This is a genomic window from Comamonas sp. SCN 65-56, from assembly GCF_001724135.1.
GTDB lineage: Bacteria > Pseudomonadota > Gammaproteobacteria > Burkholderiales > Burkholderiaceae_C > Comamonas_C.
The window spans coordinates 56188-113858 of sequence record NZ_MEDS01000001.1; the positions used below are offsets into that span (position 1 = coordinate 56188).

The following is a 57671-nucleotide window of genomic DNA, read 5'->3' on the forward strand; positions in this document are numbered from 1 at the left end:
GCCGGCGTGTGGACGGCGGCGCAGCGCCGCGCGCTCGGTCTGCCCACGCGCGAGGCGCTGCAGCAGGCGCAGGCCGCAGCCTGGGCGCTGGCCATCGCGGTGCCCGAGGTGGACGTGCTCTGGCGCCAGGCCGACGACAGCGGCGAGCCGGTGCTCGCCTCACCCCTGGTGGGGGCGCTGCGTTTGGCCGTACCCGCGGCGCTGCACGCGGGGCAGGATGCGCGCGTACCGCAGACCGTCGCCGCCGCGCCCACGCCGCGCCCGCTGCCGGTGGGTGCGCAACTGCCCGCGCAGCCGCTCTCGGCCAGCAGCTACGCGCAGTTGCGCGATTGCCCCTATCGTTTTTACGCGCTGCGCCAGCTCGGGCTGCAAGACGAGGGCGAGCTGGACGTCGATCTGGACAAGAGCGATTGGGGCACCTGGCTGCACGCCACGCTGCGCGCCTTTCATGAGGCGCTGCAGCAGCGCCCCGACGCCGACCGCCATGCACTGATCGAGCAAGCCGCAACAGAGGTCACGCAATCGCTGGGCCTGGTGCAAGACGACGGCGAGTTTTTGCCCTTCGAAGCCGCGTGGCCCGAGCTTCGCGATCGTTATCTGCGCTGGCTCGAAGGACACGAGCAGCAGGGCTACACCTTCGATCGCGGCGAAGTGGATTTCAACGAACAGCGCGGCCCGGTGCGGCTGCGCGGGCGCATCGACCGCATCGACCATGCGGGTGCAGGCACCACGCTGCTCATCGACTACAAGACCGAATCACAAGACAAGACCAAGGCGCGCACCAAGCCCGGCAGCGAAGACGTGCAACTGCCGTTCTACGCTCTGCTCTCGGGCGATGAAGCGCCACGCGCCGCCTACCTCAACCTGACCGAGCGCGAGCAGCCCACGCTGTTCGAGCTGGCCGACATCGAGCAACGCGCCGCCGATCTGCATGCCGGCATGGCCAAGGACCTGCGCCGCATCGCCGAGGGCGCGCCGCTGCCCGCACTGGGCGAGGGCAGCGTCTGCGACTGGTGCGAGGTGCGCGGCCTGTGTCGCAAGGATTCCTGGAGCGCATGACCATGGCCGCCGCCTATCAGCACAACGGCGCGCCCTGCACGCGCGAACACTTTTACGCTGTCGCTTGCGATCCGGCGCGCAGCATCGTGGTCGAGGCCTGCGCCGGCGCGGGCAAGACCTGGATGCTGGTCTCGCGCATCCTGCGCGCGCTGCTGGGTGGTAGTGCACCGCACGAGATCCTGGCCATTACCTTCACCAAAAAAGCCGCGGGCGAGATGCGCGCGCGGCTGCTGCAATGGCTCACGGACTTCGCCCACGCCCATGCTGAGGAAACACCCGAAGCCTGGGCCTTGCGCCTGCAAAAGGAACTAATTTCAAGAGGAATCGACCCTCAGGCCGCGCTGGACAATCGTGAGCAGCTACGGAATTTGCATGCTAGCCTGCTTGGCCATGGCCGCCTGGTACAGATCCGCACCTTCCATGGCTGGTTCGCCGCGCTCTTGAAGGCCGCGCCGATCTCGGTGTTGCAAGACCTGGGCCTGCCCACCAGCTACGAGCTGCTGGAGAGCGACGAAGATGCGGTGGCCGAGGTCTGGCGCCCCTTCCTGCGCGCCGTGGCGGCAGACGAAGCGCTGGCGCTGGACTATCGCGCGCTGGTCGCCCAGCTTGGCCGCCACAACGCGCGCAAGGCGCTGGAATCGGCGCTGGCGCGGCGCACCGAATTTGCGTTGGCTGACGAAGCCGGCTGCGTCGAAGGCGCGGTAGCGGCATTCGACGTGCTCTATCCGCGCCTGGCGGGCGTGGAGGAGCCCAGCGATTGGCTGCTGGCGCGCGCGCCGGGCCGCGCCCTGCTGCTGGAAGCCGCCGAGGCACTTGCGCCCTTGGCCAAGACCTACGCGGAAAAAGGCGTGGAGCTCAAAAGCGCGCTGCAGGCCGGGGATTGGGATGCGGTGGTCGCCGCGCTGTTCACGCTCAAGGGCGAGCCGCGCGCGTTCGCCAAGGACAAGACGCCGCCCATCGTGCGCAGCGCGCAGGACGAAGTCGCGCTCGTGCGCGCCGCGTGCGAGCAGCAGCAGGCGCACCAGCACCAGCAGCGCATGGCCCGCCTCACGCGGGTGCTGCTCGCGTGCTTTGCGCAGCTCAAGCGCGAGCGCGGCTGGGTGGACATGAACGACCTGGAGCGCGCCGCCTTTACGCTGCTCGATCGCCACGAACTCTCCGCTTGGGTGCAGGAGCGGCTGGACGCGCGCATCCGCCACCTGCTGGTCGACGAGTTCCAGGACACCAACCCGCTGCAGTGGCAGGCGCTCAAGGCCTGGCTGGCGGGCTACGCGGGTGCGGGCGGCGGGCAGGGCGCGCCCGGTGTGTTCATCGTCGGCGATCCCAAGCAAAGCATCTACCGCTTTCGCCGTGCCGACCCGCGCGTGTTCGCCGCCGCGCGCGACTTCGTCGTGCAGGCGCTGGGCGGCGAACGCCTTGCCACCGACCACACGCGGCGCAACGCCCCCGGCGTGCTCGCAGCCGTCAACACCGTGATGGGCGCGGCGCAGGACGCGGGCGAATTCAGCGACTACCGCGCGCACACCACCGAAAGCGCCGAGCCCGGCCGGGTGCTGGCGCTGCCCCTGATCGCCCGCCCCCCCAAGGCGGGTGCTGGCGACGCCGCCGAGCCCGGCACCTGGCGCGACAGCCTCACCACCCAGCGCACCGAGCTGGAAGACACCCTGCGCACGCTCGAATGCCGCCAGGCCGCGCGATGGATTGCCGGGCGCATCGCGGCGGGCGTGCCATCGAAAGAAATCATGGTGCTGGCGCGCAAGCGCGAGCCGCTCACGGTGCTGCAAACCGAGCTGCGCCTGCTCGGCATCGCCTGCGAGCAGCCCGACAAGAGCTGGCTCGCGGACCAGCCCGCGGTGCTGGACGTGCTTGCGCTGGTCGATGCGCTGCTTTCGCCGGGGCACGATTTGATGCTGGCGCGCGCGCTCAAGTCGCCGCTGTTTGGCCTGCAGGACGAAGACCTCAAGCGCATCGCCCTTGCGGTGCGCGCGGCGGGCGAGCCGCGCCCGGCGTGGCTGGATGTGCTCTCGAATGTAGAGCTGCAAACGCTGAATGGAAAAGCGCTGCATGCCGATTTGATGCGATACTGCCAGTGGCTCTTCACGCTGCCGCCGCACGACGCGCTGCAAGCCATCTTTGCCGAGCGAGACGCCCCCGCGCGCTTTGCCGCTGCCGCCCCGCCGCCCGAACGCGCGCGCACCGTGGCGCATCTGCGCGCGCTGCTCTCGGCTGCGCTCAGCGTGCAGGGCGGTCGCTTTCTCACCGCCTACCAGTGGCTGCACGCCATGCGCCGCGAGCGCCTGCCCGTGCCGCGCCACGCCGCGCCCGAGGCGGTGCGCCTGCTCACCGTGCACGGCGCCAAGGGGCTGGAGGCCGACGAGGTTCTGCTGCTCGACAGTGCCTCGGGTCTTTCCACGCGCGGCGAGCCCGAGGTGCTGCTCGCCTGGCCGGGCGACGCGCCCGCACCCGAACAGTTTGTCTTCCTCGCCAAAAGCTCGGCCCCACCGGCCAGCGCGCAGGATGTGCACGCCGCCGAAGCCACCGCCCAGGCGCGCGAGGAACTCAACGCCCTCTACGTCGCCATGACCCGCGCGCGCTCGGCGCTGGTGCTCTCGGGTGTGGAGCCGCACACCCGCCCCAGCGGTACCTGGTGGCAACGCCTGCAACCGCTGGCTCAGGCCTTGCCCGCACAGCCAGAGGTGGGGCCCGCATCATCGTCGGCCCCGACCCTCACGCTTCTGGTCTTGCCCCCTCTCCCCTTGGGAGAGGGCAGGGGTGAGGGCTTTTTTCATGAGCAAAACCGACCAGTAGCGCCCGCCACACAAGCGCTACCAGCTATCCAATCAGAAGCATCGCCAGACAGCGACACTTCGCGCATCGGCCAGGCCATGCACTGGCTGCTGGAGCATGCGGGCGAGATCGCGAGCGGCTGGCTGCCAGAACGCCTGGCGCACGCGCGCAAACGCTTCGCCCTCGACGCCGCGCAGACCGCGCAGGCCGAGGCGCTGGCGCGGCGCATCTTCACCGGCGAAGCCGCATGGGCGTGGTCGGCGGATGAAGTGCTTCAGGCTTTCAACGAGGTGGAAGTGGTGCACGAGGGTGAGCGCCTGCGCATCGATCGGCTGGTGCGCCGGCGCGCCGGCGCGCATGGTCCAGAGGCGTGGTGGGTGCTGGATTACAAGAGCGCTGCGCACCCGGAGCGCGATGAGAGCTTGCAAGCGCAGTTGGCGCGCTATCGTGTCGCCGTGGAAAGTCGGCATCCGGGAGAGGTGGTGCACATGGCGTTCGTCAGCGGGAACGGGGCGGTGCTTGTAGCGAGCGGTGACCGGTTGATTTCCGACGATGGACACGAGCCTCAGCAATGAAAATCCAAGCGGGCGGCAAGGGGCTGTTCGTCGATGCCATTGATACGCAGGCGTTTGGGCTGAGCGGTACCTTGCTTGCCGACGTCCTGCCTATTGCGGCTGCGCTGTCACGCGTAGTGTCAGCCCGGCATGGCGCTGCAGGTGGCTGATGACGCTGAACAGATTGCGCGCCTGAGGGTTGCCGGTCGGGCCGAACATGCGGATCAGGCTCTTGGGCGATGAGCCGGTCTCGGCGCCGAGTTGCTCAAAGCCGACCGTTGCCTTGATGTAGTCGCGCAGGATCGTCTTGCCGCTGTCCACGTCACCGGCCAGCAGGGTTTCGATGCCTTCCTTGAGCAGGGCATCGCGAAATTGCGGATCAGCCTGAACGCGCGCCAGCACCGTTTCCTTGAAGTTTCGTGTCAGAGCCATGGTTCGTTCACCTCGTCAATCGTTTGCGCCGCTTGTACGCTGCCCAACGCGCCTGCGCTGCCTCAATGTCGCGCTGCTGGCGCTTCTTCGTTCCACCGGCCAGCAGGATGATGAGCACATCACCATCGCGGCCGAAATACACGCGCAAGCCCGGCCCGAAATCGAGCCGGTACTCCAGAACGCTCTCGCCGACACCTTTGACGTTGGACAGGTTGCCTTGCTCGATGCGCGCCAGCGCAACCGTGATCCTGGCTGCCGCCGTCGCGTCCAGGGTGGCAAACCAATCCGCGAAGGGACTGGTGCCGTCTTCTTCCAGATACTCGCGCAGGTCCAGCATGGCAATAAGTATCGTATATGTTACCTTTTGGCGTGCATTGGCTCAACGGTCAGAACCCTTTGAGCATGAATATTTCCACCACAATCAAGCGTTTCGCTCATTGGTCGCCGCCTGATGTTTCCATCCACTCCTGACCCCATCGCCGTCATCGGCGCCGGCCCCGCCGGCCTGATGGCCGCGCAGGCGGCGGCGCAGGCGGGTGTTCCGGTGCGCGTGTTCGACGCAATGCCCTCCGCCGGGCGCAAATTTCTGCTCGCCGGGCGCGGCGGGCTCAATCTCACGCATTCCGAGTCCGAGCCGCGTTTCCTGGCGCGCTTCGGCGGGCGCGAGGCGGTGCTGACGCCGCTGCTCAAGGACTTTGGCGCGGGCGAGGTGCGCGCCTGGGCCGATGGCCTGGGGGCGCAGACCTTTGTCGGCAGCTCGGGCCGGGTGTTTCCCAAGAGCATGAAGGCCGCCCCGCTGTTGCGCGCCTGGCTGCGCCAGTTGCATGGCCTGGGCGTGCAGTGGCGGATGCGCTGGCGCTGGCTGGGGTGGGATGAGGGCGGCGCGCTGCGCTTTGCCACGCCCGAGGGCGAACAGCAGGTAGCGGCGCGCGCGGTGGTGCTGGCGCTGGGCGGGGCAAGCTGGCCGCGCCTGGGTTCGGACGGGGGCTGGGCGTCGCTGCTGGCGGGGCAGGGCGTGGAAGTGGCGCCGCTCAAGAGCGCGAACTGCGGCTTTGACGTGCGCCGCCCGGATGGCGCGATCGGGTGGTCGCCATACTTCATCGAGCACTTTGCCGGGCAGCCGTTCAAGACGGTGGCGCTGCGCTTTGCCGATTTTGAGCGGCGCGGCGAGTTCGTCGTGACCGAGACGGGCATCGAGGGCAGCCTGATTTACGCCGCCTCGGCGCCGCTGCGCGATGCGATTTCGGCGCAGGGCAGCGCGGCCATGCATGTTGATCTGTTGCCGGACCACACGAGCGAGCAGGTGCGCGCCGCCGTGCTGCGCCCGCGCGGCGCGCGCAGCCTGGCGAGCCACCTCAAGGGGCAGCTGGGGCTGCACGGCATCAAGATGGCGCTGTTGCACGAATGTCTGGGCCGCGATGGCGTGCACGACGTGGAGCTGCTGGCGCGCACCATCAAGGCGGTACCCATCGTGCTCGCGGCACCGCGCCCGGTGGAGGAGGCAATCAGCACGGCGGGCGGCGTGGCGTTCGAGGCACTGGATGAACACCTGATGCTGCGCGCGCTGCCGGGGGTGTTTTGCGCCGGCGAGATGCTCGATTGGGAAGCGCCCACCGGCGGCTATCTGCTGACGGCCAGCTTGGCGACCGGGCTGGCCGCGGGGCGCGGCGCGGGGCGCTGGTTGCGCTCGGCTGCGGGTTGATCGCGCGGGCGTTGTGTGGCTGAAACACGTTCCAACCAGGCCGCGCCAGCTTATAGAATGACCGAATACCGCGCTGCACCCGGCGCCGGAGGACCTTCACCATGGCGAAACCACAATCCGAAGTCGATGAACGCACCAACCTCGTCGGCTCGAACAAGTTCGAGATGCTCATGTTTCGCCTAGGCAAGGACAACGCCCTGGGTCAGTCCGAGCTGTTCGGCATCAACGTGTTCAAGATCCGCGAGATCATGGCCATGCCGCAAATCACGCCGGTGGTGGGGGCGGACAAGCTTTCGCTGGGTGTGGTGAACCTGCGCGGGCAGGTGATTCCGGTGTTTGACTTGCCCACCATCGTCGGCTGCAAGCCCGAGACCGGGCTCAACATCCTGCTGGTGACGGAGTACGCGCGCTCGGTGCAGGCCTTTGCTGTGGAGTCCGTCGAAGACATTGCGCGCCTGAACTGGAGCCAGGTGATTCCGGCCGAGGCCAGCGGCAACGCCAAGTCGATGGTGACGAGTTTTGCGCGGCTTGATCCGGATGCCAATGGCAAGCAGCAGCTGGCGCAGGTGCTGGATGTGGAGGCGATTGTCCAGATGGTCACGCCGGAAAGCGACCGGCACAAGGTGGAGGGCAAGAAGCTCGGCTCCAAGCTGCAGATGCGCGGCGATGCCATCGTGCTGGCGGCCGATGATTCGTTTGTGGCGCGCTCGCTGCTGGAGCAGGAGCTCAAGGCGCTGTCGGCATCCTACGAAATCGTGAAATCCGGCAAGGAAGCCTGGGAGCGGCTCAATGCGCTGTTCGAGGTGGCCGAGGAAGAGGGCAAGAGCATTTTTGACAAGGTTGGCCTGGTGCTGACCGACCTGGAAATGCCGGAGATGGACGGCTTTACGCTCACGCGCAACATCAAGCAGGATCCGCGCTTTGCGCGGCTGCCGGTGCTGATCCACTCCTCGCTCTCGGGCACGACCAACGAGGACCTGGTGCGCAAGGTGGGGGCGAACGGCTATGTGGCCAAGTTCGAGGCCACCGAGCTGGCCAACGCCATTCGCGGCGCGGTGGCCAGCACGGCGCCTGCCTGACCGGGGCCTACACCTGGTCGGCCGAGAGCCCGGCCGTCTGGCTGAAGCCGGCATCCACGTAGGTGATTTCGGCCGTCACGCCACTGGCCAGGTTGCTCAGCAAAAAGGCCGCGACGTTGCCCACGTCTTCAATGGTGACGTTGCGCCGCAGCGGCGCGGCATCGGCTACGCGGCCCAGCAGTTTGCCGAAATCCTTGATGCCGCTGGCCGCCAGCGTCTTGATCGGGCCGGCGGAAATGCCGTTCACGCGAATCGCGCGGCCATCCGGTGTCCGGCCCATGGCTTCGGCCAGGTAGCGCACGCTGGCCTCCAGGCTGGCCTTGGCCAGGCCCATGGTGTTGTAGTTGGGAATGCTGCGCAGCGCGCCCAGGTAGGTCAGCGTGAGCAGCGCCGACTGGTCGTTCAGGTAGGGCAGTGCCCCCTTGGCCAGGGCGGCAAAGCTGTAGGCGCTGATGTCGTGCGCGATGCGGAAGTTCTCGCGCGAGAGGCCGTCAAAGAAGTTGCCGGCAATCGCTTCGCGCGGCGCGAAACCGATCGAATGCACCAGGCCGTCAAACTGGCCCCAGGCGGCGTGCAGATCGGTGAACAGCTGGTCGATCTGCGCATCGTCGCCGACGTCGCAGTCGAACACCAGCTTGGAATCAAATTCCGCGGCAAATTCGGTGATGCGATCCTTGAAGCGCTCGCCGACGTAGCTGAACGCCAGTTCTGCCCCCTGCTGGTGGCAGGCGCGGGCGATGCCGTAGGCGATCGAGCGGTTGGACAGCACGCCGGTGATGAGCAGTTTCTTGCCTGCGAGAAAACCCATTGTTGTTCTCCTGAATCGAACCGAAGGTAATGCAGAATTGTCGCATGCAAGGTTTGCGGCTGTTCCTTCTTTTGGCGGCGCTGGCACTGGCGCTGCCCGCGCGTGCCGACTACGCCTATGCGCTCTGGGGCGACGTGAAGGAGCCCGCCGATTTCACCCATTTCCCCTATGTGAACCCGGATGCGCCCAAGGGCGGCCTGCTGCGCCTGGTGAGCAATTCGCGCGCCTCCACCTTCGACAAATACAACCCGTTCACCATCCGCGGTAGCGCGCCGGCCTATTTGTCGGCGCTGATGTTCGACACGCTGCTGACCGGCTCGCTCGATGAAACCGCCACCGGCTACGGCCTGCTGGCCGAGGACGTGAGCGTGGCGCCGGATGGGCTGTCGGCCACCTTTCGCTTGCGTAGCGGGGCGCGTTTTCACGACGGCAAGCCGGTCACCGCCGAGGATGTGAAGCACAGCTACGACACGCTCGTCGGCCCCTACGTCTCGCCCGGCTACAAGACCATGCTCTACGAGGTGGCCGGCTGTGACGTGATCGACGCGCGCACCGTGCGCTTTCGCTTCAAGGCGCCCAATCGCGAGTTGCCGCTGACCGTGGGCGGCCTGCCCATCTTCAGCCGCGATTGGGGTGCGGGCAAGCCCTTTGACCAGGTGGTGATGGACACGCCCATCGGCAGCGGCCCGTACAAGATCGGCCCGGTCAATTTCGGCAAGGACATCACCTATGTGCTCGACCCTCACTATTGGGCGCGCGACCTGCCGGTGCGAAAGGGCACGGCCAATTTCGGCCGCATCGAAGTCAAGATCTACAAGGACAACACCGCGCGCCTGGAGGCGCTGAAGGCAGGCGAGTTCGATCTGATGCGCTTTTTCAGCGCCGGCGACTGGGCGCGGCGCGTCAATGGCAAGCGCTTCGATACCGGCGAGCTTGTCAAGGCCGAGTTCAGGCACAAGCTCCCCACCGGCTTTCAGAGTTATGTCCTCAACACCCGCCGCCCGCTGTTGCAAGACCGGCGCGTGCGCGAGGCGCTGGGCCTGGCCTTTGACTATGAATGGATGAACCGCCAACTGTTCTACGGGGCCTATCAGCGCGTGCACGGCCTGTTTGGCAATACCCGCTGCGAAACCAACGGTGAACCAACGGCGGCCGAACTGGCCTTGCTCGATCCCTGGCGCGCCGAGCTGCCCAAGGCCGCTTTTGGCCCCATGGTGCTGCCGCCGGTGACCGAAAGCCCGATGGTGCTGCGCGAGCATTTGCGGCGCGCCCAGCAACTCTTGAAGCAAGCGGGCTGGGCGGTGCAGGACGGCGTGCTCAAGAACGCGCAGGGCGAGCCCTTCGTGCTCGAATACATGGACAGCAGCGAAGGCGGCGTGCGCACCATCTTCGCGTGGCAGCGCAACCTGGCCAAACTGGGTATCGTGCTCAAGTTCCGCTCGGTCGATTTCGCGCTCTACCAGCAGCGGCTGCAGAAGTTTGATTTCGACATCACCACCATCGCTTTTCAGGGCACGAACAATCCGGGGCAGGAGTTTGCCGACCTGTTTGGCAGCAAGGCGGCCGACCAGGAGGACTCGGGCAACTTCGCCGGCGTCAAGAACCCGGCGGTGGACGCGATGATCCAGGCCATGGTCTCGGCCAAGTCGCTGCAGCAGATGCTGCCTGCCTGCCATGCGCTCGATCGCATCATGGCCGCCGAGTACTACCTGATCCCGCAATGGTCGGCCAGCACGCACCGCATGGTGTATGACGGCTGGCGCCTGGCCAAACCCGATGTGGTGCCGCCGTATTCACCCGGAGAGATGTGGGTGGTGGATACCTGGTGGTCAAAAAAACCATAGCTGTTTGCGTATTTTGGATAAGCGTTACAACCTGATTTGATTCAAATTCAATGCCTTGATGCCATGACCGCCTACATCCTCAAGCGCATCCTGCTCATGCTGCCGACGCTGCTGGGCGTGCTGCTGCTCACCTTCGTGGTGATCCAGTTCGTGCCCGGCGGCCCGGTGGAGCAATATCTGGCGGAAGCCAAGGCCGGGATGGCGGGCCATGGCGGCGGCGGAGAGGGCGCGGGCATGGCGTATCGCGGCGCGCAGGGGGTGGACTCGCAGCGCCTGGCGCAGATCAAGAAGCTCTACGGCTTTGACGAGCCGGCGCACGTGCGGTTTTTCAAGATGCTGGGCCAGTTCGCGCGCTTCGATCTTGGGCGCAGTTTTTTCCAGAACAAGGACGTGTGGCAGCTCATCAAGGAGAAGATGCCGGTCTCGATCAGCCTGGGGCTGTGGACGTTTTTCATCAGCTACCTCGTCGCCGTGCCGCTGGGCGTGGCCAAGGCGGTGCGCGCGGGCTCGCGCTTCGATCTGGCGACCACCGTGCTGATCCTCATCGGCTACGCGATTCCGGGTTTTGTGCTGGGTCTGGCGCTGCTTGTCGTCTTTGGCGGGCAGTTGCAGTGGTTTCCGCTGCGCGGGCTCACGTCCAGCAACTGGGAGTCCTTGGGCTGGGGTGCGCGCATCGTCGATTACCTCTGGCACATCACGCTGCCGGTGATTGCGATGGTGGCGGGCAGCTTTGCCGTCACCGCGATGCTGACCAAGAACGCGTTCCTGGAGGAAATCCGCAAGCAGTATGTGCTCACCGCGCGCGCCAAGGGTTTGAGTGAGCGCCAGGTGCTCTACAAGCACGTGTTTCGCAATGCCCTGATTCCCATCGTCACCGGCTTTCCCTCGGCCTTCATCGGCGCGTTCTTCACCGGCTCGCTCCTGATCGAGACGCTGTTCTCGCTCGACGGGCTGGGTCTGCTGAGCTATGAGAGCGTGATCCGGCGCGATTACCCGGTGGTGCTGGGCACGCTCTATCTTTTCACGCTGATCGGGCTCTTCACCAAGCTGATTTCCGACCTGTGCTACGTCTGGGTTGATCCACGGGTGAAGTTTGATTGACTGAATGCGCGAGATGGAACCCAGCAAACAGATGGTTTGTCATACAATGCATGACATTTATTTCAAGGAGCCTCACCATGCGCGTCAACGCACGTTTCGAGGGTGACGCCGAACAGCAGCTCAACTATTTGGCCGAGGCCACCGGTTTGGGCGTGAGCGAGGTGCTGCGCACCAGCGTGCAGCATTACTACGACCAGTGGCGCGCGCGCCGCAGCGGCCTCACGCATTTCACAGCCTTCATCGGCAAGGGCCGCAGCGGCCGCAGCGATGTGGCGGGCAGCTACAAGGCACGCCTGGCCGAGGGTTGGGCGGCCAAGCACCAGGGCCGCACGCCAGCAGTGCATGAGCCCACGCCGCCATACGCCGGCGCTGAATCCGACAAGGGCGGCGCGTGATCCTTGCCGACGCCGGTTTTTTCTACGCACTGGCCGATGCCGATGACGCTTGGCACGCGCGCGCCGTGCAGGCGCTGCACACGCAGGAAGAGGGCTGGATCACCACCTGGCCGGTGCTGACCGAGGCCACGCATTTGATTGCGCGCTGGATAGGCGTTGATGCCGCGCATGCCCTGGTGCGTGACGTGGCCGCAGGCGGCATCGCCGTCTGGCAGTGGGACGCGCCGCAAACCGAGCGGCTGGCGCACTTGATGCAGCGCTACGCCAGCCTGCCCATGGACCTGGCCGATGGCTCGCTGGTGCTGCTGGCCGAGCATCTGGGGCATGGGCGCATCCTGACGACCGATGAGCGCGACTTTGGCGCCTATCGGTTCAAGAACCACGCGCCGTTTCAGAACTTGTTGGCGGGAGACGTGGATGCCTGAAGCACCGGCGGTGAGTCTCTCACCCACCCGCCGCGCCTGGCAGCGCTTCAAGCGCAACCGGCTGGGCTACTGGAGCCTGATTGTCTTTTGCGTGCTCACGCTCGTCAGCCTGGGCGCGGAGCTGGTGAGCAACGATCGCCCGCTGATCGTGCACTACCACGGACAAAACTACTTTCCGATGCTGCACGACTACCCCGAGACCACATTCGGTGGGGATTTTTCGACGCCGGCGGATTATCTTGACCCCTATGTGCGCCAGCGCATCACCGAGGGCGGCAACTGGGCGCTGTACACCGTGAACCCCTACGGCGCCAACACGCTGAACTACTTTGCCCAATCGCCCAATCCGTCCGGCCCCTCGCGCGACAACTGGCTGGGCACGGACGACCGCGGGCGCGACCTGCTGGCGCAGCTGATCTACGGCTTTCGCGTCAGCGTGCTGTTCGGCCTGGCGCTGACGGCAGTCGGCGTGGTGCTGGGCATCATCGCCGGGGCGGTCCAGGGCTTTTTCGGCGGCAAGATCGATCTCGCGTTCCAGCGTTTCATCGAAATCTGGGGCTCGATGCCCGAGCTGTACCTGCTCATCATCTTCAGCGCCATCTTCGCGCCCAGCATCACGCTGCTGCTGCTGCTGCTGTCGCTGTTTGGCTGGATGGGCCTGTCGGATTACGTGCGCGCCGAGTTCCTGCGCAACCGCCAGCTCGACTACGTCAAGGCGGCGCGCGCGCTGGGGGTGAAAAGCGGCGCGATCATGTGGCGCCACATCCTGCCCAATTCCATGGTGCCGGTCGTCACCTTCCTGCCGTTTCGCATGAGCGGGGCGATTCTGGCGCTGACCTCGCTCGATTTTCTCGGTCTCGGCGTGCCCCCTGGCACGCCCAGCCTGGGCGAGTTGTTGAGCCAGGGCAAAAACAACATCGATGCCTGGTGGATTTCCATCTTCACCTTTGCGGTGCTGGTGGTCACGCTTCTGCTGCTCACCTTCATGGGTGATGCGCTGCGCGATGCGCTCGACCCGCGAAAGGCCGACCAATGAGCGCGCCCGTACTGCTGCAGGTGTCCGGCCTGCGTGTGCGCTTTGGCGACAAAGAGGTCGTGCACGGCGTGGATTTCGAGATCCGTGCGGGCGAAAAGTTTGCACTGGTGGGCGAATCAGGATCGGGCAAGACGGTGAGCGCGCTCTCGCTGCTGCGCCTGGCGGGTGAGGCGCACATCTCCGGCCAGGCGCTGCTGAATGGGCGAGACCTGCTGCAACTCTCTGAGCGCGAATTGCGCGGCGTGCGCGGGAGTAGCGTGGCCATGATTTTCCAGGAGCCCATGACGGCGCTCAACCCCTTGATGACGGTGGGCGCGCAGGTGGCTGAAGTCTTGATGCTGAAACAGGCTCTGACGCGCGCCCAATCAGCGCAGACAGCTATCGAATTGCTGGCAAGCACAGGCATCCCCGAGCCTGCGCGGCGCGCTGCCAGCTTTCCGCACCAGATGTCTGGCGGACAGCGCCAGCGCGCCATGATTGCCATGGCGCTGGCCAGCCGTCCCAAGCTGCTGCTGGCCGACGAGCCGACGACGGCGCTGGACGTGACGCTGCGCGGCCAGATTCTTGAGCTGCTGTCTGATCTGCAGCGCCAGACCGGCATGGCGGTGCTGCTCATCACGCACGACCTGCTCATGGTGCGCCGCTTTGCCGATCGCGTTGCGGTGATGGAGCAGGGGCATCTGGTGGAGGGGGGCAGTACGGCGCAGATTTTTGATGCGCCGGAGCATCTCTATACCCGCCGGCTCATCGCCAGCACACCGCAGCGCGACGTGGTGGAAGGGGCGCTGGGTGGCGAGATCGCGGTGCAGGCCCGGGGGCTGAGGGTGGCGTACCCGGTGCCCTTGCCGGGCGTGCGCGGCTGGTTTCGCAAAGGGGAGTTCGTTGCGGTCAAGGGGGCGGATTTCCAGATTCCGGTGGGGCGCACGCTCGGTATCGTGGGCGAATCCGGCTCGGGCAAGTCCACGCTCGCGCAGGCGCTGCTGGGGCTGCTGCCCAGCACCGGCACCCTGCAGGTGGCAGGCGATCAATGGCACCCGCCCGCGCAGCACAACAGTGCGCACAACCAGGCCTTGCGCCGGCGCGTGCAGGTGGTGTTCCAGGATCCGTTTTCGTCGCTCTCGCCCCGTCTGACGGTGGAGGAAATCGTCGGCGAGGGGCTCAAGGTGCATGTGCCTGAACTTTCTGAAGCCGAGCGCCGCACCCGCGCGCTGGCGATGCTCGCCGACGTCGGCCTGGCAGAGGCGCAGTTTCCCGGGTTGCTCGCGCGCTATCCGCACGAGTTTTCCGGCGGCCAGCGCCAGCGCATTGCGGTGGCGCGCGCGCTCATCGTCGAGCCCGAGCTGCTGGTGCTGGACGAGCCGACGAGTGCGCTGGACGTGACCATCCAGCAGCAGGTGCTGCAACTGCTGCAGCGCCTGCAGAAGGAGCGGGGGCTGGCCTATTTACTCATCACGCACGATGTCGCCGTGGTGCGCGCGATGGCGCATGAGGTCATCGTCATGAAGGATGGCGAGGTGCTCGAATCGGGCGGATGCAATGAGGTGCTTGGCCAGCCGCGCAACCCCTACACCCGGCGCCTGGTGGAGGCCGCGGCGGCGTGAATTCCGGCGTCAGTGCGCCGGTGCGATCTCGGTCACGATGAGCGCGCCATTGATCTTCTCGGTGTGAAAACGCACCTTGGCGCCCGCCTTCAGATCGCCCAGCAGTGCCGGGTTACGGTTGTTGGTGCGTCAGCGCAACACCACTACCGGCACGCTGCACAGCCGCAGCAGCGCAGTCGTGGTACTGCCCACGATGAGCTGGCGGATTCGCGAGTGACCGTAGGCGCCGAGCACCAGCAGCGCATTGCCCAGGCTGTCCATCAGCGGCGGAATCACCTCTTCGGGCAAACCCTGCAACATGCGGCTGGTCACTGCAAACCCGGCATCGGCCAGCTGTGTCTGTGCGGCGCGCAAGCGCTCTTGCAGTCGCGCGGGGCAATCGCCTGCCATCACGAGCTGCGCGGGCATGCCTTTCAAAAGCGGGCTGCGTGCGACGGCAGCGACCGCGCGGTCAGCCGTCGGGCTGCCGTCGTAGGCCACGACGAAGTGTTCGGGCGCGGTAAACGGCACGGCGTCCATCACCATCACCGGCTGGCGCAGGTTGCGTACGGCGGCCTCGATGCGATGGTCCAGCCGCAGCTTGCGCGCCGTGGCGGGGCGGCGGTTGCTGCCCAGCACAAAAAGACGTGCGCTCGGCTCCTGCGTCAGCAGCACGTCGATCAGGTCACCCTGGCGCAGCAGCGTCTGCATCTGCGGCACGGATTCCTGGCAGACGCGCGAGCGCGCCTCGTCGAGCATGCACTGCGCAGCCTCCTGCGCCACCTTGGCGCGCTCTTCATCCAGATCGGAAAGGCGCTGCAGCAGCAAGTCTTGCGCACCCATGCCCAGCACGCCGCTGTAGTCGCCCACCGCCGCGGCGGGTTCGGGCCGCTCCAGCGTGTGCAAGAGCGTGAGCGGCGCGCCCAGGCGCTGCGCAGCCCAGCAGGCGCCATCGACCACGGCAGGGGTGGTGTTCAAGCCATCGAGGCAGGCATAGACGGTATCGGGAGTGGCAGGCATGGCGGCTTGTGCTTGGCTGGAAGAGACGCCTCCTAGTGTCGCAGCCTCTGCGCGAGACGCAAGCGGGGTATCCCTGCCGTATTGTTTCAAAGCACCATGGCAGGTAGTCTTCCCGTAGCGCAGCCATGCGCAGATGGCCAGCGCTTTCCGTGCGGCATGGCAGTTTTCAGGCTGGTGCCTGATAGCACGCATGCGCCTCGGCAATTTTCCCGGCAATCTGCTTGCGCAAAGTCAGAGGCTTCAGCACCTCGATACCTGCTCCCTGGCTGAGAATCCACCACGTCAGCTGCCAAGTGTCGCGCACGGTCGCGCTCAGCGTGTGGCCCTTCAACGCCTGGTCTTGCGACAAGGGTGTTTCCGCCAGGATGCGCAGCAATTCATCGCTGGCCCGTGCCTTCAGGCGGATCGTGCGCTCACCGCCAAACTGCAATGCGCCCTGGCGGATATAGGCTTGAAACTCAAAACCCGCAGGCTGGCGCGCGGGCTCCTCGGTCAGGGTCGCCTCGCGGATACGGTGCATGGCGTACAGCCGCACGTCTTCGTAATCCCAGGCCGTGGCAACGAGGTAGCTCACCGCTCCCCGGTTGACCAGGCCCAGCGGGTGCAGCCGCATGGGCGTCGGCGCTTTGGCATCTTGCCCCAGGTAGCTCACCTCAAGCTGGCGCTCTCGCAGCAAACCCTCGTGCACGGCTTCCACTACCTCGTCCGCCAGCTGGGCGGGTTGCAGGGGCAGGCTAGGCAGCACCGTCGCCACTTTCTTGAGCCAACTCGCACGGGCATTGCCCGGGCTCAGGCTGTCCAGCTTCTTGCGCGCCAGATCAAAGCGCGGCTGCAGCGCAGCGAGCAGGGAAGGCGGCAGCAAAGGCTTCAAGGTGTCGTGCACTAGGGTCAGGGAAAGCGCCTCGGCCAGGGTCACGGCGGGTAGATCGACGCTGGCTCCCTGCGGCCATTTCCAGCCGTAGGGCAGACTGGTTTCGTTGCACTCCAGGTGAAAGGCCTCGTACAGCTCCCACAAATCCCGCTCCACTTGCCGCTTGCTGACCTTGAACCCCACGGCATTCAGATCCTGCGTCAGTTCGGCGGCGGTCTTCCCCGTACCTCGGGAAGGCAGCAGCTTGAGCAGTTCCCATTGGCGGGCGAGGGTGCGGCGTGTAGTCGTGGCGGGCATGAAATAGCAGTCGTGCAGATGTTGCGACGTATTTTGACGCCAGCCCCACCACAATGGGAAGTGTTCTGGTTGTTTCCTCCCTCTGGTTGTGTTCATGCCTATGGATTCAGTCATTATTTGAAGATCAAGCGAAGGAGTGACGATGTTTGAGCCCAAGGTCTTGCTGAATGAATTTCCCTGGGTACCGCCCGAGCGACGCCTTGGCCGCTTTGGCCCGATGCCGCCCAGAAAACCCGAACTCAGAACGCCTGCCCTGTGGTTGACCCGCAACCAAGGCGGCGAGCTGTTCTTGGTCAACACGAGTGGCGAGCGCCTGGAGGAAGTGCATGCATCACCCGTCGGGTTTATCACCTGCGACGAAGAAGTTTCAACCGTCCAGGGCGGAGAGATCACCTACCGCGATGTGCCTGACGGTGCCGCGGTGAAGGTCGATGAATACGACGACTATTTAGACCTCGATTACGTCCTCGGCATGCAAGTGCGCATTCGCTCGCCGCAGCACACCCATCTGAAGCTGCAGTACCTGGGGGGCAAAGGCGGGATCAAGGAGGTGGTGCTGCTCTGGGCCAACGGAGACGTGGGCAAGGATGTGCAAATTTTCTCGCCAGCGGACGATCAAGGTCAGGCATGAGCGACGACGCACAGCAGCCCCACGCCGCTCGTTAGACTGCACCGAGGACAGGGACAGAGCCGACCCGGCGATACATCACAACAATGGATGGAACCATGCAACTGCGTGTGGGATTGCACCTCGATGGGCAGCGCGGCGATGCCGTCGTGCCCGAGCTGGACGCACAGACGACGGGGCCGCTGGGCCTGCTCAATGTGCTGGAAACACAGTTGGGCCTGCTGCGCCAGGAGCCCAGCGCCTCGGACCGGGTCTTGCAGTACCGCGAGGCGCTCAAGCGCCTCGATGGCCCTGCGCGCTTTTATCACCGCAGTTTCGCAGTCGATGAACTGGGCACTGCGGCCACCCTGCTGGCGTGGCGCGACCTGTGGCATCTGCATGGCTGGGGCGACGCCACTCCGCCGGCGCTTGCCGCAGCGCCATCGCGGCGCTTGCGCGATATGGCGGCCGTCGAAGCCGAGGTGGCCGGCCAGCTCGCCCTGGGTATCGGCGAGCGACTGGCGCAGGTCGTGCTGGCCATGCAGACCATGGCGCCACGCATTGGCAGGCTGGCGCTGTGCGAACCACTGGCGGATTGGCCACTGGCCTGGCAGCGTGTGCTGGCCCGGCTGCGCCCGATCGAGTCCCGGCAAAACGCCTTCGAGCCCGTGCCGGGTGCCAGCTTGCTGGCCGATCTCCAGCGGGCGGTGCTCGCGCCCGCCGGCAGCGGTGCGGGCCGACGCCTGCGCTGGCGTGACGATGGCAGCGTGCGTGTGTTGCAGGCCGAAACCGGATGGCTGGCCGCCCGGCACCTGGCCCAGTGGCTGCACGCCGAGCCTATGGACACCGTGCTGTGCGCGCCCAGCGTCGGGGTGCTTGACGAGGTGCTGGCGGCGGCCACCCTGGCGCGCCAGGGATTCAAGGAGCCCAGCGCCTTCCGCCCCGCGCTGCAGGTATTGCCGCTGGTGCTGGGGCAGTTGTGGCGGCCGCTGGATCTGTATGGCCTGCTGCAATTTTTGACGCATCCCATCTGCCCCGTGCCACGCGCGGCCCGCGTTCGGCTGGCCCGCATGCTGGCGCAGTCTCCAGGCATCGGCCACGGCCCGGCGTGGGAGCGCGCCCTGGCCGACATCGAGGCCGATTGCCCGGCCAGCGGCGCCGACTGGCCGCAGGTGCGCGAGCGCATCCGCCTGTGGGTGGAGCCCGAGCGCCATGACCCGGTGCAGGGCGTCCCGCTGGCGGTGCTGGGCGAGCGGCTGCAGGCCCTGGCCCAGCATTTCCAGGGGCGGCTGCGCGACGCCGACCCGGCACGCCAGTTGGCCTTCAACAGCGGCCTGGCGCAGGTGCTGACCTTGCAGCGCGCCTTGCGGGCGCTGGCCTTGCAGGGCGACACGCGCATCGGCGCGCAGCCCCTGCAGACCCTGCTGGCGCAGGCCACGGCGCAAGGCAGTCCCAACCCCTTGCTTGCCGCCCAGGCGGGCGCGTGCCGTGCCATTACGCACCCGGCTGCAGCCGTCGATGCGGCGCAGCAGGTGATCTGGTGGCAGTTGCAGGCACCGGGTGATACAGCGCCTTACCCGTGGTCTCGTGCCGAAATCGCGGCGCTGAGCCAGGCCGGTATCGTCCTGCCGGATATGGAACTCCTGCTCGCGCGCGAGGCGCGAAGCTGGCTGCAGCCGCTGTTGGCCGCGCGCGAGCGGCTGGTGCTGGTGCTGCCCCCGCCCGGTGCCGAGGTACACCCGGTTTGGCTGCTGCTGGAGTCCCTGTTTGAAGGCGGCCACGCGCCCCGCGTTGAGGCACTGGAAGACAGCCTGCGCGATGAGCGGCTGCCTGTGCTGGCCCACCAGCCGCTGCCGCAGCGGCGGCGCTGGTGGCAGTTGCCAGCAGGTATTTTGGTGCCGCCACGCGAGACCGAATCGTTTTCCAGCCTGGAATCCCTGCTGTTCAACCCGTTTCAGTGGGTGCTCAAGTACCCGGCCGCGCTCAACCCCAGCAGCGTTCTGGATGTCAGCGACGGCGTCCTGCTGTACGGCAACCTCTCGCACCATCTGGTTGAGCGCTACGTGCAGCAGCCCATGGCCCTCACGCAGGCCGACGCGGCATTCGAGACGTGGTTCAGCGCCGCATTCGACGAACTGGTGACCCAGGAAGGCGCTGTGCTGCAGATGCCGGGCCGCCAGGAAGAACTGGCCGCGCTGCGGCGCAAGCTCAAATTCGCGCTGACGCGCCTGCGCAGCCAGTGGCGCTCGGCGCAGGTGGTGTCCGTGGTGGCTGAAGAAAAACTTCAGGGCCACTTCGTCGGCGGCGAGATCACCGGCTTCGGCGACCTGCTGGTCACGCGCCAGGACGGCGCGCAGGCCATCATCGACATGAAGTGGGGTGCCAAAAGCTATGTTGACAAGCTGGCCGGCAATCGCCACCTGCAACTGGCCATCTACGGCGAGCTGCTGCGCCAGCAGACCGGGCGCTGGCCCCAGTTGGCCTATTTCTCGCTCAGCAAGGGCGAGCTGCTGGCGACTGACCCGCACTTCTTCCCTGAAGCCAGGGTGGTGCGCCGACAGGCCGACATGCAGGACGAAGGGCCGGCCCAGTTGTGGCAGCGCTTTCTGGTCAGTTGGCAGCGGCGCCGCCAGCAGCTCGACGGGGGCCAGATCGAGGTCGTGCTGGACGATGCGGCCGACGCCGATCCGCCCGAGGATGGCCTGGCGCCCGAGGCGCTGAACCCGGCCTACAACGATTACCTGACGCTGGCCGGCTGGGAGCAAGACCAATGAGCCTGACTTTCATCAGTGCCGGCGCGGGCAGCGGCAAGACCCACACGCTGATGCAGACCCTGGGTGGGCTGCTTGAAAGCGCCGAAATTCGCGCCAGCGGCGTGATTGCCACCACCTTCACCAAGAAGGCCGCCACCGAGCTGCGCGAGCGCGTGCGCCAGCACCTGCTGGGCGCGGGGCGTGTCGATCTGGCCAACGCCATGGGGCAGGCGCGCATAGGCACCGTCAACAGCGTTTGCGGCAGCCTGTTGCAGCGCTTTGCCTTTGAAGCCGGCATGGCCACGCGCCAGCAGGTGCTGGACGAAGCGCAGACCGCGCAACTGGTGCGCGAAGCCATCGAGATGGCGACGAGCAGCGAGCAGGCGCAGGCTGTGTCCGACCTGGCCGACCGCCTTGGCATTCAGGAGTGGTCCAAAGACATCGAGGCATTGGTCGCGCAGGCGCGTGGCAACGACATCGATCCGGCCAGCTTGCCCGAATTCGCCCGGCGCAATGCCGATGACCTGCTGGCGCACTTCCCGGCGCCGCTGCGGACAACACTGACGGACGACCTCGCCACGCAGATGCGGCGCACGCTGCCCGAGCTGCGCGCCGCCGCCGGCAAATCTACAGTCAAAAAGACCCAGGAATACGTCACGCAACTGGAGCAGTTCGCGCACACCCTTGGCCAGGGTGTCGCCCCGTGGTCGAAGTGGGTGGCGCTGTCCAAACAGGCACCCGAGAAAGGTTTGCTGCCCTTGAGCGAGCCCATCCAGATGTTGGCCCGCGCCTGCGACGCGCACCCGCAGCTGCATGCCGACATCCGGGACTACCTGCAACGCATGTTCGGCATCTGCGCCGAGGCCCTGGAGCATTACCGGGCGCGCAAGCTGGCCCTGGGCGTGGTGGACTTCACCGACCAGGAACACCTGCTGCTCAAGCTGCTGGACGACCCCGACGTGGCCGCCGTGCTGCGCGACGAGCTTGATCTGCTGCTGGTGGACGAGTTCCAGGACACCAGCCCGATCCAGCTCGCGCTGTTCCTCAAGCTCTCCAGCCTGGCCCGGCACACCTATTGGGTGGGCGACATCAAGCAGGCGATCTACGGCTTTCGGGGCAGCGACACCGAGCTGATGCAGGCCATCGTGGCCGCCTTGCCCGGCATGGGCGGCACCAGCCGCATCCTGAACGGCTCCTGGCGCTCGCGCCCGGCGCTGGTTGATCTGGCCAACCAGATCTTCGTGCCGGCCTTCGCCCCCATGCTGGCCGCTGAGCAGGTGGCGCTGGAGCCCCGGCGGCCCGAAACCACGGCCAACCCCGCCCTGTGCCGCTGGAAGCTGGGCGGCCAGAACGTCGATGAAATCTCCGAATCACTGGCGGGTGGCGTGCAGCGCCTGCTGGCCAGCGGCCTGCAAATACCCGCCAAGGGAACGGAAACGCTGGGCCCACTGAAAGCCAGCGACGTGGCGATTTTGTGCCGCTCCAACGATGCGGTGACCCGTGTTGCAGTCAGCCTGCGGCGCGCTGGCGTGGCTGCTGCCACCGCGCAGCCTGGCCTGCTGGCGACACCCGAGGCCACACTGGCCCTGGCCTGCCTGCGCCGCCTGAACGACCCGGCCGACACCGTGGCCACGGCCGAAATCCTGTCGCTGGCCGATGGCCTGGAGCCCGAGGATTGGCTGGCCGACCGGCTGGCCTACCTGCAGCAGGGCGGCCGCCGATCGGCATGGTGCGAAAGCGGCGAGCAGGCCCACCCCCTGGTTGCCCTGCTGGCCGCGCTGCGAAGCGAGCTGCCGCTGCTGACCCCGCACGAAGCCCTGCGAAGGGTCATGGCCGCCTGCGACCTGCCCAAGCGGGTGCTGCGCTGGCAACAGGATCAAGCCGTGGCCCGCACGCGCCTGGCCAATCTGGACGCCTTGCTTGGCATGGCCGCGCAGTACGAGGACAGCTGTCGTGGCACCCGGCAGGCCGCCACCATCTCGGGGCTGCTGCTTTGGCTGCGCGCCCAGGCCGAGACCGACGAGGACGCCCTGGCCCAGCCGGGCGTGGACGCCGTGCGCGTGCTGACCCACCACGGTGCCAAAGGCCTGGAGTGGCCCGTGGTCATCCTCACTGACCTGGACAAGGAGCCGCGCAGCCGCCTGTGGGGCATCTCTACCCTGTCACCACAAGGGGTGGATGCGGCCAGCCCGCTGCGCGGGCGCTTCATCCGCTACTGGCCCTGGCCTTTTGGCAAGCAGGCCAGCGGCATCGCCGTAAAGGACGCGGTGGACGCATCCGACCTGGCGCGCGCGTTTGCCAACGCTGCCTTGGCCGAAGAACAGCGCCTGCTCTACGTCAGCATGACGCGCCCGCGCGAAATCCTGGTGCTGGCGCTGAAAGACAAGGCCAAAACCCAGGCCTGGCTCGATGGCCTGGGCGCGCCCTGGCTGCTGGAAGGCGATGAGGCCGCCACCGCGCTGCCCCTGCCTGCGGGCAGCTCGGTGCCCTGCCAGACCTGGCAACTGGAGGGGCCAGCAACCCAAGTGGCGCAGCCGGACGACGGCACCCACCCGCTGCATTCGCCGTCCGAGCTGCCAGCCCGTGAGCATCTGCCTTTGTTCTTCAACCCATCGGGCGTGGCACCCAGTGAAGGCCGCATGCTGGAGCAGGTGCAGGTGGGCGAGCGCATCACCGTGGCCACGCAGGGCGTGGACTGGGGCGTGCTCGGCAGTGCGATCCACGCCTGCCTGGCGGCCAGCTTTACCGATAAGGCGGGCGCATGGCTGTCCGAGCCATCGGTGGCGCGGGTGCTTGGTGGCTTTCAGGTCGGCGCCCAGGTTGAAGCTGCGGCTGTCCTGCAGCAAATCCGCGCCTTCCATGCCTGGATGGCCCAGTGCTGGCCCGGCTGCACCGCCCGCGCCGAAGTCCCCGTCAAGGCCCTGCTGCCCAACGGCCAGATCCTCAATGGCCGCATCGACCTGCTGCTGGACACGCCGCAGGGATTCATCCTGATCGACCACAAGTCATCGCCGCACGAAAGCAGGCAGTGGGGCGAGCTGGCAGGCCGCTACCAGGGGCAATTGGCGGCCTATGCGGACGCCATTGAACGGGCAACCGGCCACCCTGTGCTGGAGCAGTGGCTGTGGCTGGCGGTGGCGGGTGGGGCTGTGCGGTGCGGGTAAAGTGAGATTTGACGATCTCAACTCCGAAGTGCAACACCAGTAGTTGAAAATCAATGGGTCGTAGTCGAGTCTTTCTCGCTGATGACAGCCATGATGCGCTTGGAAACTTGGTAGGGGCTGCCTGTAAGCAGCACTGTAGAGATCACTCGTAAAGTTCAAATAAGGGGAAATCACGTATGCAACCGAACAAGACCACCGTCACCGGGCTGTTCAATGCGCCATATCAGTACCAAATTCCAATATTCCAGCGTGGCTACGTTTGGACGCTGGAGAAGCAAGTGGTGCCGTTGTGGGTTGACATACAGAATCGTGCAGATGCGCGACTCGAACGTGACGCGGCCCAACAAAGCGTGAGTGCTGGGGCACTCAAGCCGTTGCAAAAGCACTTCCTGGGTTCTCTAGTACTGACCCCGGTAACGCCGCCTTTCGGGCGGGTACCTGCTTACGAGGTGATCGACGGCCAGCAGCGCTCCACGACGTTGCAGCTGTTGTTGTTAGCCTTCCGCCAAGCGGTGCAGAACCTGGGTGACGAACAGTTGTTCAAGATGCTGGATGCCCTCGTGCGCAATCCCGGCCCGTACACGGTGGATACGGATTACCACAAGATTTGGCCCACCCAGGCTGGACAGGATGAAATGCAGTTGCTGTACTCGGCTGCGGATGTGGCGTCAGTTTGCAGTGCGTACCCTGCGCGTGATGGTCGCCGCAAGGTCGAACGCCCGCTCATGGTGCAGACCTTCCTGTACTTTTATTTCGCCTGTCTTGCCTATCTGCAAGGCGTCGATCTCGCGGGTGCTGCCGATTTCGACGAGCACACACCCAGTGACGAACTGGTTAAGCGCATTCGTGGGGGCAATGCCGTGGTGCCGCTGGAGTCCGCTGGCACGTTTGACGCGCAACGTGCCCAGGCTTTGTACATGGCGCTGGCGGAAAACGTGCAGATCATGACACTGCAACTGGAGGCCGAAGACGACCCTCAGGTGATTTTCGAGACACTCAACGCGCGCGGTGAACCGCTCCTCGCTTCCGACCTGATCCGAAACTTCGTGTTTTTGCAGGCCGCGCGTGATGGCAAGCCGGTCAGTGCGCTGTACACAAAGTTCTGGAGTCAGTTCGATTTGGCAGCCGATGGCAAGGGTGTCACTAGCAATCGCTACTGGGTGGAGAAGGAGCGGCAAGGTCGCTTGACTTATCCGCGCATTGACCTGTTCTTTTACAGTTACACGGTGCTGCGCAGCCGTGAAACCACGCTGGTCGGCCATGTATTCGAGGCATTCAAGGCGTGGTGGCAAACCGAGCACCGCGAGCTGGAGCAGGAGCTTGAGCGCATCGTCACCGCCAGCGGTTACTTCAAGGAATTAGTGTCTCCGCAGGGCACCGGGTGGCTGGCCGAATTCGCGCGCCTCATGCAAGCGTTGGACGTGAGCATCATCACGCCGGTGTATCTGGCGCTACGCGAGCGGCTGGCTGCCGATAGCCCGGAACTGCGGCAGGCGCTGGGCGACCTTGCCTCCCACCTCACGCGCCGCGCCGTATGTGGGATGACTACCAAAGGTTACAACCGCTTCTTTATGCGTCTGTTGCAGGCGGTTACCGCCGCACCGGATGCGCCGCAGGCTGCGTTGCGGACGGCCCTGCTGGCAGCCACCGCAGACAGTGAGCGTTGGCCGAGTGACGAAATATTCCGCGAGCGTTGGACTAATCGGCCGGTGTACTGGGAAATGAAGCCAGCGCGAGTGTGCGGCATCCTGCGCGCACTCGAATATGGCGCCCGTGGCCCGGCGCAGGGGAGCAACGAGGTACCCGTCCAAGCAGCACTGACTGTCGAGCATGTGATGCCGCAAAGCTGGGCGACCGTGGCCTACTACCAAGAGGACAGCATGTCGGATGGACAGCATCCCGCGCGCGACATCGCCATCCACCGTTTCGGCAACCTCACATTGCTGACCCAGCCGCTCAATAGTTCAGTCAGTAACGGGCCGTTCGACGACTGGAAGAATACGAAAGGCGAGATGGTGGAAGGCAAGCGCGCGAAGTTGGGCCAGAGCGCGTTGCTCATCAACACGTATTTCAACGGCAAATACCCGGAAAAATGGGATGACAAGGCCATTGGTGAGCGCAGTGATGCACTGTATGCCGCCGCGGCACTGGTGTGGTCGCGCCCCGTCGCTGCAGAAGTGGCACCGAAAACGGTCGCGCATGAGCTTTGGGGCGGCGGTGCCAAGAAACGTGCGAGTCAGGATCGCTTGGCCGAGTCGGCACCCGACGTTCAAGAGTAAGGGATCTACTGACGCCCGTTGCCATGTAACCGACTGCAATGCAGGCACCAAGTAGCTCGTACTTCAAGCGAGGGCGGTTGTTGGCCAGCCAGCGTTCAAACGCCTTGCGGAAGAATGGCTGGGGCATCGGTCATTCGTGCCGGGGCCGCCAGTGCAGGAATTTTTCAATCTCCGGCAGATAGTCCGCAAAGTTCGGCAGCCCGTGGTCGCCACCTTCGTGTACCAGCGTCGTGGCCTGCGGGTAGCGCCTCACCGTGTCGCGCCAGTCCAGCACCTCGTCGCCCGTGGCCACGATCAGCAACTGGGGCGCGGCAGGGGGCTGGTGCGCCACGTCCAGGGCTTCCAGTTCGTCCAGGTGTTCGGGGCGAAAGTCAAACGTTTCATTGGGCTTGTCCCAGGGGCTCAGCACACCCAGGTAGCGCTGCAACGTGACCCATGGGGCGATGGAGGGATTGATGAGCACGCTTTTGCAGGCCAGTTGCTGCGCCAGCCAGGTGGCGTAGAAGCCCCCCAAGGATGAGCCGATGACAGCCATCCGATCTCGCGGCACGTCGTCCCAGGCATGGGTTGTCTGGAGCAGCAGCGCCGCTGCTTGCTTGGGCGATGGGGGCAACTGCGGCGCGGCGAACAGGACCTGGGGGTCATGCTCGGAAACGTGGTGCTGCAATAGCTGCGCTTTGGCGGATTGGGGCGAGGATCGAAAACCGTGAAGGTAGAGCAGGTGAGTGGTGGCAGGCATGATCAGGCACCTTGCGTGTGGGTAACGGGATGGACGTGGGGATGAAGCTTTTGCTTTCAGGCTCCGATGCGGGCTCGAACCTGCTGAAGAAATTGCTCATAAGTCAGTAGCTGCTCCGGCGGGGTGCGTCGGCGGGTTTTTTCAAACAGCAGGGCATGCAACCACGGCAGGAGGTTGTCGGTGTCTGGCTCTCCGGGGCGGGGCATCTGTGGGGGCTCGGTGCTGTCCTGTTCGTCTTCGTCGCTGGTTTCTTCTTCCGCATCGTCCAGATTAATGATCGGTACACCCACCCGGATCATGATGAATCCTTCATAGGCGGCAGGGTTGAGCAGCTCGGGTGCGGTTTGCATGAAGCTGGCATACGTCCAACCCGATTCTTCGGTGAACAGGTCAGGCAGGATGTTCTGAAACAGCATCTCGTGCAGGGCAAGCATTTGATTTTGCGCACTGCTCGGGCGCTGCAGGCTGTCATCAAGGTTGGCGATGAGCGCGCTTAGTCCTTCTTCACCCCACTTTGTCTGCAGGCAGTCCTCCCAGAACCATGCATCAAACACTTGGCAGACGGCATCGCGCAGTGGCACACCGGTGCTCAGCAGGCGGGCGATGTGCGGTGCTTCACATTCGTACTCGTCCTCCATGTCCAGGTTCAGGCGGCAACAGGTTCCCATGGGGTCGAGGTCATGCAGCAGGTGCTCCAGGCGCTGGATCAGCGGCAAAAGCGGGTCATGGTCATGTGCGGTATTGGCTTGGGCTTGCATGAAGGTCCTTTCATCAGACGATTTTGGTGCCTGTGGTCGCCCCCTTTTCGTTGTAGGTGTAGATGACCCGTCCCATCTGAATGTTGACGAAGCTGCTGGTGTAACCCTTCACACCGTCGGTCGGCTCGCGCCCAACGATTTTGGTAAAGAGCGTCTGGTTCTTTTCGTTGTAAACATAGATGACGGGTCCGCGCTGGATGACGTTGGCGATGGGCATGTGTGCTCTCCTGAATGTTGGCTTCCGGGGCCGTGGCTGTTGGCCCGCGAGATGAAGGTCATTCTCTGGTTGCGTGCGACAAAATGTGCCGCCAGCAAAGCCGCTGGTGTGAGCGTGGCGTTTTAGTCACATGCGCTACACGATGGGAATTGGCCCTGCGCTACGGTGGCGAAGGGAATCCGTGCACATGTTGCGGCAGCTTGCGCGGGTAGCCTTGTTTCGTCCAGCACGAACCGCCGGGGGTGCCCCCGGGTTTTTGCTTGTTCTGTGGTTTTTATTCGGTACCGCTGCTTGCTGGTGGCGGCGAATACAAATCCCACGTCGCGATGAACAGCGCTGCGATCACCGGCCCGATGACGAAGCCGGTCAAGCCAAACAGCGCCATGCCGCCCAGCGTGGAGATCAGCACCACGTAGTCGGGCATCTTGGTGTCCTTGCCCACCAGCAGCGGGCGCAGCACGTTGTCCACCAGGCCAATCACGCCGATGCCGTACAGCGCCAGCGTGACGCCTTGCCAGGTGGCGCCGGTCGCCAGGAAATACAGCGCCACCGGCCCCCAGATCAGGCTGGCGCCGATGGCCGGCAGCAGCGAGAGGAAGGCCATGATTACGCCCCAGAGCACCGGCCCCTGGATGCCCAGCGCCCAGAAAATCAGGCCGCCCAGCGCCCCTTGCGTCGCTGCCACCGCGATGTTGCCCTTGACCGTGGCGCGGATCACGGTGATGAACTTGGCGCTGAGTTCGCGCTTGTGCTCCTCATCCAGGGGAATCGCGTTGCGGATGCGCGTGCCCAACTGCGTTCCGTCGCGCAGCAGGAAGAACAACAGGTAGAGCATCACGCCGAAGTTGACGATGAACTGCAGCGTGTTGGAGCCCACGTTCACTGCCTGGTTGGCCAGGAATTGGCTGGCCTGGGCGCCAAAGCTCGCGAGTTTGGTCTGCAGTTCGGCAAAGGTGCCCAGATGCAGGCTCTCGAGCAACTTGAGTACCCATGCGGGCAGCGCCGCCCAGATCTGCTGCGCATAGGCCCCGAAGTTGATCTGGCCGGCGCGCACTCGCTGGTAGACGACGCCGGCTTCCTGCGCCATCGACGCCGCGATGGCAAGGATGGGCAGGATGACGATCAGCAGGCAGATCGCAAGCGTCAGCAGCGCCGCCAGATTGGGCGTGCGGCGCATGCGCAGCAGCAGCCGCCGGTGCAGCGGTGCGAACAGGATGGCGAGCACCATGCCCCAGAAAATCGCACCGTGCAGCGGCAGCAGGATGGCGCCAAACGCGAGCGTGACAGCGACCAGCAGAAGCAGCAGGGCACGGTGGGTAAGTGTCGGCTGGTGCATGGGTGTTGGGCGTTGCGGCTGCGTGATGACACGGACTGTACGGCATGCGTACCGGTTGGGCTTGGCGCATCGAAGGTGCGGTCCGATTTACGGCAACGGCGTGCCGTTCAACACCGTTGCCCCGGCGGTTGCAAGACAGCAGCGGTTTGCTATCGCTCTTCGTGTTCGTGTTCGCGCTCATGGCGCGGATGTGGCTGAGGGGCGTGGTGCTCAGGCCGCGCGTGTTGCGGCGCGTGTGCGGCCGGACGCGGCTGCGTGCGCTCGCGTTCCATTGGCGCGATCTCGCGCTCCCCGAGGGCAGCACGCTCGGGCATCCGTTCTGCACGTTCTGGCGCATGTTCGGCTGGTGTGTGCACTGGCGCTGTTTCCTGGCGCACGGTCGCTGCCGGGTGCGGCTCGGCAGGGGTGCGTACTGCTGCCGCAGGATCGGCAAAATGCTCGCTCACGCGTGATGTTCCGTACACGGCTGGCCCGGTGCCTGACGGGTTGTAGCGCTGGCTGCGCTCCTGCACGGCCATGGTGTGCTGTTGCACCTGGGCTGCCGTAGGAGCGGTATGTGGCTGGTGCAGCGCGGTCTTTTCCATCGCATTGGGCTGCACCATGGTTCCGCCGCTGCCGCCGTTGTAGCTCACGCGGTTGACCGTCGTGTTGTTGTGCGTGACGCTGTTGTCCACATACACGTTGGTGATGTGGGTGTTGTGGATGTTGTTGACGGTGCGGTTGTAATAGAACTGGTCGCCGTGCCAGTAGCCGCCGACGTAGCCGGTGCCAAAGTAGCCAAAGCCGTAGTTGATGCCGCCGTAAAAACCTATCGTCGGTCCCCAGTAACCCGCATGCCAGCGGTAGACGCCGCCTGACCAGCCCCACCAGCCGGGGGTCCACAGGACGCCCACGCGCTGCGGCAGCACCCAGACTCCGGGTACCCAGTAGTAGGCCGCATCGCCCCAGGCCCAGTAGCCTGGCGTCCAGAGGTAGCCGGGCCCGGGCGCCACGGGCTGCTCATAGACGGGCAGTGCGGGTGGCGCGATGCTGGTGGTTATCGTCGTCGTACCGGACGCGGTTTCGGTCACGGTAGTGGTGGTGGCCGCGGGCGCAACTGCGCAACCGGACAGCAGAGCCAGGCTGGCCGCCATGGAGAGAAGCGTGAATGTTTTCATGACGCAGACCTTCCTTTCGCACCATGCAACGCAGTGTTGGACCGCACTGTTCACACAAGAATCGGCAAACAGTTACGCAAAGCACCGCTGGTGCCATGCCGCCAGCGGGCGCCCGGTGATCGGTGGCACAATAGCCTTCGCACATCAGGCCCCTTCCCCAGCCACAGTCGCATCCGCCATCCGGTACAGCCGTGTCGCGGAAGGTTTTCCAACCAACTCACGTTTCCTTCAGGGAGACAAAGGTCAGCGGGACATGAGCGAACCGACATCCGTCTACCAAGCCTTTCAGGGCAATACCTATCTCTTCGGCGGCAACGCGCCGTATGTCGAGGAGATGTATGAAAGCTATCTCACCAATCCCGGCAGCGTGCCGGATTCATGGCGCGAATATTTCGACGCGCTGCAGCACGTGCCCGCCGTCGACGGCAGCGATGCCCGTGACGTGCCGCACCAACCGGTCATCAACGCCTTTGCCGAGCGCGCCAAGCAGGGCGGCACGCAGGTGGTCGTTGCGTTTGGCGCCGATTCGGACATGGGCCGCAAGCGCACCGCAGTGCAGCAGCTCATCGCCGCGTATCGCAACGTGGGCGCGCGCTGGGCGGATCTGGATCCGCTCAAGCGCCAGGAGCGCCCGGCGATTCCGGAACTCGAACCTTCCTTTTATGGCTTCACCGATGCCGATCAGGAAACCGTCTTCAATGCCAGCAACACCTTCTTCGGCAAGGAGAGCATGCCGCTGCGCGAGCTGCTCAACGCGCTGCGCGAGACCTATTGCGGCACGCTGGGCGCGGAGTTCATGTATGCGACCGACCAGCACCAGAAGCGCTGGTGGCAGCAAAAGCTCGAGAGCGTGCGCAGCAAGCCGCAGTACGACGCGGCCAAGAAAAAACGCATCCTGGAGCGCCTGACGGCCGCCGAGGGGCTGGAGCGCTTTCTGCACACCAAATACGTCGGGCAAAAGCGCTTTTCGCTCGAAGGCGGTGAAACCTTCATCCCGGCCATTGACCACCTGATCCAGTCCGCGGGCCAGAAGGGCGTGCAGGAGATCGTCATCGGCATGGCGCACCGCGGCCGCCTGAACGTGCTGGTGAACACGCTGGGCAAGATGCCCAAGGATCTGTTCGCCGAGTTTGACCACACCGCGCCCGAAGATTTGCCGGCCGGTGACGTGAAATACCATCAGGGCTTTTCCAGCGACGTGACCAGCCCGGGCGGCCCGGTGCACCTGTCTCTGGCGTTCAACCCCTCGCACCTGGAGATCGTCAATCCGGTGGTCGAGGGCTCGGTGCGCTCGCGCATGGACCGCCGCGGCGACCCGCATGGCAAGCAGGTGCTGCCGGTTATCGTGCATGGTGACGCGGCCATCGCCGGCCAGGGCGTGAACCAGGAAACCTTGGCGCTGTCCGAGACTCGCGGTTACAGCACCGGCGGCACGGTGCATGTGGTCATCAACAACCAGATTGGTTTCACCACCAGCGACCCGCGTGACAGCCGCTCCACCATGTATTGCACCGACATCATGAAGATGATCGACTCGCCGGTGCTGCACGTGAATGCCGATGACCCCGAAGCGGTGTGCCTGGCGATGGAACTGGCGCTGGAGTACCGCATGGAGTTCTCGCGCGACGTCGCGGTGGACATCGTCTGCTATCGCAAGCTGGGCCACAACGAGCAGGACACCCCCATGCTCACCCAGCCGCTGATGTACAAGAAAATCGCGGCGCACCCCGGCACGCGCAAGCTCTATGCCGACAAGCTCGCGGCGCAGGGCATGGGTGCGACGCTGGGCGACGACATGGTGCAGGCCTATCGCACGGCGATGGACGATGGCAAGCACACGGTCGATCCGGTGCTGACCAACTTCAAGAGCAAGTACGCGGTCGATTGGAGCCCCTACCTTGGTAAGAGCTGGAGCGATGCGGCCGATACCGCGATTCCGCTGGCGGAATGGAAGCGCCTGGCCGAGCGCATCACCACCATCCCGGAGAGCGTCACGCCGCACATGCTGGTCAAGAAGGTGTATGCCGACCGCGCGGCCATGGGCCGCGGCGAACACCCGGTGGATTGGGGCATGGGCGAGCACATGGCGTTTGCCTCGCTGGTGGCCTCGGGCTACCCCATCCGTTTGTCGGGCGAAGACAGCGGGCGCGGCACCTTCAGCCACCGCCATGCGGTGATTCACGACCAGAAGCGCGAAAAGTGGGATGAGGGCTCCTACGTGCCGCTGCAAAACGTGGGCGAGGGCCAGGCGCCGTTCACCGTCATTGACTCCATCCTGTCCGAAGAGGCGGTGCTGGCGTTCGAGTACGGCTACGCCTCCAACGACCCGGGATCGCTGGTGATCTGGGAGGCGCAGTTCGGCGACTTCGCCAATGGCGCGCAGGTGGTGATCGATCAGTTCATCGCCTCGGGCGAGGTGAAGTGGGGGCGCGTGAACGGCATGGCGCTGATGCTGCCGCACGGCTATGAAGGCCAGGGGCCGGAGCACAGCTCGGCGCGCGTCGAGCGCTTCATGCAGCTGGCCGCCGACACCAACATCCAGATCGTGCAACCGACCACTGCGAGCCAGATTTTTCACGTGCTGCGGCGCCAGATGGTGCGTCCGATCCGAAAGCCGCTGGTCATCTTCACGCCCAAGAGCCTGCTGCGCGCCAAGGACGCGGCGTCGCCGATTTCGGAGTTCACCAGCGGGGGGTTTCAGCCCTTGATCGCCGAGCGCAATGAGGCGGTGGTGAAGAACGCGGCCAAGGTCAAGCGCATCATTGCCTGCTCGGGCAAGGTCTACTACGACCTGGTGAAGAAGCGCGAGGAAAAGGGCGTGGACGACGTGGCCATCATCCGCGTCGAGCAGCTCTACCCCTTCCCGCACAAGGCGTTTGCCGCCGAGCTCAAGCGTTTTGGCAAGGCCGCCGACATCGTCTGGTGCCAGGATGAACCACAGAACCAGGGTGCGTGGTTCTTCATCCAGCACAACATCCACGAGAACATGCTCGCGGGCCAGAAGCTCGGCTACGCCGGACGCGCCGCCTCGGCCTCGCCGGCTGTCGGCTACGCGCATCTGCACGCCGAGCAGCAGAAGAACCTGGTGGAAGCCGCTTTCGCCAAGCTCAAGGGCTTTGTGCTCACGAAATAAGCGATTGGTTCATCGTGCGGCTGGCGTTGTGTCCAACGCGCCGCGCGATGTCTCACGCACCACGCATCACGCATTACGCAAACGGAATTGAACATGTCCATCGTTGAAGTCAAAGTCCCCGAGCTGTCGGAGTCCATTGAAGAGGCCACGCTGCTCACCTGGAAGAAGAAGGCCGGCGAAGCGGTCGCTGCCGATGAAATCCTGATCGAAATCGAAACCGATAAGGTCGTCCTTGAAGTGCCCGCGCCCGCGGCCGGCGTGCTCAGCGAGGTGTTGCAGGGCGACGGCGCGACCGTGGTCGCGAGCCAGGTGATCGCCAGGATAGACACCGAAGCCGTGGCCGGTGCCGCCGCGCCCGCGGCTGCGCCTGTCGCCACTGCAGCAGCGCCCGCGCCCGCAGCCGCACAGGCCGCTGCTTCGGCAAGCGCCGCCAAGGCTGGTATCGCGATGCCCGCGGCCGCTAAGATCCTCGCCGAGAACAACCTGTCGGCCGCCAGCGTGCCCGGCACCGGGCGCGACGGCCGCGTGACCAAGGGCGATGCGCTGGCAGCGGTAGCCGGTGGCGTGAAGGCCGCAGCCGCCATCCCCACGGGCGTGCCGACCAAGGCGCTGCCGCAGGTGGCGGGCCCGGCCGCGCCCGATCTGGGCAACCGCCCCGAGCAGCGCGTGGCCATGAGCCGCCTGCGCGCGCGCGTGGCCGAGCGTCTGCTGCAGTCGCAGGCCACCAACGCCATCCTGACCACGTTCAACGAGGTGAACATGGCGCCGGTCATGGAGCTGCGCAAGAAGTTCCAGGACCAGTTCACCAAGGAGCATGGCGTCAAGCTCGGCTTCATGAGCTTCTTCGTCAAGGCGGCGGTGCATGCGCTGAAGAAATTCCCGGCCGTGAACGCCAGTGTCGATGGCACCGACATCGTCTACCACGGCTACTTTGACATCGGCATCGCGGTCGGCTCGCCACGCGGCCTGGTCGTGCCCATCCTGCGCAACGCCGATCAGATGAGCTTTGCCGATATCGAAAAGAAGATCGCCGAATTCGGCAAGAAGGCGGCCGACGGCAAACTCACGCTGGAGGAACTGACCGGCGGCACCTTCTCGATCAGCAATGGCGGCACCTTCGGCTCCATGCTCTCCACGCCCATCATCAACCCGCCGCAATCGGCCATCCTGGGCGTGCACGCCACCAAGGACCGCGCGGTGGTGGAAAACGGCCAGATCGTGATCCGGCCGATGAACTACCTGGCGCTGAGCTATGACCACCGCATCATCGACGGCCGCGAGGCGGTGCTCAGCCTGGTGGCGATGAAGGATGCATTGGAAGATCCCTCGCGCCTGCTGTTCGACATCTGAGCGCTGCAGCCAGAACATCCAACCCACCCTCGCGGTGGGTTTTCACCATTGACTGAAGGATAGAGATGAGCAAGTCATTTGACGTGGTCGTGATCGGTGCCGGCCCCGGCGGCTATATCGCCGCGATCCGCGCGGCGCAACTGGGCATGAATGTCGCCTGCATCGACGAGTGGAAGAACGACAAGGGCGGCCCCGCGCCCGGCGGTACCTGCACCAACGTGGGCTGCATTCCGTCGAAGGCGCTGCTGCAGTCGAGCGAGCATTACGAGCAGGCGCGCCTGCACTTTGCCGAGCACGGCATCACGGCGAAGGACGTGAAGATGGACGTCGCCACGATGGTGGGCCGCAAGGCCGCCGTGGTGAAGCAGAACAACGACGGCATCCTCTACCTGTTCAAGAAAAACAAGGTCACGTTCTTTCATGGCCGCGGTTCGTTCGTGAAATCGGCCGAGGGTGGCTACGAGATAGCCGTCGCCGGCGACAAGCCCGACACCCTGGTGGCCAAGCAGGTCATCGTCGCCACCGGCTCCAGCCCGCGCGAGTTGCCGGGCGCGCCGTTCGACGAGGAAACCATCCTCTCCAACGACGGCGCGCTGCGGATCCCCTCCGTTCCCAAGCGCCTGGCGCTGATCGGTTCGGGCGTGATCGGCCTGGAGATGGGCAGCGTCTGGCGGCGTGTCGGCGCTGAAGTCACGGTGCTCGAAGCGCTGCCGACCTTCCTCGGCGCGGTGGACGAACAAGTCGCCAAGGAGGCCAAGAAGGCCTTTGACAAGCAGGGCCTGAAGATCGAACTCGGGGTGAAGATCGCTGAGGTCAAGAGCGGCAAGAAGGGCGTCGCCATTGCCTACACCAATGCCAAGGGCGAGGCGCAGAAGCTCGACGTGGACAAGGTCATCGTCTCGATCGGCCGCGTGCCCAATACCACCGGCCTGAACGCCGAGGTCGTGGGCCTGAAGCTGACTGATCGTGGCATGGTGGAAGTGGATGAGCTGTGCCGCACCAACTTGCCCGGCGTCTGGGCCGTGGGCGACGTGGTGCGCGGCCCGATGCTGGCGCACAAGGCTGAGGAAGAAGGCGTGGCCGTGGCCGAGCGCATGGCGGGCCAGCACGGGCACGTGAATTTCAATACCATCCCCTGGGTGATCTATACCAGCCCGGAGATCGCCTGGGTCGGCAAGACCGAGCAGCAACTCAAGGCCGAGGGCGTGAAGTACAAGGCAGGCAGCTTCCCCTTCATGGCCAATGGCCGCGCGCGTGCGCTGGGCGACACCACCGGCTTCGTGAAGATGCTGGCGGATGCGGCGACCGATGAAATCCTCGGTGTGCACATCGTCGGGCCGCTGGCCAGCGAACTCGTGGCCGAGGCGGCGGTGGCGATGGAGTTCAAGGCCAGCAGCGAAGACATCGCCCGCATCTGCCATGCGCATCCGACGCTGGGTGAATCGATGAAGGAAGCGGCGCTGGCCGTGGACAAGCGCACGCTCAATTTCTGAGTTTCAAGCGAAATAGGCCTCTGGCGTTTGCTGGGCAAGCGTCAGCAGCTATTGTTTTCGTCAATCTGGAGAGGGTGTGTCGGTTCGGCAGATTTATGACCAGGCCCTGACGGTCAAGGGCTACCACAGCGATCCGGCGCAACTGCGCGCGATCGACGCGCTGGAGCGCTGCGCCAGCGAGTGGGGTGCGTACAAGCAGCGGCGCTCCAACGCGCTCAAAAAACTGCTGAATCACCCCGAGATTCCGCGCGGCGTGTACATGTACGGCGGCGTGGGGCGCGGCAAGAGCTTTCTGATGGACTGCTTTTTCGAGGCCGTGCCGATCAAGCGCAAGGTGCGGCTGCACTTTCATGAGTTCATGCGCGAGGTGCAGCGCCAGTTGACGGAGCTGCAGGGCACGCAGAACCCGCTTGATGCGCTGGGCGCGAACATCGCCAAGCGCTACAAACTGATCTGCTTTGACGAATTCCACATCGCCGACATCACGGACGCGATGATTCTCTATCGCTTGCTCGAATCGTTGTTTGCCAATGGCGTGGGCTTCATCACGACCTCCAACTTCGAGCCGGACGGCCTGTACCCCGATGGCCTGCACCGCGACCGCATCCTGCCGGCGATTGCGCTGCTCAAGGAGCGCATGGAGATCATCAACGTGGACAACGGCGTGGACTACCGCAGCCAGACGCTGGAGGATGCGACCATTTACCACCATCCGCTGGGGCCCGAGGCCGAGGCGGCGATGGCGGCCATGTTCGATCGCCTGGCCGAAGCGCGCGACGAAGATCCGCTGCTGCGCATCGAGGCGCGCGAGATCCATGCGCTGCGCCGCGCGGGCGGCGTGGTGTGGTTTGATTTTCGCGAGCTCTGCATGGGCCCGCGCTCGCAAAACGACTATCTGGAAATCGCCAGCCAGTTTCACACCGTGCTGCTCTCCAACGTGCCTTACATGCCGGTGAACATGGCCTCGGCCGCGCGGCGCTTTACCTGGCTGGTGGATGTGCTGTACGACAGACGCGTCAAGCTCATCATTTCAGCCGCCTTGCCGCCCGAGCAGCTCTACACCGAAGGGCCGCTGGTGCATGAATTTCCGCGCACCGTCTCGCGCCTCAATGAAATGCAGACGCGGGAATATTTGCAGCTGGAGCGTCGCGTGGTGGATACGCGCCTGACCTGAGCCCGGATTGCGTCAGGACTTGGCCTCGAAGCCTTGGAAGCGCCGGGATTTCTTGACTTCAACCGGGGCCTCGATTTTCACGATCACCAGCGACAGATTGTCGCCACCGCCGGCGGCACGTTCGCGCGCCTGCGCGATGAGAAATTCGGTGGCCTCGCGCGGCGTGCGCGTGCTGACCGCTTCGGCCAGTTCGTCGGCCGTGAAGTAGTGCCAGACGCCGTCGCTGCAGGCCAGCAGCACGTCGTCCGTTTTCAGCTCGGCAATCGCATAGCCGCTGGTCGGCGGCGTGTTGTCCATGCCCAGGCACCCGAGCAGGATGTTGGAATGCGGATGGTCGCGCGCCTGCGCTTCGGTCAGGTCGCCACGGTCGACCAGCGCCTGGACGTAGGAGTGGTCGCGCGTGCGATGCGCCATCTTGGCGCTCCGGAAATGGTAGATGCGCGAATCCCCGGCGTGCACCCAGTGGCAATCGCCCCCCGGGTTGACCAGGAAGGCGGCGATGGTGCTGTGCGGCTCCTGCTCGGCGGAGATGGCGGTGAGGCGGATGACGAGGTGCGCCTCCTGCACCATGTTTTCCAGAAACGAGGCGGCATCGTCGGTGGCCGGGTCGTAGCGCTCAAACACCTGGCCTGCTGTCATGATGACCTGGTCGGACGCCTTGCGCCCGCCGCTGCGCCCGCCCATGCCGTCGGCGACGATGGCGAGCACGCACCCATTGACGCGTGGGTGCGTCAGCAGCTCGACCCGGTCCTGCTGGTAGTCCCGGTCACCCTTGTCGGTGCCCGTGGAGGCAATGATCCGAAACGATTTGCTCATGCCGCTCCATTACCAGAGTTTCCACCACGGGTTGTCCTTGCCCTTGAAGCCGGACTTGGTGTAATCGCTTTGCGGGTAGGACGCGTCGAGCACGCGCTGCGCGTCCTCGCTCAGCTGCGTCAGACCCAGAGCCTCGTAGGAGCGCACCAGAATGTAGAGCGCCTCCTCGTTGGCCGGCACGTCGCGGTAATCGGCAATGGCGGACTGCGCGCGACTGACGGCGGCGACGTAGGCGCCGCGGTCAAAGTAGTAGCGCGCCACATGCACCTCGTACATCGCGAGGGCGTTGACGACATAGGTCATGCGCTGACGTGCATCGGGTGTGTAGCGCGAATCGGGAAAGCGCTCGGTCAGCTCCTTGAAGGCCTCGAACGATTCCTTGGCGGCCTTCTGGTCGCGCTCGGACAAATCCTGGCGCGAGAGCCAGGAGAACATGCCCAGGTCGTCGTTGAAATTGACCAGCCCCTTGAGGTAGAGCGCGTAGTCGTACGCCGGGCTGGCCGGGTGCAGCTTCATGAAGCGGTCCAGCGTGGCGATGGCCATGCCGCGGTCTCCGTTCTTGTATTCGGCATAGGCCTTGTCCAGCTGCGCCTGTTGCGCCAGTGGCGTGCCAGCGGCGCGCCCCTCCAGCTTTTCAAGCAGCGGAATGGCCTTGTCCCAGGCGCCGCCCTTCATCTCGTCCTGCGCCTCGGAATGGATTTTTTGCACGCTCCAGTGGGCCGTGGGGTCCGTCGGTGTGCTGGAGCAGCCGGACAGAACCGCGAGGAGCAGCAGGACGGCGGGCAGAAGTGCAGGTGGGCGCAGCATGGAGCGTGGATTCAACCAGAACGGAAAAATTCAGCCATTGTATGAAACAGCGACTGCGGGGACTACCGGCAATTGGTTGAAAATTGCAGCCCCGCCACACCTGCCTCCTGCACCGGGGGGCTGCCGGATGATGATGTTGGATGATTTCAATCGCTCGCTGTTCCTGTTGATCAACGGCCCGGCCGAGCCGGGGGCGGCGATGCTGCTTCTGGCGCGCGGCTGCGCCGCGCTGCTGGTGCTGGCGGTACCGCTGTACCTGACCCTGGCCTGGCTGCGCGGCGGGGAGGGGCGGCGCGGGCCGCTGCTGGAGGCGGCGCTCGCCTGTGCGCTGGGGTTTGCGGTGTCGGCGGCACTCGGGGCGCTCTGGCCGCATCCGCGCCCGTTCATGCTGCCGCTGGGCCATGCGCTGATGCCGCATGCCGCCACGCCATCGTTTCCCAGCAACCACCTGACCGGCATCTGGAGCGTGGCTTTCAGCCTGCTGTGGCACCGCAAGCAGCGCAGCGCCGGCTTCTGGCTGGCGCTGCTGGGTCTGCCGGTAGCCTGGGCGCGCATCTACCTGGGCATCCATTTCCCGTTGGATATGGTCGGCGCCGCGCTGGTGGCGGCCGCCTGCGCTGCCGTGCTGCATCTGGTGCTGCCCGGGTTGGTCAGCCTGCTGCTGCCGATGCTCAATGCCGTCTATCGACGGATTTTTGCCCCTTTGATACGGCGCGGCTGGGTCGCTTGGTAGGGCCGCGCGGCCGCTTTCTACAATCGTCGGATGTTTGTCCATCTGCGCCTGCATTCCGAGTTTTCCGTGGTCGACGGCACCACGCGCATCGATGAGGCGGTGGCCAGTGCCGCCGCGGATGGCCAGGGAGCGCTGGCCATTGCCGATCTGAACAATCTCTTTGGCGCGCTCAAGTTCTACAAGGCGGCGCGCGCCAAGGGTGTCAAGCCGGTGATCGGCGCCGAGATCTTTCTGGAGGATGCTGCGGGTGCGGAACCCTCACGCCTGCTGCTGCTGGTGCAAAACCGCCAAGGCTATTTGAACCTGTGCGAGTTGCTCACGCGTGCCTGGATGCAGGGCGTGGTGCGTGAAACGGCGGTCTGCCGCTGGCAGTGGCTGCACGATCTGAACGAGGGACTGATTGTGCTGTCGGGTGCGCAGGCGGGCCCCGTTGGGCGTGCGCTGATGGCGGGCAGCGAAGCGCTGGCTGCCGAACAGGCGCTGGAGTTGGCGGCACTGTTTCCGCACCGCTTCTACCTGGAGCTGCAGCGCGCCGGCCGCGACGATGACGAGGCGCATGTGGTGGCCACGGTGCAACTGGCGGCGCGCCTGAAGCTGCCGGTGGTGGCCACGCACCCGGTGCAGTTTCTGGCCGCCGATGACTATGAGGCGCACGAGGCGCGCACCTGCATTGCCGAAGGCAGCACGCTGGGCGATCGCAGGCGCGTGCGGCGTTTCACGCGCGAGCAGTATTTCAAGAGTGGTGCGCAGATGCGCGAGCTGTTTGCCGACGTGCCCTCGGCGCTGGCGAACACGGTGGAGATCGCACGCCGCTGCAGCTTGTCGCTGGTGCTGGGCAAGCCGCAGTTGCCTGATTTTCCGATTCCCGCCGGGATGACGATGCAAGACTACTTCCGCCAAGTCTCGCAGCGAGGGCTGGAAGAGCGCCTGCAGCACCTCTATCCCGATGCCGCCGAGCGCGAGCAGCAGCACCCGCATTACCAGGAGCGGCTGGATTTCGAGCTCGGCATCATCATCGAGATGGGCTTTCCGGGCTATTTCCTCATCGTGGGCGATTTCATCCAGTGGGCCAAGACGCATGCCTGCCCGGTGGGGCCCGGGCGCGGTTCGGGCGCGGGCTCGCTGGTGGCCTATGCACTCAAGATCACCGACCTGGACCCGCTGCAGTACAACCTGCTGTTCGAGCGCTTCCTGAATCCCGAGCGGGTGTCCATGCCCGACTTCGATATCGACTTCTGCCAGGCCAACCGGGACCGGGTGATCGATTACGTCAAGGACAAGTACGGCAAGGAGGCGGTGAGTCAGATCGCCACCTTCGGCACCATGGCCGCCAAGGCGGCGATCCGCGATGCTGGACGCGTCATGGACATGAGCTATACGTTTTGCGACGGCATCTCCAAGCTGGTGCCGGCCAAGCCGGGGCAGACCTACACCCTGGCCTACCCTCCCGAGCCCAGGAAGGAGGGCGACAAGCACAACTACGCGCTGGAGCTCGAACCCCAGCTCATGGCGCGCGTGCAGGGCGAAGAAGAAGTGCGCATGGTGGTGGAGATGGCGCAAAAGCTCGAAGGTTTGACGCGCAACATCGGCATGCACGCGGGCGGCGTGTTGATCGCGCCGGGCAAGCTCACCGATTTTTGCCCGCTCTACCAGCAACCGGGCAGTACGTCGGCGGTGAGCCAGTTCGACAAGGACGACGTCGAGGCGATCGGCCTGGTGAAGTTCGACTTTCTGGGTCTCGCCACGCTCACCATCCTGGAGCTGGCGCGCGAGTTCATCATCAACCGCCACCCGGGGCAGGAAGGTTTTGCGTTCGAAAACATTCCGCTGGACGACGCGCCCACCTACCAGCTGTTCCAGCAAGGGCGCACCGAGGCGGTGTTCCAGTTTGAAAGCCGCGGCATGCAGGGCATGCTCAAGGAGGCCAAACCCGGGCGCCTGGAAGACCTGATCGCGCTCAACGCCCTGTACCGCCCGGGCCCGATGGACCTGATTCCAAGCTACATCAACCGCAAGCACGGCAAGGAAGAGGTGATTTACCCGCACCCGCTGGTGGAGCCTGTGCTCTCCGAGACCTACGGCATCATGGTCTACCAGGAGCAGGTGATGCAGACCGCGCAGGTGCTGGGCGGTTATTCGCTCGGTGGCGCCGACTTGCTGCGCCGCGCCATGGGCAAGAAAAAGGCGGAAGAGATGGCCAAGCACCGCCAGATCTTCCGCGAGGGCGCCGCAAAGAAGGGCATTGGCGAATCCACGGCCGACGAAGTGTTCGACCTGATGGAAAAATTTGCCGGCTACGGCTTCAACAAGTCGCACGCGGCCGCGTATTCGCTCTTGGCGTACCACACCGGCTGGCTCAAGGTGCACTACACGGCGGAGTTCTTCTGCGCCAACATGACCATAGAGATGGACGACACCGACAAGCTCAAGGTGTTGTTTGAGGATGCCATCCGCGAGGGCCTGTCGTTCGAGCCGCCGGACATCAACCGCGGGGTGTACCGGTTTGAGCCAGTCACGGACAAGGTCATCCGCTACGGCCTGGGGGCCGTGAAGGGCACGGGCCAGCAGGCGATAGAGGCCATCGTTGCGGCGCGTGAAGGCAGGGGTGCGGGGCCGCAGGGCGGCACGCGCGGGCCGTTTGCCAGCCTGTTTGATTTCTGCGTGCGGGTGGACCGCACGCGCATCAACAAGCGTACGGTTGAGGCACTCATAAAAGCCGGGGCTTTTGATGGACTTAGCCTTGACAGGGCTGCGCTGACGGCTTCCATAGATATAGCGTTTGACTACGCCCAGGCGCAGCTCGCCAATGCCAACCAGGGCGGGCTGTTTGACATGATGGGCGATGGTGCCGTGGGCGCCAGCAACGAAGAGCCGCCGCTGGCCAGCGTGCTGCCCTGGGATGTGCGCGAGCGCCTGGCACAGGAGAAGACGGCGATTGGCTTTCACCTCTCCGGGCATTTGTTTGATGCGGTGGAGGGCGAGGTGCGGCGCTTTGCCGCGACGCCGATCGCCCGGCTGGCCGATACGCGCGAAACCGTGGTGGTCGCGGGCATCGTGGCGGACTTGCGCGTCATCAACGGACAGCGCGGCAGGCTCACGCTGTTCAAGCTGGACGACAAGAGCGCGGTGATCGAGGTCTCGGCCGACGAGGGGGTGGTGGCGTCGTGCGCCGAGGTGCTGCGCGACGATGAGGCCATCATCATCAATGGCCGATTGCAGCCCGACCATTTCAACGGCGGCCTGCGCTTGAAAGCCCAGCAGGTCTGGGGGCTGGCCGAGGCCCGGGCCCGCTTTGGCAGGTATCTGCGCGTGCCGGCGGGCGCTGGCGTGCCGGATGTCGCGGCCTTCGTGCGGCGCTTTCCGCCCAGGATCGAGCAGACGGAGGATGGCCACTCCCTGGCGCTCGGCCTGTGCGTGCGCCTGGCGCTGCGCTGCGAGGTGGACGGGCAGGCGGCGCTGGCCGAGTTGCAGCTGGGGGAAGCCAGCCGCTTTTTCCCGTCCGATGGGGCGCTCGCGGCATGGGGCGCGCAGGCGCAGGCCGAGGGTGTCAGCGTGGTCTACGGCGTTTCTTAATAGCAGCAGGCGCACGGCTGGCAAGGGGATGCGCGGCGATTGAGCGGCGCGGGCCGGGCGAACGCTTGAAAAGCCCGGTTGTGGCACCAAATCCACAACGATCACGCTTTGCGGCGGATCGCTAGAATGGATTTCATGGTTACCAAAGCGCCCGTGCCGCCACCCCGCGAGCCGTCCTGGGATGACGGCGGCTCGGTGGTGGCCGAGCGGCGCACGCAGAAGCTGCAGCCGCCGCACATGTACCAGGTGGTGATGCTCAACGACGATTTCACGCCGATGGAGTTCGTCGTCGTCGTGCTCCAGGAGTTCTTCAACAAGGACCGCGAAGCCGCCACGCAGATCATGCTCAAGATTCACCTCGATGGCAAAGGCGTGTGCGGCGTGTATTCGCGCGACATCGCCGACACCAAGGTGGCGCAGGTGATGGATGCGGCGCACAAGGCCGGCCATCCGCTGCAGTGTGTTTCCGAGCCTGTTGAATGACAGCCACCCCGCCCTGATCTACAGTTAGTCCCAACCGCAAGCCAAAGGAGTTCTCACATGATTGCCCAGGAACTGGAAGTCAGCTTGCACATGGCCTTCGTAGAGGCCCGCCAGCAACGCCACGAGTTCATTACCGTGGAGCACCTGCTGCTCGCGCTGCTGGACAACCCGAGCGCCACCGAGGTGCTCAAGGCGTGCGCCGCCAATATCGATGACCTGCGCGCGGCGCTCAGCAATTTCATCAAGGACAACACGCCGCAGGTGGCCGGTACCGAAGAGGTCGATACCCAGCCCACGCTCGGGTTTCAGCGCGTGATCCAGCGCGCCATCATGCATGTGCAGTCCACTGGCAACGGCAAGAAGGAAGTGACCGGTGCCAACGTACTCGTCGCCATCTATGGCGAGAAGGATTCGCACGCCGTGTACTACCTGCACCAGCAGGGCGTGACGCGCCTGGATGTGGTGAACTACATTGCCCACGGCATCAAGAAGGGCGAGGCCGCCGAGCAGGCCAAACCCGAGGCGCCGCAGAGCGAGAGTGAAGAGGGCGCGGCCCAGGGCGGCGAACGCAGCGAAAAGGCGTCGCCCTTGGAGCAGTACACGCAAAACCTGAACCAGGCGGCCAAGGACGGCAAGATCGATCCCTTGATCGGGCGCAACTACGAGGTCGAGCGCACGGTGCAGATCCTGTGCCGCAGGCGCAAGAACAACCCGCTCCTGGTGGGCGAGGCGGGCGTGGGCAAGACCGCGATTGCCGAAGGCCTGGCCTGGCGCATCACGCAGGGTGATGTGCCCGAGATCCTCAAGGATTCCACCGTTTACGCGCTGGACATGGGCGCGCTGCTGGCGGGCACCAAGTACCGCGGCGACTTCGAGCAGCGCCTCAAGGGCGTGCTGAAGAACCTCAAGGACAAGCCCAGCGCCATCCTGTTCATCGATGAGATCCACACGCTGATCGGCGCGGGCGCAGCTTCGGGCGGCACGCTGGATGCCTCCAACCTGCTCAAGCCCGCGCTCAGCTCGGGCGCGCTCAAGTGCATAGGTGCGACGACCTACACCGAGTACCGTGGCATCTTCGAGAAGGACGCGGCGCTGTCGCGGCGCTTCCAGAAGGTGGACGTGATCGAGCCGACGGTGGCCGAGACGGTGGAAATCCTGAAAGGTCTCAAGAGCCGCTTCGAGGAGCACCACGCGGTCAAATACGCTGCCGCTGCCCTGCAAGCCGCGGCCGAGCTGTCGGCCAAGTACATCAACGACCGGCACCTACCCGACAAGGCGATCGACGTGATCGACGAGGCGGGCGCGGCGCAGCGCATTCTGGTGCCGAGCAAGCGCAAGAAGACCATAGGCAAGACCGAGATCGAGGAAATCGTCGCCAAGATCGCGCGCATTCCGCCGGCCAATGTCAGCAACGACGATCGCGGCAAGCTGCAAACGCTGGAGCGCGATTTGAAGAGTGTGGTCTTCGGCCAGGACAAGGCGCTGGAGGTGCTGGCGTCCAGCGTGAAGATGGCGCGCTCAGGCCTGGGCAAGGGCGACAAGCCCATCGGCGCCTTCCTCTTTTCCGGCCCCACCGGCGTGGGCAAGACCGAGGCGGCGCGCCAGCTCGCCTACGTGATGGGGATCGAGCTGATTCGTTTCGACATGTCCGAGTACATGGAGCGCCATGCCGTGAGCCGCCTGATCGGTGCGCCACCGGGCTATGTGGGTTTTGACCAGGGGGGCTTGCTCACCGAGGCCATCGCCAAAAAGCCGCACGCGGTGCTGCTGCTCGACGAGATCGAGAAGGCGCACCCGGACATCTTCAACGTGCTCTTGCAGGTGATGGACCACGGCACGCTGACCGACAACAACGGGCGCAAGGCCGATTTCCGCAACGTCATCATCGTGATGACGACGAACGCCGGCGCCGAGACCATGAACAAGTCCACCATCGGCTTCACCACGCAGCGCCAGGCGGGCGACGAGATGGCCGACATCAAGCGCCTGTTCACGCCCGAATTCCGAAACCGGCTCGATGCCATCGTCAGCTTCAAGGCGCTCGATGAGCAGGTCATCCTGCGCGTGGTGGACAAATTCCTGCTGCAACTGGAGCAGCAGCTTGGCGAGAAGAAGGTGGACGTGACCTTCACCGACGAGCTGCGCAAGCACCTGGCCAAGAAGGGGTTCGACCCGCTGATGGGCGCGCGGCCGATGCAACGCCTGATCCAGGACACGATACGCAAGGCGCTGGCCGACGAGTTGCTGTTCGGCAAGCTGGCCGATGGCGGGCGCGTCACCGTGGACGTGGAGCACAAGAAAGACGACAAGGGCGTGGAGAGCGACGAGATCAAGCTCGACATCCAGCCGCTGCCCAAAAAGGACCGCTCCAGGAGCAAGGAGGCTGCGGAACATGAGGAAGAAGCCGCAGCCGATTGACGGCACTTGTACATCATTCCAACCCGCCCACTCGGCGGGTTTTTTCATGAAAAGTGGCGCCGGCGCATGCTGGTAAAGCGCTGGCAGCTACTAAAATTTTGGTCATGACGGCACTCTCCACCTGGCGCGCAGGGCTGGCGGACCTCTCGCCCGCCAACTTCGGCCTGGTGATGGCGACGGGCATCGTGGCGCTGGCGGCCGACATGACCGGGCTGACCTTCGTCGCCGGCGCAATGTTCCTGCTCAATCTGGCGCTCTACGCCGTGCTCTGGGTGCTTTACCTGCTGCGACTGGCCCTGCATCCGCGCCGCTGTTTTGAGGATCTGACGGACCACGCCACCGGCCCGGGCTACTTCACGGTGGTGGCGGCCTCCGGGGTGCTGGCCTCCCAAGTGCTGCTCCAGGGCCATGAGGTCACTGCCGGGCTGGTGTTGGGGGCAGTGACGCTGGTGCTGTGGGTACTGTTCACTTATGCGATTTTTTTCGCCTTCATCGTCAAAAGCGACAAGCCGGCGCTTGCGCAGGGCATTAGCGGCTCCTGGCTGCTGGCGGTGGTGGCAACGCAATCGGTGGCGGTGGCAAGCGCGCTGCTCTCGCCGCATCTGGCGGCGGACCTGCGCCCGCTGCTGAATCTCCTGGCACTGGCGATGTGGCTCTGGTCGGGCGTGCTCTACCTCTGGATCATGGCCTTGATCTTCTACCGTTTCATGTTCCTGCGCCTCGCGCCGCAAGAGCTGGTGCCTTCGTACTGGATCAACATGGGGGCACTGGCCATCTCCACGCTGGCGGGGGCGTTGCTCATCCAGCAGGCACCGGCGGTGCCATGGCTGGAGCAGATACTGCCCTTTGTCAAGGGCGTGACGCTGCTGTACTGGGCGGCCGGCAGCTGGTGGATACCGGTGCTGGTGCTGCTGGGTGTTTGGCGCCACGGCGTGCGCCGCTATCCGCTGCGCTATGAGCCGCTGTACTGGGGGCTGGTGTTTCCGCTGGGCATGTACGCCGCATGCACCTGGCAAATGGACAGGGCGCTCGCCATCCACGTGCTGGATGGGGTGGCGTGGGTATTCCTCTGCGCCGGACTGTTGGCCTGGTTGCTCACTTTTGCAGGATTGGTTCAGCGTTTGCTGTCGCAGCGCCCTGGAACACGTTCTTAGGGTTGTGCGGCTTGTTGGTGACGCGCATTGAACCCAGAATAGGCGCGCACCTATCGCGCAGGGAGTCGCCCGTCATGCCATTGGCCCCACGCCAGCTTTTCTCCACGCACGGCAAGCCCATGTGCTGGCATGCCCTGTCAAGCTGCCTGAAGACCTTGTTTTGCATGGTCTTGACGGCCCTGATGGGTGTCTTGGCCCAGACGGCATGGGCTGGCGCCTATGACGCTGGCATGACGCAAGTGGAATACGTCGATGCTGCCAGCGGGCGCACGCTGAGTTACATGTTGATCTACCCGGCTGCGGCAGCGGACGGTGCAGTGCCATTCAGGATGCCGATGACCCAGGGCCTGCGGTTGTATCAGGACGCGCCGGCCTCGCCCGATGGTGCTCGCCATCCGCTGGTCGTGCTGTCGCATGGCGCAGGGGGCAATGGCTCCAACTATGCGTGGCTGGGGCAGTACCTGGCGGCCCGCGGCTACATCGTGGCGCTGGTGCACCACTATCGTGCCAACACCTACGACCGCAGCGCCTTGTACGTGCGCAGCCGGCTTTGGCAGCGCCCGCGCGACATCAGCCTGGACATCTCGCACCTGTTGCAGGACAAGGTCTGGGGGCCTCGCATCGATCCCGGCCGCATTGGCGTAGCGGGACATTCGCAGGGTGGATTTGCCGCGCTGTGGCTGGGCGGCGCCCAGATCAATCCAGAGGCGTTCATGCGCTATCAGCGTGGCTGGAAGAACAACCCCCTGGTGCCCGCCCACATCCGCGAGCGCATGCAGGTGGACGCAGCGCCTGCGCAGCACCTGCGCGATGACCGGGTGAAAGCGGTTTTTGCCATGGCGCCCGGTGTGATTCAGGCGTTTGGCATGGATGCCGAGGGTTTGCGCCAGACTCGGGTGCCGGTCCATTTGATCGTCGGCGCGGCAGACCGGGCCACACCTGCCGATGAAAACGCCGCGTTCGCGGCCTTGCATATTCCCCAGGCGCAGCTGCAGCTCTTGCCCGGGCCGGTGGGACACGAAATCTTTACCAATGAATGCGACGCAGATGGCCGCGACAATTACGCCGAGTCCTGTGTGGATGCGCCTGGCGTGAACCGCGCCGATCTGCACCAGACCATCGGCGAGGCTGCCGTTGCTTTCTTTGAAAAGGCATTTGAAGCCCAGCCTCTGTCGCGCTCAAATGACTGATGGTGCCATGCCTTCAAGCGCAGGCCCGATCCAGCGCCTGATCGATATCCCAGAGGATGTCGTCCACGTCCTCGATGCCCACCGACAGGCGCACCATGTCGCTGCTGACCCCGGCGCGGGCGAGTTCTTCGTCGTTGAGCTGCCGGTGCGTGGTCGAGGCCGGGTGGATCACCAGCGTCTTGGCGTCGCCGATGTTGGCCAGGTGACTCAAGAACTCGCAGGCATCGATGAACTTCTCGCCCGCCGCTGCCCCGCCTTTGATGCCGAAGGTCAGCAGCCCCGACGCGCCCGGTGCGCCATCCACCGCGCGAAACTGCTTTTTCGCAAGCTGGTGATAGGGCGACTCGGGCAGGCCGGGGTAGTTGACCCAGGCGACCTTGGGGTGTTCTTTCAGGTGCTTGGCCACCGCCAAGGCATTGCGGCAATGCGCCTGCATGCGCAAATGCAGCGTCTCCGCGCCCTGCAGCAGCAGCCAGGCGCTCATCGGCGAGAGCACGCCGCCGTAGGTGCGGTTGACCTCCATGCGCGCCTTCATCGTGTAGCCGAAGTCGCCAAAGGTCTCGTAGAACTTCACGCCGTGGTACGCCCGACTGGGCTCGATCATGTCGGGGAATTTGCCGTTGTCCCAGGGAAAGCGCCCGCTTTCCACCAGCACGCCGCCCATCGTCGTGCCGTGGCCGCCGATGTATTTGGTGGCGCTGTGCACCACGATGTCGGCGCCCAGGTCGAGCGGATTGCACAGGTATGGGCTGGCGACGGTGTTGTCGATGATGAGCGGCACGCCGTGCGCGTGCGCCACCTCGGCAATGGCGGCGATGTCGAGCACGTTCACCAGCGGGTTGCCCAGCGTTTCGCCGAAGACCACGCGGGTTTCGGCTCGCATCGCGCGCTCGAAATTCTGCGGATCGGCGGGATCGACGAAGGTGGTCTCTATCCCCAGGCGCTCAAAAGCTATGCCGAGTTGCCCGACGCTGCCGCCATAGAGCGTGCTTGCGGCCACCACGTGGTCGCCGGTCTTCAGCAGCGCGAACAGCGCCGTCATCTGCGCCGCCATGCCGCTGGCGCAGGCCAGCGCCGCGCGGCCGTTTTCCAGGCTCGCCATGCGTTCCTCGAACACCGCCACCGTCGGGTTGCTGATGCGGCTGTAGACGTTGCCGAAGGTCTCCAGGTTGAAGAGCTGGCTCGCGTGCTCGGCGTCGTCGAAGACGAAGCTCGTCGTCTGGTGGATAGGCGTGGCGCGCGCGCCGGTCACGGGGTCGGGCTGCGCCCCGGAGTGGATCGCGCGGGTGCCGAAGCCGAAAACGTGGTCGCCCTGGGGTGTGGTCATGGTATTGAATGGAATAGGGCTGTAACGCTTGTGCAGCAAGCGTCAGAAGCTATGGTTTTCAGTAAGGCAGCTGCCTTGCCCGCTTGGCCGTGATGACCTTGGTGTTCACCCCCACCCAGCCCAGGCCGCCAAACAGGCGCGCATGCTCGATCTTCACGCAGCGGTCTTGCACGACATCCAGCCCGGCGGCGCGCGCCTTGGCGGCGGCTTCTTCATTGACCACGCCCAGTTGCAGCCACAGGCAGGAGGCGCCTATCGCGACCGCCTCTTCGGCCAGCGGCGGAATGTCCTCGCTGCGGCGAAAGCAGTCGACCATGTCGATCGTGCGGCCCTGCGCCGCCAGCGCTTGCGCGGCCTCGCTCACGCTGGCGTAGGCCGTCTCGCCCAGGATGGCGCCGCCGTCCCTGGCGACCAGCGGGTTCACCGGCACGATGTGGTAGCCGTGCGCCTGCATGTACTGCGCGGCGAAGTGGCTGGGCCGGTGCCACTGCGGCGACAGGCCGACGACGGCGATGGTGCGGCAGCGCGCGAGGATGGCGCGCAGCTGGCGGCTGAGCAGGGGCGGGGATGCAGCGTTCATGAGGTGGCCGCTTTTGCTTGCTGCAGCAGGCGCTGGAGCAGGGCTTGGGTGGGGTAGCCATCGGCGATGAGGCCCTGGCTCGCTTGGTAACGGCGCAGTCCGGCGCGGGTGGCGGGGCCGACCACGCCGTCGACTTCCCCCGCGTCCATCCCGAGCCGGTTGAGCGCCGACTGCAGGGCTTCGATATCGCTGCGACTCAGCGTCTTGAGCTGGCGTGGCCACGGCGCCAGCAGGCCCGGGTCGCCGTCGATCTGGCGCGCCAGCAGCGAGACCGCCAGCGCGTAGTTGGTCGAGCTGTTGTAGAGCAGCAGCACGCGGAAATTGTTGCCCACCATCACCGCAGGGCCATTTGCGCCGGCGGGCGTGAGGATGGAGGCGCTCTGCATCAGCGGCAGCGGCTGGCCGTTCATCGCACGCACGCCCTGCACGGCCCAGGCGTCGCTGTCCTGGCGTACGTTGAGCTCGGCGCGGCTGTAGTCGAATGCGGCGGGCAGGCGCACTTCCACGCCCCAGGGCTCGCTCGGGCGCCAGCCCGATTGCGCGAGGAAGTTGGCGGTCGAGGCCATCACGTCGGGCACGCTGGCCCAGATGTCGGGCTTGCCATCTCCGGTGACATCGACCGCGTACTTGAGGTAAACCGACGGCAGAAACTGCGTGTGGCCCATCGCACCGGCCCAGGAACCGATCAGGCGGTCGGCGCTCATCAGCCCCTTGTCGACGATGGTCAGCGCGGCCAGCAGCTCGCTCTTGGCCCAATCGCGTCTGCGCCCGTCGTACGCCAGCGTGGCCAGTGCATCGACGGTGCGAAAGCTCCCGAAATGCGCGCCATAGCTGCTTTCCACGCCCCAGATCGCAATCAGGATGCTGGCGGGCACGCCGTATCGCTGGGCTGCGTCGTCGATGGCCTTGGCGTAAATCTGGTGCTGCGCCTTGCCCGCCAGGATGCGCTGGAGCGAGACGGCGCCGTCCAGGTACTGCCAGACGGGACGCACGAATTCGGGCTGCGCGCGGTCGAGCTCGATCACTTGCGGCAGCCAGCGCGCCTTGCCCAGCGTGGCGGCAATGGTGGCACGGCTGATGCCGGCCTTGAGCGCGTCTTGCGAGAAACCGGCGATCCAGGCGCGAAAACCGTCGACCGGGTCGCTCGTGTCAGGGGGCGTTGCGGTGGTGGATGCGGGCGATGCGGCGGCAGGGCCCGGTGGTGCGGCCAGCGTGGTGCAACTGGCCGTACCCAGCAGAGTGGCCAGAGCGAGGATGAAGGCGGGAGCGCGCGCGGAGGAAACGGATGTTGAGCGCATGCCCGGATTGTGCCCAAGTTGGAAGCCGCGCAGCGCTGACGTGATACGCCTGCACGGGCATACTTGCGGCTCGCCCGCACCCTTGATATCGCTGCGATGCACACCTTCCTCTGGCACGACTACGAAACCTTTGGCACCGACACGCGCCGCGATCGCCCGGCGCAGTTCGCGGCGATTCGCACCGATGCGGATCTGAACGAAATCGGCCAGCCGCTGATGCTCTATTGCCGCCCCGGGGACGACTATCTGCCCGACCCCGGCGCGTGTCTCATCACCGGCATCACGCCGCAAGAGTGTTTGCAAAAAGGCCTGCCCGAGCACGCATTCGCCGCGCGCATCGAGGCCGAATTCGCCCAGCCCGGCACCGTGGGCGTGGGCTACAACACCATCCGGTTTGACGACGAGATCACGCGCTTCCTGTTCTGGCGCAACCTGATCGACCCCTATGCGCGCGAGTGGCAAAACGGCTGCGGGCGCTGGGATCTGCTGGACGTGGTGCGGATGACGCGCGCGCTGCGCCCCGAAGGCATCAACTGGCCCGAGCTTGATGGCAGGGCGAGCTTTCGCCTGGAGCTGCTAACCAAGGCCAACGGCCTGGCGCACGAAGCGGCGCACGATGCGCTATCGGACGTGCGCGCCACCATTGCGCTCGCGCGGCTTTTGCGCACGCACCAGCCGCGTTTGTTCGAGTTTGCCTTTGCGCTCCATAAAAAAGAGCGTGTCGCGCAAGAACTGCGCCTTCCAACGGCACAAAGCACTGCAAAACCCTTTCTGCACATCTCCGGCATGTTCCCGGCGGAGCAGGGGTGCCTCGCGCTGATGTGGCCGCTCGCGATGCACCCCACGAACAAGAACGAGCTGCTCGCCTGGGACCTGGCGCACGACCCGTCCGAGCTTGCACTGCTCTCGGTCGACACGTTGCGCCAGCGCCTGTTCACGCGCACGCAAGACCTGCCTGAGGGCATCACGCGCCTGCCGATCAAGGGCGTGCACCTGAACAAGTCGCCGATGGTGGTGGGTAACATGAAAACGCTCACGACCCAGCTGGCTGAACGCTGGGGCATTGACCTTGCCGCCGCCGAGCGCCACGCCGCCATCGCCCGCGATCTGCCCGACATGAGCGCGATCTGGCCTGCGGTGTATGCCCGAGCGCAAGAGAGCGCGCCCGACGTGGATCAGGATTTGTACGGTGGCTTCTTGAGCAACGAAGACCGCAAGCGCCTCACGCGTCTGCGCGCCTTGCCGCCTGCCGAACTTGCGCAGGCGCGTGCGGGCTTTGATGATGCGCGCCTTGCCGAGCTGCTGTTTCGCTACCGCGCGCGCAATTTTCCCGAGACGCTTGCTCCCGAGGAGCAGGAGCGCTGGCAGCAGCACCGCATCGCCGCGCTGATGGAAGGCGAGGGCGGCGCGCGCACCTTTGATGCGCTGTTCGCCCAACTCGATACGCTCGGAGAGCAGGCCGACGAGCGTGGGCAGGCGATCCTGGAAGCGATCTACGACTGGGCCGAGGGCATCGCGCCCGAGCTGGACTGATCGTCCGCGTCTGCCAGCGCATCGAGCAGCTCGGCTTCGATGCGCAGCTGGCGCGCGCTGTTGCCCAGTGCTTCGCCTGCTATCAGAAACGTATCTTCTGCACGCTCCCCCAGCGTGCCAACCTTGGCCAGCTGCACACTGAGCCCGTGGCGTGCCAGCACGCCGGCGATGAGGTACAGCAGCCCGGCGCGGTCGGTGGCCGAAATTTCCAGAATCCAGCGCTCGTGCTGCTCATCGGGCCGCAGCGATACGCGCGGTGCCACCGGGAAGCTGCGTGCACGGCGCGACAGCCGCCGGTGGCTGGGCGGCGGCAGCGGCGTACGCAGATCGATCGCCATCGGCAGGCCGTTCTCGATCAATGCAATCAGTTCGCGCGCGCCGCTCTCCGCATGCCGGGCAGTCACTTGGAAGGTGTCGAGCGCGTGACCGTCGAGCGTGGTGTGGATGCGCGCGGCGAGGATGGAAAACCCGGTGCGGTCAAAGTAGCCGCAGATGCGCAGAAAAAGCTCCGCCTGGTCGGGCGTGTAGACCAGCACCTGCAGGCCGTCGCCGGCCAGCGAAGGTCGGGCGCGCACCACCGGCCGGGTGCTGCCGATGACTTCATGCAATTGGCGCGTGTGCCAGGCGATGTCGGCCGCGTCGTGCTGCATGAAGTAGCCCACATTCAACGTGCGCCACAGCGCTTCATTCGCGCCGCGTGGCAGGGCATGCAGCGCCAGCAGCACGCGCGCATCGCGCTTGCGCTCTTCGACTTCGGTGGCGGCATCGGGTACGCGCCCGCCCAGCACCGCGAGCGTGGCGTGGTAGAGGTCTTCGAGCAGCTTGCCTTTCCAGGCGGTCCACACGCGCGGGCCGGTGCCGCGGATGTCGGCCACGGTGAGCAGGTACAGGCCGGTGAGCGTGCGCTCGTTGCCCAAGCGCTGCGCGAACGCGGCAATCACCGCCGGATCGCTCAGATCTTGCTTTTGTGCCACCTGGCTCATCAGGAGGTGCTCGGCGACGAGAAACTCGATCAGCCGGGCGTCCTGCGCCGAAATGCCATGTGCGGCGAACTGGCGGCAAAAGCGCTGCACCTCGCGCGCGCCGATCTCCGAATGGTTGCCGCCGCGCCCCTTGCCGATGTCGTGAAACAGCGCGGCGATGGTCAGGATCCAGGGCTTGTCCCAGCCCGCGGCCAATTGCGAGCACAGCGGGAATTCGTGTGCGTGCTCGGCCATGAAGAAGCGCCGCAGATTGCGCACCACCATCAGGATGTGCTGGTCCACCGTATAGGCGTGGAACAGGTCGTGCTGCATCTGCCCGACGATGCGCCGAAACGGCCACAGCAGGCGGCCCAGCACCGAGGTCTGGTTCATCAGCCGCAGGGCATGCGTCACGCCACTGGGCTGGCGCAGGATCTGCAGGAAGCAGGCGCGGTTGGCCTCGTCCTGGCGAAAGGCCTGGTCCATCAGCGGGCGGGCGTTGTAGAGCGCGCGCAGGGTGCGTACGGAAAGCCCTTTGATGCCCGGCGTGGCCTGGTAGCGCAAGAAGGTGCGCACGATGGCCTGGGGTTTGCGCTGGTACAGGTCGTCGCGCGCAATCTCCAGCAGGCCGTTCTTGTCGAGGAACTCGGTGTCTATCAGGATCAGCGGCGCCGTCGATGGCCGCAGCCGCTCCTCGATTTCCAGGCGCAGGATCTGCGTGAGCTGCGTGACCGCCTTGGCGGCCCAGTAGTAGCGACGCATCAGCTGTTCGCTGGCGCGCTGCCGGCGCCCGCCCGGGCCCGTGGCGTCCGTCAAGCCGAAGCTCTGGGCCACGCTGGCCTGCAGGTCAAAGGCCAGCCGGTCCTCACGCCGCCCGGCCAGCACATGCAGGCGCGCGCGGATCAAGCACAGCAGCGCCTCGTTGAGCGCCAGCTGACGCACTTCATACGGGGTTGCCAGGCCGTGCTGCGCCAGCGCCTTCCAGCTCGCGCCGACGCCGGCGGCGCGCGCCAGCCAGAGCACAAGCTGCAGATCGCGCAGGCCGCCGGGTGATTCCTTGCAATCCGGCTCCAGCGCGTACGGCGTATGTTCATACCGGGTGTGGCGCTGGTGCAGTTCCAGCAGCTTGGCTTGCACGAATGCCCGTGCATCGAGTTGGCGCGCGTGGGCTTGCCGCAGCGCCTCGAACGCTTGTGCGCTGCCGCACAGCCGGCGCGATTCGAGCAGCGCGGTCTGCAGCGTGATGTCCTCGGCGCAGGCGGCCAGGCATTCGGTGTGCGTGCGCACGCTGGAGCCTATCGGCAGCCCCGCATCCCAGCAGCGGGCGATGAAGGTCTCGACCGCCGCGGTTGCGGCGCCATCGGGCACCAGCACCAGCACATCCACATCCGAATGCGGAAACAGCTGCCTGCGCCCATAGCCGCCGACGGCGACGAGCGCCGCGCCAGGGTCGGGGTGCAGCGACTGCCAGAGGCTGCGCAGCAGGGTGTCCGTGGCATCCGAGAAGCCGCGCAGCAGGCGATGCACGCCGCGCGGGTGCAGCGCCCGACCCAGCAGGGCCTGCAGCAACGTGCCGCGGCGTGCCTGGTAGATGGCCTGCTCGGGAGTGGTGTGGGCGTGCATGGCCCTGTGCGCAAGAAGCGCCTGTGTCAGGTCGCCGTAGCGGTCACGAAATCGGGCAGCGGCGGGTAGCCCGCGGAGAGCGTGAGCACGTCAAAACCGGTTTCGGTCACGAGGATGGTGTGCTCCCACTGCGCCGAGAGGCTGTGGTCCTTGGTGATGATGGTCCAGCCGTCCTTGCCCAGCTCCTTGATGTCGCGCTTGCCCAGGTTGAGCATGGGCTCTATCGTGAAGGTCATGCCGGGCATGAGCTCGACGCCGGTGCCCGGGCGGCCGTAGTGCAGCACCTGCGGTTCGTCGTGGAATTTGCGTCCGATGCCGTGACCGCAGAACTCGCGCACCACCGAAAGGCCCTGGTCTTCGGCAAAGGTCTGGATCGCGTGGCCGATGTCGCCCAGGTGAGCGCCGGGCCGCACCTGCTGGATGCCCAGCCACATGGATTCGTAGGTGAGCTTCACCAGGCGCCTGGCGGCGATCGAGCATTCGCCCACCAGGTAGGTGCGGCTGGTGTCGCCGAACCAGCCATCCTTGGTAATCACCGTCACGTCGACGTTGACGATATCCCCCTTCTTCAGCGGCTTTTCGTTCGGAATGCCGTGGCAGACCACATGGTTCACCGAGGTGCACAGGTAGCCCGGGTAGGGCGGGTAGCCTGGTGGCTGGTAGCCGATGGTGGCGGAGACCGTGCCCTGCCGCTTCATGCACTCCGCGCCCAGGCGGTCGATTTCGATGGTGGGCAGGCCCGGCACGATGTGTGGCGCTATGTAGTCGAGCACCTCGGCCGCCAGGCGGCAGGCCTCGCGCATGCCGGCGATACCCGCTGCGTCCTTGATTTCTATGGTCATTGCGAAATTATCCCATCGCGCTACTGCGGCTGCACGAGACGCGACTGATGCGCCATGGACATGGCATCCGGAGCAGGGTTGAACGGCTGTGTCTCAGTGCTGAACGTCGAGGAAAGGATTTTCCACCCGCAGCCCCTGGATCTGCTGCCCGTGCTGCATGTCCTCGCTGAGCAGTCGCGTGCAGTGGCCTTCCAGTGCGGCGGCAACGATCAGGCTGTCGCAAAAGCTGAAACCATAGCGCTCCTGGATGTCCAGGCCGCGCGTGTAAAGGGCGGGGCTGGGGTGGATTCGCCACAGTGGGACAAGGATTTGTGCCAGTGCGCTCTGGCGGTCCTCAAGCGTGGCCACGCGGTTGAACTTGCGACCGATGACATGCAAGGTTTCCTGCACGACCTGGAAGCTGATGATGGCGTTGCCTTGGCGCAGTGCGGTGTTGAGGATGTGGCTGGCAATGGTGCTTTTCTCGCCACCCGTCGAGTCGAAGGCATAGACCACGACGTTGCTGTCGATGAAGTCAGCGGCGCTCATTCATGGCCTCGCGGGTGAATTTCTGGCCGCCGGAGCTGGCGTAGCCGCGAATGCGCGCCAGGGTTTCCATGGCCTTGTCCGCCTGCCGCTTGCGTGCATAGGTTTCCAGCCACAGGCGGAATTGCTCGTTGAGCGTGGTGTTCTCCGCCCGGGCGGCTTCGCGGGCAGCCTCGATCAAGGCCTCGTCGGCGGTGAAGGTGATGTTGCGGGCCATGGTCATCTCCGTGTCGATGTGACACGATTTTATGACACGGGTTTGTTGTCGTGTTATATCAACACGAGAAAGGTGATATGGGCCCCCAAGTAAAATTCGCCTTGTCTCATAAGGCCGCCACTGTGACCCTACACATTTGCACTTTCGAGGGCGGCCATGCCCTCGGTTCCTTTCGCGCGCAGCAGCTCGTGGCGCAACTGCAGCCCATTTGTGCCAAGGTTACGGGCGTGGCCGCTCGCCATCTGCATCTGGTGGCAGCGCGCGAGCCGCTGGACGGCACCACGCGCGAGCGGCTGGCGTCGCTGCTCACCTATGGCGAGCCGTATCAGGGTAGCGACGAGGGCGAGACGCTCATCGTCACGCCGCGCCTGGGCACGATTTCGCCTTGGGCGTCCAAGGCCACCGACATCGCGCGCAACTGCGGCCTGGCAGTGCAGCGC

At 65.3% G+C, this 57671-nt stretch carries 45 protein-coding genes (2 of these 45 only partly in view); 26 read left to right on the top strand and 19 right to left on the bottom strand.

Annotated features, from left to right (window positions below; genetic code table 11):
• Positions 1–1059 carry the 3' portion of a PD-(D/E)XK nuclease family protein gene (locus tag ABS45_RS00285; protein ID WP_291551620.1) on the top strand. 1416 nt of this gene lie to the left of the window's left edge, so 1059 of the gene's 2475 nt are visible here — the last part of the coding sequence; the start codon falls outside the window, past its left edge; it ends in the stop codon at positions 1057–1059.
• Positions 1056–4421 carry a UvrD-helicase domain-containing protein gene (locus ABS45_RS00290; protein WP_291551623.1) on the top strand — a complete coding sequence of 1122 codons (3366 nt, stop codon included), beginning with the start codon at positions 1056–1058 and terminating at the stop codon, positions 4419–4421. Before ABS45_RS00285 ends, ABS45_RS00290 begins: the two co-directional genes overlap by 4 nt.
• A 90-nt stretch (positions 4422–4511) precedes the next feature.
• Here the strand turns inward: ABS45_RS00290 and ABS45_RS00295 are convergent, their stop codons facing one another.
• Both ABS45_RS00295 and ABS45_RS00300 read right to left on the bottom strand, forming a co-directional pair.
• Positions 4512–4832, bottom strand: a complete 321-nt coding sequence (locus ABS45_RS00295) for a transcriptional regulator (RefSeq protein ID WP_291551626.1) — start codon at positions 4830–4832, stop codon at positions 4512–4514.
• Between the two features lie 7 nt (positions 4833–4839).
• Positions 4840–5169 carry a type II toxin-antitoxin system RelE/ParE family toxin gene (locus tag ABS45_RS00300; RefSeq protein WP_291551628.1) on the bottom strand — a complete coding sequence of 110 codons (330 nt, stop codon included), beginning with the start codon at positions 5167–5169 and terminating at the stop codon, positions 4840–4842.
• 114 nt (positions 5170–5283) lie between these two features.
• On the opposite strand from ABS45_RS00300, the gene ABS45_RS00305 reads away from it, so the two are divergent.
• A complete protein-coding gene (locus tag ABS45_RS00305) occupies positions 5284–6534 on the top strand; it encodes a TIGR03862 family flavoprotein (protein ID WP_291551630.1) in 1251 nt (416 codons plus the stop codon).
• A gap of 101 nt (positions 6535–6635) precedes the next feature.
• Positions 6636–7613: a chemotaxis protein gene (locus tag ABS45_RS00310; protein ID WP_291551631.1), complete on the top strand. Its 978-nt coding sequence runs from the start codon at positions 6636–6638 to the stop codon at positions 7611–7613.
• 7 nt (positions 7614–7620) lie between these two features.
• Here ABS45_RS00310 and fabI read toward each other — a convergent pair whose 3' ends face one another.
• A complete protein-coding gene (gene fabI, locus ABS45_RS00315; RefSeq protein ID WP_291551633.1) occupies positions 7621–8421 on the bottom strand; it encodes an enoyl-ACP reductase FabI in 801 nt (266 codons plus the stop codon).
• Between the two features lie 44 nt (positions 8422–8465).
• Between fabI and ABS45_RS00320 the strand changes: the two genes are divergently transcribed.
• The 6 genes from ABS45_RS00320 (at position 8466) to ABS45_RS00345 (ending at position 14823) form a co-directional block, all read left to right on the top strand.
• Positions 8466–10265: an extracellular solute-binding protein gene (locus ABS45_RS00320; protein WP_291551635.1), complete on the top strand. Its 1800-nt coding sequence runs from the start codon at positions 8466–8468 to the stop codon at positions 10263–10265.
• Positions 10266–10328: 63 nt separating this feature from the next.
• Entirely contained in the window at positions 10329–11366 is a 1038-nt protein-coding gene (locus tag ABS45_RS00325) for an ABC transporter permease subunit (protein ID WP_291551637.1), read from the top strand.
• 77 nt (positions 11367–11443) lie between these two features.
• The gene (locus ABS45_RS00330) at positions 11444–11761 is read left to right on the top strand and encodes a hypothetical protein (protein ID WP_291551640.1); all 318 of its coding nucleotides are present in this window, start codon (positions 11444–11446) and stop codon (positions 11759–11761) included.
• Positions 11758–12186 carry a PIN domain-containing protein gene (locus ABS45_RS00335; protein ID WP_291551642.1) on the top strand — a complete coding sequence of 143 codons (429 nt, stop codon included), beginning with the start codon at positions 11758–11760 and terminating at the stop codon, positions 12184–12186. Before ABS45_RS00330 ends, ABS45_RS00335 begins: the two co-directional genes overlap by 4 nt.
• The gene (locus ABS45_RS00340; protein WP_291551645.1) at positions 12179–13222 is read left to right on the top strand and encodes an ABC transporter permease; all 1044 of its coding nucleotides are present in this window, start codon (positions 12179–12181) and stop codon (positions 13220–13222) included. Before ABS45_RS00335 ends, ABS45_RS00340 begins: the two co-directional genes overlap by 8 nt.
• On the top strand, positions 13219–14823 hold the full coding sequence (locus ABS45_RS00345) for a dipeptide ABC transporter ATP-binding protein (protein WP_291551648.1): 1605 nt from the start codon (positions 13219–13221) through the stop codon (positions 14821–14823). Before ABS45_RS00340 ends, ABS45_RS00345 begins: the two co-directional genes overlap by 4 nt.
• A gap of 129 nt (positions 14824–14952) precedes the next feature.
• On the opposite strand, the gene ABS45_RS00350 is transcribed toward ABS45_RS00345, so the two are convergent.
• On the bottom strand, positions 14953–15822 hold the full coding sequence (locus ABS45_RS00350) for a universal stress protein (RefSeq protein WP_291551651.1): 870 nt from the start codon (positions 15820–15822) through the stop codon (positions 14953–14955).
• Positions 15823–15988: 166 nt separating this feature from the next.
• Positions 15989–16990, bottom strand: a complete 1002-nt coding sequence (locus ABS45_RS00355; protein ID WP_291551653.1) for a WYL domain-containing protein — start codon at positions 16988–16990, stop codon at positions 15989–15991.
• Positions 16991–17132: 142 nt separating this feature from the next.
• On the opposite strand from ABS45_RS00355, the gene ABS45_RS00360 reads away from it, so the two are divergent.
• The 4 genes from ABS45_RS00360 (at position 17133) to ABS45_RS00375 (ending at position 25793) form a co-directional block, all read left to right on the top strand.
• Complete coding sequence (locus tag ABS45_RS00360; RefSeq protein ID WP_291551655.1) at positions 17133–17621, top strand: hypothetical protein; 489 nt, start codon at positions 17133–17135, stop codon at positions 17619–17621.
• A 95-nt stretch (positions 17622–17716) separates the two neighbouring features.
• Positions 17717–20371 carry a PD-(D/E)XK nuclease family protein gene (locus tag ABS45_RS00365; protein ID WP_291551657.1) on the top strand — a complete coding sequence of 885 codons (2655 nt, stop codon included), beginning with the start codon at positions 17717–17719 and terminating at the stop codon, positions 20369–20371.
• Complete coding sequence (locus tag ABS45_RS00370; protein WP_291551660.1) at positions 20368–23514, top strand: UvrD-helicase domain-containing protein; 3147 nt, start codon at positions 20368–20370, stop codon at positions 23512–23514. The genes ABS45_RS00365 and ABS45_RS00370 overlap by 4 nt, the downstream gene beginning before the upstream one ends.
• Before the next feature lie 176 nt (positions 23515–23690).
• Positions 23691–25793 carry a DUF262 domain-containing HNH endonuclease family protein gene (locus ABS45_RS00375; protein WP_291551662.1) on the top strand — a complete coding sequence of 701 codons (2103 nt, stop codon included), beginning with the start codon at positions 23691–23693 and terminating at the stop codon, positions 25791–25793.
• A 130-nt stretch (positions 25794–25923) separates the two neighbouring features.
• Here the strand turns inward: ABS45_RS00375 and ABS45_RS00380 are convergent, their stop codons facing one another.
• The 5 genes from ABS45_RS00380 to ABS45_RS00400 all read right to left on the bottom strand — a co-directional run bounded on the left by ABS45_RS00380 (position 25924) and on the right by ABS45_RS00400 (position 30000).
• The gene (locus ABS45_RS00380) at positions 25924–26532 is read right to left on the bottom strand and encodes a YqiA/YcfP family alpha/beta fold hydrolase (protein ID WP_291551664.1); all 609 of its coding nucleotides are present in this window, start codon (positions 26530–26532) and stop codon (positions 25924–25926) included.
• A gap of 56 nt (positions 26533–26588) precedes the next feature.
• On the bottom strand, positions 26589–27290 hold the full coding sequence (locus ABS45_RS00385; RefSeq protein ID WP_291551665.1) for a hypothetical protein: 702 nt from the start codon (positions 27288–27290) through the stop codon (positions 26589–26591).
• 13 nt (positions 27291–27303) lie between these two features.
• On the bottom strand, positions 27304–27507 hold the full coding sequence (locus ABS45_RS00390) for a hypothetical protein (protein ID WP_291551668.1): 204 nt from the start codon (positions 27505–27507) through the stop codon (positions 27304–27306).
• Between the two features lie 274 nt (positions 27508–27781).
• A complete protein-coding gene (locus ABS45_RS00395; protein WP_291551670.1) occupies positions 27782–28843 on the bottom strand; it encodes an AI-2E family transporter in 1062 nt (353 codons plus the stop codon).
• A 149-nt stretch (positions 28844–28992) separates the two neighbouring features.
• Positions 28993–30000: a hypothetical protein gene (locus tag ABS45_RS00400; protein ID WP_291551671.1), complete on the bottom strand. Its 1008-nt coding sequence runs from the start codon at positions 29998–30000 to the stop codon at positions 28993–28995.
• Between the two features lie 253 nt (positions 30001–30253).
• On the opposite strand from ABS45_RS00400, the gene ABS45_RS00405 reads away from it, so the two are divergent.
• The 4 genes from ABS45_RS00405 (at position 30254) to zapE (ending at position 37150) form a co-directional block, all read left to right on the top strand.
• Positions 30254–33133, top strand: a complete 2880-nt coding sequence (locus tag ABS45_RS00405) for a 2-oxoglutarate dehydrogenase E1 component (protein WP_291551674.1) — start codon at positions 30254–30256, stop codon at positions 33131–33133.
• Between the two features lie 93 nt (positions 33134–33226).
• Complete coding sequence (gene odhB, locus ABS45_RS00410) at positions 33227–34483, top strand: 2-oxoglutarate dehydrogenase complex dihydrolipoyllysine-residue succinyltransferase (protein WP_291551676.1); 1257 nt, start codon at positions 33227–33229, stop codon at positions 34481–34483.
• Positions 34484–34548: 65 nt separating this feature from the next.
• Complete coding sequence (gene lpdA / locus ABS45_RS00415; RefSeq protein ID WP_291551678.1) at positions 34549–35976, top strand: dihydrolipoyl dehydrogenase; 1428 nt, start codon at positions 34549–34551, stop codon at positions 35974–35976.
• 76 nt (positions 35977–36052) lie between these two features.
• A complete protein-coding gene (gene zapE, locus ABS45_RS00420) occupies positions 36053–37150 on the top strand; it encodes a cell division protein ZapE (RefSeq protein WP_291551680.1) in 1098 nt (365 codons plus the stop codon).
• A gap of 12 nt (positions 37151–37162) precedes the next feature.
• On the opposite strand, the gene ABS45_RS00425 is transcribed toward zapE, so the two are convergent.
• Positions 37163–37966, bottom strand: coding sequence for a protein phosphatase 2C domain-containing protein (locus ABS45_RS00425; protein WP_291551682.1), 804 nt, complete (start codon positions 37964–37966; stop codon positions 37163–37165).
• A 9-nt stretch (positions 37967–37975) separates the two neighbouring features.
• Positions 37976–38773, bottom strand: coding sequence for an outer membrane protein assembly factor BamD (locus ABS45_RS00430; RefSeq protein ID WP_291551685.1), 798 nt, complete (start codon positions 38771–38773; stop codon positions 37976–37978).
• Between the two features lie 127 nt (positions 38774–38900).
• On the opposite strand from ABS45_RS00430, the gene ABS45_RS00435 reads away from it, so the two are divergent.
• From ABS45_RS00435 to ABS45_RS00460, 6 genes are all read left to right on the top strand, one after another.
• Complete coding sequence (locus ABS45_RS00435) at positions 38901–39506, top strand: phosphatase PAP2 family protein (RefSeq protein WP_291551688.1); 606 nt, start codon at positions 38901–38903, stop codon at positions 39504–39506.
• Between the two features lie 30 nt (positions 39507–39536).
• Positions 39537–43079 carry a DNA polymerase III subunit alpha gene (gene dnaE, locus ABS45_RS00440; RefSeq protein ID WP_291551691.1) on the top strand — a complete coding sequence of 1181 codons (3543 nt, stop codon included), beginning with the start codon at positions 39537–39539 and terminating at the stop codon, positions 43077–43079.
• A 126-nt stretch (positions 43080–43205) separates the two neighbouring features.
• A complete protein-coding gene (clpS, locus tag ABS45_RS00445; protein WP_024539487.1) occupies positions 43206–43562 on the top strand; it encodes an ATP-dependent Clp protease adapter ClpS in 357 nt (118 codons plus the stop codon).
• 57 nt (positions 43563–43619) lie between these two features.
• Positions 43620–45980, top strand: a complete 2361-nt coding sequence (clpA, locus tag ABS45_RS00450; protein ID WP_291551697.1) for an ATP-dependent Clp protease ATP-binding subunit ClpA — start codon at positions 43620–43622, stop codon at positions 45978–45980.
• A gap of 104 nt (positions 45981–46084) precedes the next feature.
• The gene (locus ABS45_RS00455; protein ID WP_291551699.1) at positions 46085–47134 is read left to right on the top strand and encodes a tellurite resistance/C4-dicarboxylate transporter family protein; all 1050 of its coding nucleotides are present in this window, start codon (positions 46085–46087) and stop codon (positions 47132–47134) included.
• A 74-nt stretch (positions 47135–47208) separates the two neighbouring features.
• Complete coding sequence (locus ABS45_RS00460) at positions 47209–48324, top strand: lipoprotein signal peptide (RefSeq protein ID WP_291551702.1); 1116 nt, start codon at positions 47209–47211, stop codon at positions 48322–48324.
• Between the two features lie 13 nt (positions 48325–48337).
• Here ABS45_RS00460 and ABS45_RS00465 read toward each other — a convergent pair whose 3' ends face one another.
• From ABS45_RS00465 to ABS45_RS00475, 3 genes are read right to left on the bottom strand one after another with little or no spacing between them, the layout of a single operon-like run.
• Positions 48338–49651 carry an O-acetylhomoserine aminocarboxypropyltransferase/cysteine synthase family protein gene (locus ABS45_RS00465; RefSeq protein WP_291551704.1) on the bottom strand — a complete coding sequence of 438 codons (1314 nt, stop codon included), beginning with the start codon at positions 49649–49651 and terminating at the stop codon, positions 48338–48340.
• A 58-nt stretch (positions 49652–49709) separates the two neighbouring features.
• Positions 49710–50231, bottom strand: a complete 522-nt coding sequence (locus tag ABS45_RS00470) for a CoA-binding protein (RefSeq protein WP_291551707.1) — start codon at positions 50229–50231, stop codon at positions 49710–49712.
• Complete coding sequence (locus ABS45_RS00475) at positions 50228–51529, bottom strand: lytic murein transglycosylase (RefSeq protein ID WP_291551708.1); 1302 nt, start codon at positions 51527–51529, stop codon at positions 50228–50230. The genes ABS45_RS00470 and ABS45_RS00475 overlap by 4 nt, the downstream gene beginning before the upstream one ends.
• Positions 51530–51625: 96 nt before the next feature.
• Between ABS45_RS00475 and sbcB the strand changes: the two genes are divergently transcribed.
• A complete protein-coding gene (sbcB, locus tag ABS45_RS00480; RefSeq protein ID WP_291551709.1) occupies positions 51626–53062 on the top strand; it encodes an exodeoxyribonuclease I in 1437 nt (478 codons plus the stop codon).
• Here sbcB and ABS45_RS00485 read toward each other — a convergent pair.
• The 4 genes from ABS45_RS00485 to ABS45_RS00500 all read right to left on the bottom strand — a co-directional run bounded on the left by ABS45_RS00485 (position 53023) and on the right by ABS45_RS00500 (position 57231).
• On the bottom strand, positions 53023–55647 hold the full coding sequence (locus ABS45_RS00485; protein WP_291551711.1) for a [protein-PII] uridylyltransferase: 2625 nt from the start codon (positions 55645–55647) through the stop codon (positions 53023–53025). The genes sbcB and ABS45_RS00485 overlap by 40 nt on opposite strands.
• 26 nt (positions 55648–55673) lie before the next feature.
• Positions 55674–56489: a type I methionyl aminopeptidase gene (gene map, locus ABS45_RS00490; protein ID WP_291551713.1), complete on the bottom strand. Its 816-nt coding sequence runs from the start codon at positions 56487–56489 to the stop codon at positions 55674–55676.
• 93 nt (positions 56490–56582) lie between these two features.
• Positions 56583–57017 (bottom strand): PIN domain-containing protein, encoded by a 435-nt coding sequence (locus tag ABS45_RS00495; protein WP_291551715.1) that lies wholly within the window; start codon positions 57015–57017, stop codon positions 56583–56585.
• Positions 57004–57231 carry a hypothetical protein gene (locus ABS45_RS00500; protein ID WP_291551717.1) on the bottom strand — a complete coding sequence of 76 codons (228 nt, stop codon included), beginning with the start codon at positions 57229–57231 and terminating at the stop codon, positions 57004–57006. Before ABS45_RS00500 ends, ABS45_RS00495 begins: the two co-directional genes overlap by 14 nt.
• Before the next feature lie 122 nt (positions 57232–57353).
• Between ABS45_RS00500 and purL the strand changes: the two genes are divergently transcribed.
• A protein-coding gene (purL, locus tag ABS45_RS00505) for a phosphoribosylformylglycinamidine synthase (RefSeq protein ID WP_291551720.1) crosses the window boundary here: on the top strand, positions 57354–57671 show its beginning. Its footprint extends 3708 nt past the window's final position; 318 of the gene's 4026 nt are visible here — the first part of the coding sequence; its start codon is at positions 57354–57356; its stop codon lies beyond the right edge, outside the window.

What these genes read in the sequence shown, in the direction of transcription:
- ABS45_RS00350 (WP_291551651.1), bottom strand. Translation starts at nt 15,822, where the DNA reads ATGCCTGCCACTCCCGATACCGTCTATGCCTGCCTCGATGGCTTGAAC.
- ABS45_RS00455 (WP_291551699.1), top strand. Translation starts at nt 46,085, where the DNA reads ATGACGGCACTCTCCACCTGGCGCGCAGGGCTGGCGGACCTCTCGCCC.
- ABS45_RS00310 (WP_291551631.1), top strand. Translation starts at nt 6,636, where the DNA reads ATGGCGAAACCACAATCCGAAGTCGATGAACGCACCAACCTCGTCGGC.
- ABS45_RS00475 (WP_291551708.1), bottom strand. Translation starts at nt 51,529, where the DNA reads ATGCGCTCAACATCCGTTTCCTCCGCGCGCGCTCCCGCCTTCATCCTC.
- clpA (WP_291551697.1), top strand. Translation starts at nt 43,620, where the DNA reads ATGATTGCCCAGGAACTGGAAGTCAGCTTGCACATGGCCTTCGTAGAG.
- ABS45_RS00365 (WP_291551657.1), top strand. Translation starts at nt 17,717, where the DNA reads ATGCAACTGCGTGTGGGATTGCACCTCGATGGGCAGCGCGGCGATGCC.
- ABS45_RS00465 (WP_291551704.1), bottom strand. Translation starts at nt 49,651, where the DNA reads ATGACCACACCCCAGGGCGACCACGTTTTCGGCTTCGGCACCCGCGCG.
- ABS45_RS00405 (WP_291551674.1), top strand. Translation starts at nt 30,254, where the DNA reads ATGAGCGAACCGACATCCGTCTACCAAGCCTTTCAGGGCAATACCTAT.
- lpdA (WP_291551678.1), top strand. Translation starts at nt 34,549, where the DNA reads ATGAGCAAGTCATTTGACGTGGTCGTGATCGGTGCCGGCCCCGGCGGC.
- dnaE (WP_291551691.1), top strand. Translation starts at nt 39,537, where the DNA reads ATGTTTGTCCATCTGCGCCTGCATTCCGAGTTTTCCGTGGTCGACGGC.
- ABS45_RS00360 (WP_291551655.1), top strand. Translation starts at nt 17,133, where the DNA reads ATGTTTGAGCCCAAGGTCTTGCTGAATGAATTTCCCTGGGTACCGCCC.
- ABS45_RS00395 (WP_291551670.1), bottom strand. Translation starts at nt 28,843, where the DNA reads ATGCACCAGCCGACACTTACCCACCGTGCCCTGCTGCTTCTGCTGGTC.
- sbcB (WP_291551709.1), top strand. Translation starts at nt 51,626, where the DNA reads ATGCACACCTTCCTCTGGCACGACTACGAAACCTTTGGCACCGACACG.
- ABS45_RS00470 (WP_291551707.1), bottom strand. Translation starts at nt 50,231, where the DNA reads ATGAACGCTGCATCCCCGCCCCTGCTCAGCCGCCAGCTGCGCGCCATC.
- ABS45_RS00460 (WP_291551702.1), top strand. Translation starts at nt 47,209, where the DNA reads ATGCCATTGGCCCCACGCCAGCTTTTCTCCACGCACGGCAAGCCCATG.
- fabI (WP_291551633.1), bottom strand. Translation starts at nt 8,421, where the DNA reads ATGGGTTTTCTCGCAGGCAAGAAACTGCTCATCACCGGCGTGCTGTCC.
- ABS45_RS00340 (WP_291551645.1), top strand. Translation starts at nt 12,179, where the DNA reads ATGCCTGAAGCACCGGCGGTGAGTCTCTCACCCACCCGCCGCGCCTGG.
- ABS45_RS00400 (WP_291551671.1), bottom strand. Translation starts at nt 30,000, where the DNA reads ATGAAAACATTCACGCTTCTCTCCATGGCGGCCAGCCTGGCTCTGCTG.
- ABS45_RS00495 (WP_291551715.1), bottom strand. Translation starts at nt 57,017, where the DNA reads ATGAGCGCCGCTGACTTCATCGACAGCAACGTCGTGGTCTATGCCTTC.
- ABS45_RS00375 (WP_291551662.1), top strand. Translation starts at nt 23,691, where the DNA reads ATGCAACCGAACAAGACCACCGTCACCGGGCTGTTCAATGCGCCATAT.
- ABS45_RS00300 (WP_291551628.1), bottom strand. Translation starts at nt 5,169, where the DNA reads ATGCTGGACCTGCGCGAGTATCTGGAAGAAGACGGCACCAGTCCCTTC.
- map (WP_291551713.1), bottom strand. Translation starts at nt 56,489, where the DNA reads ATGACCATAGAAATCAAGGACGCAGCGGGTATCGCCGGCATGCGCGAG.
- ABS45_RS00355 (WP_291551653.1), bottom strand. Translation starts at nt 16,990, where the DNA reads ATGCCCGCCACGACTACACGCCGCACCCTCGCCCGCCAATGGGAACTG.
- ABS45_RS00385 (WP_291551665.1), bottom strand. Translation starts at nt 27,290, where the DNA reads ATGCAAGCCCAAGCCAATACCGCACATGACCATGACCCGCTTTTGCCG.
- ABS45_RS00380 (WP_291551664.1), bottom strand. Translation starts at nt 26,532, where the DNA reads ATGCCTGCCACCACTCACCTGCTCTACCTTCACGGTTTTCGATCCTCG.
- ABS45_RS00290 (WP_291551623.1), top strand. Translation starts at nt 1,056, where the DNA reads ATGACCATGGCCGCCGCCTATCAGCACAACGGCGCGCCCTGCACGCGC.
- ABS45_RS00425 (WP_291551682.1), bottom strand. Translation starts at nt 37,966, where the DNA reads ATGAGCAAATCGTTTCGGATCATTGCCTCCACGGGCACCGACAAGGGT.
- ABS45_RS00295 (WP_291551626.1), bottom strand. Translation starts at nt 4,832, where the DNA reads ATGGCTCTGACACGAAACTTCAAGGAAACGGTGCTGGCGCGCGTTCAG.
- ABS45_RS00325 (WP_291551637.1), top strand. Translation starts at nt 10,329, where the DNA reads ATGACCGCCTACATCCTCAAGCGCATCCTGCTCATGCTGCCGACGCTG.
- ABS45_RS00370 (WP_291551660.1), top strand. Translation starts at nt 20,368, where the DNA reads ATGAGCCTGACTTTCATCAGTGCCGGCGCGGGCAGCGGCAAGACCCAC.
- ABS45_RS00435 (WP_291551688.1), top strand. Translation starts at nt 38,901, where the DNA reads ATGATGATGTTGGATGATTTCAATCGCTCGCTGTTCCTGTTGATCAAC.
- ABS45_RS00320 (WP_291551635.1), top strand. Translation starts at nt 8,466, where the DNA reads ATGCAAGGTTTGCGGCTGTTCCTTCTTTTGGCGGCGCTGGCACTGGCG.
- ABS45_RS00500 (WP_291551717.1), bottom strand. Translation starts at nt 57,231, where the DNA reads ATGGCCCGCAACATCACCTTCACCGCCGACGAGGCCTTGATCGAGGCT.
- ABS45_RS00390 (WP_291551668.1), bottom strand. Translation starts at nt 27,507, where the DNA reads ATGCCCATCGCCAACGTCATCCAGCGCGGACCCGTCATCTATGTTTAC.
- ABS45_RS00430 (WP_291551685.1), bottom strand. Translation starts at nt 38,773, where the DNA reads ATGCTGCGCCCACCTGCACTTCTGCCCGCCGTCCTGCTGCTCCTCGCG.
- ABS45_RS00305 (WP_291551630.1), top strand. Translation starts at nt 5,284, where the DNA reads ATGTTTCCATCCACTCCTGACCCCATCGCCGTCATCGGCGCCGGCCCC.
- odhB (WP_291551676.1), top strand. Translation starts at nt 33,227, where the DNA reads ATGTCCATCGTTGAAGTCAAAGTCCCCGAGCTGTCGGAGTCCATTGAA.
- clpS (WP_024539487.1), top strand. Translation starts at nt 43,206, where the DNA reads ATGGATTTCATGGTTACCAAAGCGCCCGTGCCGCCACCCCGCGAGCCG.
- ABS45_RS00485 (WP_291551711.1), bottom strand. Translation starts at nt 55,647, where the DNA reads ATGCACGCCCACACCACTCCCGAGCAGGCCATCTACCAGGCACGCCGC.
- ABS45_RS00330 (WP_291551640.1), top strand. Translation starts at nt 11,444, where the DNA reads ATGCGCGTCAACGCACGTTTCGAGGGTGACGCCGAACAGCAGCTCAAC.
- ABS45_RS00345 (WP_291551648.1), top strand. Translation starts at nt 13,219, where the DNA reads ATGAGCGCGCCCGTACTGCTGCAGGTGTCCGGCCTGCGTGTGCGCTTT.